Source organism: Oceanobacillus polygoni (assembly GCF_008304605.1).
Taxonomy (GTDB): domain Bacteria; phylum Bacillota; class Bacilli; order Bacillales; family Amphibacillaceae; genus Oceanobacillus; species Oceanobacillus polygoni.
This window is the reverse complement of record NZ_PIJY01000030.1, coordinates 142538-200208: the sequence shown is the minus strand read 5'-3', so window position 1 is coordinate 200208 and position 57671 is coordinate 142538. Positions and strand designations below refer to the sequence as shown.

Sequence of the window (57671 nt, the reverse complement as noted above, 5' to 3'; positions counted from 1 at the left end):
GTAAAGGAAAAAGAAATACTCTTGTCGAATACATAGAGTAAATGAATAAAAAAGGAGAGATATTTGTGAAGGTATCGTATCATGGACATTCTGTCGTACAAGTGGTTACAGAAAGCCATACCATTTTAATTGATCCATTTATTTCAGGTAATGAAGCATGTGACCTTGATGCGAACACAGTGAAGGCAGATGTGATTTTGCTGACGCATGGTCACAATGATCATGTAGGGGATACGTTTGAAATTGCCAAAAGAAATGACGCCCTGGTTGTTGCTCCGAATGAGCTTGCTGTTTACCTAGGTACGAAAGGGTTAAATACGCACCCAATGCATATCGGAGGGGCACGTGAATTTGACTTTGGTAAGGTAAAATTCACCCAAGCTTTCCATGGCTCATCGTATACAGAAGAAGACGGAACCGTCATTTACGGTGGAATGCCTGCTGGAATATTGCTGACGATTGAAGAGAAAACAATTTATCATGTTGGTGATACTGCATTATTCACGGATTTAAAAATGTATGGCGAAATGAATTCGATTGATGTCGCATTTATACCAATTGGTGATAATTTCACAATGGGACCAGAAGATGCGCTTGTTGCGGCAGACTGGATTAACGCAAAAGTATCTGTTCCTGTTCACTACAACACCTTCCCGGTAATTGAACAGGATGCGAAGGGCTGGGCTGCCCAAGTGAAAACCGGTGACGGCAGAGCACTAAACATTGGTGATGTAATCGAATTGTAGAAAAACGTGAGCTTTATTGGCTCACGTTTTTTATCTCCACTTGAAGCCCCATTTTTTTACTTACCCTCAAATTATGACCTATCCTATTTTAGTAAAATATTTGCCATAGTTTTCACCGTACGATTATACTAGTTCTATATTACTAATGATAAGGAGCTATACATATGGATCTGCTACTACTTTTCCTTCTCTTTTTTCTCGGTATTTCGTTAGGATCTTTTTATAATGTTGTTGGTCTCCGGTTACCAACCAAACAATCTTTTAGCAAAAAGAATGATCGCTCGTACTGTCCCAATTGCAAGAAACAGCTATCCTGGTATGAACTTATTCCCGTGTTATCTTATTTAATGCAAGGTGGAAAATGCCGTGGGTGTAAAGATAAAATCTCCATTATCTATCCAATAGGAGAATTGCTGACCGGTTTATTATTTGCGCTTAGCTATATTCGTTTTGAATTTCAAGTAGAAATTATCATGGCAATACTCTTTGTATCCATGCTTATGATTATTTTCGTCACGGACATGACCTATATGCTTATCCCAAATAAAATTCTGCTTTTTTTCTTGCCTATCTTTATAATCATGCGAATCATTCAGCCACTTGAGCCGTGGTGGTCTTCCATCATTGGTGCAGTCACCGGGTTTGGTTTAATTTTTATTATTATTCTCGTATCACGTGGTGGAATGGGGGCAGGGGATATGAAGCTATTTGGTGTGTTAGGCATTGTATTAGGTTTTGAAAATGTCCTGCTTACATTTTTCCTTTCTTGTCTTCTAGGAGCGGTTGTCGGAATATTGCTCATGCTGTTTAAAGTTGTCAAACGAAAACAACCCATCCCATTTGGCCCATTTATCGTCATTGCTGCACTATTAACCTACTTTTTTGGAGATGCGATTGTTGAATGGTATGTTAGCTTATCGATCAGTCATTTACTTCTAGTCGAATAGATCGTAGTTTAACTAATTAAAGTGCTATTCATTCACTCAGCAATCTTACCACTTCAGAAGTTCTCATTCATTTTTTGAGAAAGTCTACTCTACCCTTTTCAAACCTTTTTTCCACACCTTGTTTCATTCCTTGCTTAATGATTGTGTCAATAACAAACCAAAAACATAGCAACAAATCCACCACTCTTATCTCCCAGTTCTTAATCCGCCTCTCTTCACATAAAATAATAGAAAACAAAAGGAGGAGATTCCATGCGACACTACGCTATACTAAGACTACTATTAGCGGCTTTCTTTCTATATATTGCTTGGCCAGTAATTCCATCTGCTTCAAGTAATACAGAATTGATTTTCTGGGGTGGATGGTTGTTATTCCTGCTCTTAGTTATTGGAGCAAACTTAGCGACGCTTTTACAAATGACAAGCCCTCCAGTTATGGAACAGGAACAATATAACGAGCGGAGACGTGATAATTATTGAGTTTCTTCACTTTCAACTGTATAATAAAATATAATTAGTGATATAGTACAGTTGAAAGCTGGTGAAATAAAATGACAACTAAACATGAGCAGATTATTCAACATATTATTTCGTTGTCGGTGGGCAGTAAAATTTCGGTACGACAAATAGCGAAAGATTTGAATGTAAGTGATGGAACAGCATATCGTGCGATTAAAGAAGCAGAAAATCAAGGGATTGTCAGTACAATTGAGCGTGTAGGTACGATTCGAATTGAACGCAAGAAGAAAGAGAACTTCGATCGTCTTACATTTGCTGAAGTCGTTAACATAATTGATGGACAAGTGTTGGGTGGTCACGACGGACTATACAAAACATTGAGCAAATTTGTAATCGGTGCCATGCAGTTAGAAGCGATGATGCGCTATACACAAGCTGATTCCTTATTGATAGTTGGAAATCGTATTAAGGCGCATGAACTAGCGTTAAATGCTGGTGCGGCTGTATTAATAACAGGTGGATTTGATACAGAAGATTATATTAAGAAACTAGCAGATGACAAAGAAATGCCGATTATTTCAACGAGCTATGATACGTTTACCGTCGCTGCTATGATTAATCGAGCGATTTACGACCAATTGATTAAAAAAGAAATCATTTTTGTTGGTGATATTGCCACGCCTTTTGAAGAATCCCATTATTTGCGCTCAAAGGATACGATTGAAGCGTGGTACAAGCTGAATAGTTTATCCTCACATACACGTTTTCCGGTTGTAGATGATAAACTGCAAGTTATTGGGATGGTCTCTTCAAAGGATATTGTTGGAAAGGACAGAAGTATTGTCATTGATCGGGTGATGAGCAAGAAACCACAAGTCGTTCTAAGTAAAACTTCACTCGCTTCTGTAGCACATACGATGGTTTGGGAAGGGATTGAGCTCGTGCCTGTTGTGGATCAGTCATATCAGTTACAAGGTGTTGTATCACGGCAGGATGTATTAAAAGCAATGCAACAAATACAACGACAGCCACAGGTTGGGGAGACCATTGATGATATTGTTTCTAGAAATTTAGAAACAAGTGAGGACGATGAAAACATCTTCGAATCAATGGTTATTCCGCAAATGACGAATCAGTTAGGAACACTATCAAATGGAGTATTTATAACTCTAATTACGGAAGCAAGTAGCCGCCTGCTCAAGAAAGTGAAAAAAGCTGATGTTACGATTGAAAATATCACTGTTTATTACAGCAAGCCAGTTCAAATTGATAGTAAACTAACTATCAAACCACAATTACTTGATGTTGGACGTCTTTATGCCAAAATTGATGTTGAAGTATATAATGAACGTAATTTAGTAGGAAAAGGATTAATTATGGCTCAGCTCATTAATCGATAATAAAAAAGAAATCGGCTATTTGGGCCGATTTCTTTCATTCTCACACTATAATTATTCGCTTGGGTTTAAGCGACGCCATTCACTTCGATAATGTTTTGCTTCCATGACTCCTCTGTATAACTGAAGTCCCCCGAGGATAATGAAAATGATTCCAATAAATAAGGACAGCTGCGTTTTATAGAAGATATATTGGTTAATTCCAAACGCCAATACAAAGGTACCAAGGCATATTCGTGCTTTTGCATTAAAATAATGTTGAATGATTTCATCGTTGCTTTTAAGAATAGCAACTTTATAATAGATAAAGAGGACAGCTGCTACAACGATAATGGCAGGGAAAATAAACATGGAATCTCTCCTAAATGGTTTAAAGTATATGTATATCGCTAAAATTCACATATAATTGTAACTTGTTTTTATGAATAAAGCTAGAGAAAGTAAATGAATTCTACAAATTCTAATAAGAATAGGGGTAAAGATATGAAATGGAAACAGATTATTGACGCAATCAAGGAAAACGATACGATTATTATCCACCGACACGTCAGACCGGATCCAGACGCAATTGGATCGCAGGTTGGTTTAAAAGAAATCATCAAGCATTCCTTTCCCAGCAAGCATGTTTATGTAGTAGGGGAAGATGAGCCTACATTAACATTCTTGGCAAGTATGGATGATATTGGCGACAATGTCTATGAAAACGCGCTCGTTATCGTATGTGATACAGCTAATAGACCACGAATTGATGATCAGCGTTATACGATGGGGAGACAGCTTATTAAAATAGATCATCATCCAAATGTTGATGTATATGGTGATGTAAGTGTTGTTGATACAACTGCAAGTTCCGTAAGCGAGATGATTTTTGAATTGTATGAGCAGGGCAGGGAAGACGGGTTCAGGTTAAATGATACTGCTGCACGTTTACTATATGCTGGTATTGTTGGAGACACGGGGAGGTTTATGTTTCCAAGTACAACGAAAAAAACATTTCAGTATGCGGCTGAATTGGTAACCTATGACTTTGACAGACCAGCATTATATGCTGAATTATATAGTGTAGAGGATAACATTTCTCGTTTGCAGGGGTATGTTTTGCAAGAGTTTGAGCTTTTACCGTCGGGGCTTTGTACAATCAAATTGACGAAGGGAATTTTAGAGAAATTCCATGTTTCTCCAGATGAATCTAGCCAGCTTGTGAATATATTAAGTACCATTAAAGGGATTAAAGCATGGGTGTTCTTCATTGAGGAAGAAGATCAGATTCGTGTCAGATTGCGCTCGAAAGGTCCGGTAATCAACGAAATTGCCGCGAATTATAATGGTGGTGGGCATCCACTGGCATCTGGAGCAACGATATATTCGTGGGAAGAAGCAGATAACATGACAAATGAACTAGAATCCGCTTGTCTTGCACATATGCGATAAGTTAGATGCCATGCTGGAGGCTGTCTTGAAGACAGTCTCCAAATTTAGCTCGTTTTACTAGTTGACAATGGGATAAACCAACAACCAGAATTTGTTGCATCGCATTGGACAGGCATGTTTTCTTTTTCAATTGCTCGTTTCATTAATCGGACAAGCTCCTCCGTTTCAGCGTATGCATTTTGTCCTTTTCGTAATTGATTCATTTTTTCATCACGTATTCGTCTTAAATTGATGGGCAACACGGACATCGACTCCCTTCAACATTTAAAATGTAACTGCTTTCATTACTATTCTATGATAAGTGACCAGGGAAATCTATACAATTGTTAGATGTGTCACGAAAAATACAAATTAATTTGATAATTGAGGGATTACCTCTATTTTTAAGTCCGATGTAATCACTAATTTTTTTACCTGAAAATAATAGGTGAAATCATCAATGGTAAATGCTTTATTCTCTATTGTGGATTGAAGCAATCGATCACTTTTATCAATAATCGCAATTTCTTGTCCGATTACATGACTAATTTGTTCCTTAATCATCTCTTCCAACTGATGTTCAATAAGCCGATCTAGCTTTAATCTATCCCCCTCAACAATCGTAACTGAAATGGAGTTCACGGTTGATGGTTGTTCGGATTTTTCACTTAAATCTTCCTTATCTTTTAAAAGTGCTTCATTCTGTTCTTTCAGGTCATTTACTTGCGATGTTAGTTCAAGGTTTTCCCCTAACAACTCCTCGTACATCGTACCGTACATATAAATAAGGATGAAGTATGCAATAATCCCCCCAACGAATGCACCTGTGAAAAAAAGCTGCCAGGTAGGTTTTTTATGATATGGTGGAATATGCATTAAGGACTCTCCTTTTGTAAAAACCAATCAATAATGATGATTCCAGTTTTCACGCCACCCATTGCAGATAAGATTAGTAAAACTTGCTTCACGAAATCGATTGTAGAACCATCTGTTAATCCCTTTTCAAAGTTTGCAATCGCATCAAAGGTACCTCCAATTGCCGCAACAATAGCCCAAATTCGCAAACGGTCAGCTATTCGCCCCATCGATGTAAGTGGGGCATCGCCCGTTGCGAAATCACCAATACTGCCGATAAAAGATCCTCCAATGATGACACCGAGAGCAATAAAAAAACATGAAATAAATGCAGCAAAAAACCGTTCTTCCATTGTTTATGCACTCCTTCCTGAGGCATAGTCTATACATTTTATGACCGCCTCGGACGAGTTATGCAAAGAAAAAGAATGCAAAAGCGTATGCATGTTCGAAATAGGTTGTTATAATGATATATAGAAAGAAAAGGCGGGATAGTATGTCATACACACATTTACAAGTTAAAAGCGGCTATAGTTTGATGAATAGTACGATAACGATTCCTAAATTGGTCGAGCGAGCACAAGAATTGAATTTTAATGCGCTTGCATTAACGGATGAAGAAGTGCTGTATGGAGTCATTCCATTCTATCGCGCATGTAAGAGCTATGGAATCAAACCGATTATCGGCATGTCCATGCGTATACTGGACAATGAGGAAGAAATCATTCCATGCATCTTATTAGCGAAAAATAATGCTGGTTACCAACAGTTGATTAAACTAAGCACAGCGATTCAGCAGGAGTCTATGGATGGCATGAAGCTAAATGCCTTACAAGAAGTAGCTGGCGAATTAATCTGCGTTGTACCAGTCAATCATTTGAAAATAACGCATCTTTTTCAACATCAACATACGGATATTGTAGGCTATTTCAAGCAATGGCAGGCATTATTTGCTGAAGGTGACTTTTACCTTGGAATACAAGAGAAAGACGAGGCAATTTTTGCATTAGTAAAAGCATTCCATGAAGCATCCGATGTTCCTGTTACAGCGATTAATGATGTCGTTTATCTTGAAGAAAAGGATGCAATTGCGTTTGATTGTCTCCAAGCAATGAAAACGGGAAATCAGTGGGGAATGAAGATTACGGATTCCACCATTAAAAATAGACATCTTCGTTCCGAATCGGAGATGGAAGCATACTTTGGATCCATCTGGCCAGAGGTGCTTGAGGAGACAGTAGCGATTACAGGTAAGTGTAACGTTGTGATCGATTTTGAACAGCGTCTGCTGCCATCTTTTCCTGTACCAGAAGAAACAAATGCAGATAATTACTTAGAAAAATTATGCTGGGAAAAAGTTGAGGAAAGGTATCAAACAGTAACTGAGGCAATGAAAGAACGCCTTTCCTATGAGCTCCATGTGATTCAATCTATGAAGTTTAGCGATTATTTTCTGATTGTAGCAGACTTTATTGGATATGCGAAAGCAAATCAGATTGTTGTCGGGCCGGGAAGGGGGTCCTCGGCAGGATCGATTGTTGCTTATATACTTGGTATTACAGATGTTGATCCAATGGAATACGGTCTTTTATTTGAACGTTTTCTAAATCCAGAACGGCGAACCATGCCGGATATTGACGTCGATTTTTCAGATGCCAGGCGTGATGAAGTTATTGCGTATGTCCAGGAGAAATACGGGGCAGAACATGTTGCACAAATCATTACATTTGGTACCTTTGCAGCCCGGTCGTTAATTAGAGAATTAATAAAAACGATGGATGTTGACGGGCAGGATGCTAACTTTATTTTGCGGGAAATTCCACTACAGTCAACGAAACGGATTGCAGAACTCGTAAAGGAATCGGAAGAATTGTATCGTTATGTAAAAACATCCCCTAAATTAAAACTTTTATTTGCTGTCGCTGTGATACTCGAAGGACTGCCACGGCATATCTCAACCCATGCAGCCGGAGTGGTTATTAGTGAGAAACCGTTAATAGAGCATGTTCCTTTAACAGTAGGTGCAAACGATACACATCTTACTCAATTTCCAATGAACGATTTAGAAGCAATAGGGTTACTAAAAATGGATTTCCTTGGACTACGGAATTTAACCTTATTGGAGAAGGTTATTCAGTCGATAACCTATACAGGTGCTAAACCGATTACACTTGAGGAAATTCCTGAGGACGATGCGAGGACCTATGAATTATTGCGAAGCGGACAAACAAATGGTGTGTTTCAACTTGAATCACAAGGGATGAAACAGGTGCTTACTGAACTTATGCCTAGCCGTTTTGAAGATATTGTTGCAGTTAATGCTCTATATCGTCCAGGCCCAATGGATTTTATTCCGGTATATATTGCGCGGAAGCATGGAAAGGAAGAAGTGACATACCCACACCCTGATTTAAAGCCAATCCTCGCGCATACTTTTGGTGTACTTGTTTATCAAGAACAAATTATGCAAATAGCAAATCGGATTGCAGGGTTTACATTTGGTGAGGCTGATATGCTGCGTCGGGCTGTTAGTAAAAAGAAGCAAGCTGTTATGGATGCACAAAAAGAAGCATTCATTCAAGGTTGCCTAAACAATGGCTACAAGCTAAGTGTTGCAGAAGAGATTTTTAGCTGGATCGTTAAATTTTCAAATTATGGTTTCCCAAGAAGTCATGCCGTTGCTTATAGTAAAATTTCCTATCAGCTTGCCTTTTTAAAAGCACATTACCCAGCAAGCTTTTTTGCGGAATTATTAAGTGCTTCACGAAGTCAATACGATAAGCTACATCTTTACACGCAAGAACTTAAAGCATTAGGGCTTGAAGTATTGCCACCTCATATCAATCGAAGCTATGGCAAATACAGTGTGGAGGAAAAACGCGTTCGTATGGGGCTTTCTTCTATCAAATCGCTAGGTAACCAAGCAATTGGCGAGATTATTCGAGCGCGAAAATCGGGTCCATTTAAAAATTTATTTGACTTCTGCCTTCGTACGTCATCAAAGCTTGTTAATCGAAAAACAATTGAAAATCTTATTTTGGTTGGAGCATTTGATGAAACGTATCCCAATCGTGCAAGCTTACTATCTTCCATTGAGCAGGCAATGGAGCAAGGAGAGCTATTTAAAGAATTTCAAGGCGGGTCTAATCTTTTCCAGGACCAAATCGAGCTCGATGCCGAGTACGTCGAGATTGATGATTTTAGTCAAGTTAAGAAATTAGCAGATGAAAAAGAGCTTCTTGGCATGTATGTCTCAAGTCACCCCTTAAAGGAATATCGGAAGCAGCTGCGAGTTAATGGTCAAGTCTCACTTGGACAAGCGGCTAAAATGATTGGAAAGCGAAATTTAAACGTAACGGTAATCATTCAAGCGATTCGAGTTATTCGCACAAAACGGGGAGATAAAATGGCATTTCTGACGATTGATGATGAGCAAACGGAAATGGAAGCAGTTATTTTTCCGGATGTATATAGAGAGATAAGCTCCTGGCTGCAAGAGGAGATGCTCGTTAGTCTAGAAGGGAAAGTAGAGTCTAGGAATAATAAGCTACAGATGGTGATCAATTCTGTCAAACCGTTTCATCAAGAAGCATTACAGTCAGATTATGAACAACGTCTATTTATTAAAGTGGAAAACATGACGAATCAGCAAGCACTGCAAATCATTGAGAAGGTGGCAGAACGCTATCCAGGTGGCGCGCTGGTCATCATATACGATGGTCAAAAGAAGCAATCTTATCGGCTAGCAAACACTTATCGACTATATCCAGACAATCATTGCTTGAAAGAGCTAAATCGTTATTTTGGAAGTGGAAATGTTGTTTTGCAAAATCGAGAAGTTTAAAGTAGTTTGATAATTTTAACCTGTCTTTCGCATTGAAACTCGTGCTGCTTGCTACGTGTTATTTATGTGATACCAATGTACATCGTTTCCATGCTTAGCTTGTTCCAAACGCTGCATTAATTACGATCATGAGGGATTAGCTATCACTTTACAGGTGAGATGCATCTGTTATAATAGAGGAGTTATTGGTGGTCTGACCACTAGTAACTCAAACAAATTCCAGCAAGCTATGAACTGCAATTATTCTACTTTATTTTTAGCTGGACATGTTTGTTTGAACCATCATACAACAAGAGATACAGAGGATATAATACAATTTCTACATCAAAAGGAGAGAGTAATTAAAAATGGCAAGCTTGAGAGATGAAGCGTTACATATGCATAGGGTAAAACAAGGGAAATTGGAGATTCAATCGAAGGTTTCTGTTAATAATGCAGCAGATTTAAGTTTAGCATACTCCCCTGGCGTAGCAGAACCTTGTAAAGAGATTCATGAAAGTAACGATCGAGTCTATGATTATACGATGAAAGGGAATATGGTTGCCGTCGTAAGTGATGGTTCAGCCGTGTTAGGTCTTGGTAACATCGGGCCTGAAGCTGCAATGCCGGTAATGGAAGGGAAAGCTGTGTTATTTAAAGGATTTGCAGGTGTAGATGCATTTCCAATTTGTCTCGCAACACATGATGTAGATCAAATTGTCCAAACTGTAAAATTGTTAGAACCAACATTTGGTGGCGTTAACTTAGAAGATATTGCAGCACCAAATTGCTTTATTATTGAAGAACGTTTAAAAGACGAAACGAACATTCCTATTTTCCATGATGACCAGCATGGAACAGCAATCGTGACGGTTGCAGGCTTAATCAATGCATTGAAGCTAGTTGGAAAGGAATTCTCTGAAATCAAAGTTGTTGCAAATGGTGCAGGTGCAGCCGGCATTGCAATTATCCGCCTGTTAGAGAGCTTCGGTGTAAGGGACATGATTATGTGTGACTCAAAAGGTGCTATTTTTGAAGGTAGAACTTACGGAATGAATAGCGTTAAAGATAGAGTTGCCAAATTTACAAATATAAATAAAGTAGAGGGATCACTGGAGGAAGTTCTAGAAGGTGCCGATGTCTTTATTGGTGTATCTGTTGGTGGCGCACTTACGAAGGAAATGGTTTCTAAAATGAACAAAGATGCCATTATTTTTGCAATGGCAAATCCTGATCCGGAAATTTTGCCTGAGGATGCAAAAGCAGCTGGTGCACGTGTTGTTGGTACTGGTAGATCGGATTTTCCAAATCAAGTTAACAATGTTCTAGCATTTCCTGGGATATTCCGTGGTGCGTTAGATGTAAGGGCGACAAGAATTAATGAACGAATGAAGGTTGCAGCTGCAAAAGCAATTGCATCCCTTATTGCAGAAAATGAAATTACAGAGGATTACGTGATTCCGTCACCTTTTGATACTCGTGTTGCTCCACTAGTTGCAGCAGATGTCGCAAAGGCTGCGATGGACTCAGGGGTTGCTCGAATCAAGGTAGACCCGAATGAAGTAGCTGAGAAAACGCGAAGATTAACCGGATCTAAACAATAACCGGTTTCCTAGGAGTGGAGTGTTATTTTTGTCCTTTTCAATCGAACAAAAGGTATATCAGGGAGTAATTAAGGAATTACAACGATATATTGAGAAAAACAATCTAAATCCAGGAGACAAGCTTCCATCAGAACGAGAGCTTTCCGAAAGGTTGAAAGCCGGTAGATCATCTGTAAGGGAAGCATTACGAGCGTTAGAGCTTATCGGACTTGTTGAAACGAGACATGGAGAAGGGACCTACTTAAGGGAATACCGTTCCTTTCAAACAGTAGAGTTACTATCATCCTTTATTCTAAGGCAAAATAATATGAAAGATGATTTGACCTTTACGAAGAAAATCATGGAAAAGGAAGCAGCAAAGCTAGCCTTTGGACGAATCAGTGCACCTGATATACAGGAACTGAAAACAATACTTGAAGCAAATAGTAGTGATGCACTTACAAAACACCGTAGCTTTTTTAAATATTTATTTGAGAAAACGGAGAATCTATTGTTAATGAAAATATGGACATTAATGGATGAGTTTTCACACGCTGTTTGTGTATACCGTTTTGAGGAATCCTTCTATTATTCTTTACTTAAGCTGTATAGTGAAAGGGATTATTCATCCATTGATCCATTATTTTCAAGTGAAGTTCAGGTGAGCAGTTGAGGGAATATTTTTTCCTCGACTGTTTTTGACACTCTTTTTAAATAGAAGCCGTTATGATGTATAAAATGAATTTAAAAAGGTACATACTATTCTGTTGATGTAAGTTGTGAAGGGGGAATTACCTTGCTTAAAGACCTTTTTAGCAAGAGAAGAAAGTACGCAAGCCTTCCAAGTGAACAATCAAAAATTGATGTTCCCGAAGGGCTTATGCAAAAATGCCGTGGTTGTAATAAAATATATTATCGTAAAGAAATGAAGAAGTCCTTGAGTGTTTGTCCAAATTGTGGCTATCATCATCCAATGACAGCATGGGAGCGGATTGATAGTTTATTTGATGAAGGAAGCTTTCAAGAATGGGACAAGGGTATAACTTCAGGGAACCCGCTCGGATTTCCTGGTTATGAAGAGAAGATTGCGAAGGATCGTGAGAAAACAGCATTAAATGAAGGAGTAGTTACTGGTAAAGGTACGATTGCCGATCATCCGGTTGCTTTTGCTGTGATGGATTCTAGTTTCCGTATGGGAAGTATGGGATCTGCGATGGGTGAGAAAATTGCCCGTGCTATTGAAAATGCGAAAGAAGAATCGATCCCCTTTATTATTTTTACTGCTTCTGGTGGTGCTCGGATGCAAGAAGGCGTACTGAGTTTAATGCAAATGGCAAAAACGTCGATTGCCATTAAACGGTTCAGTGATGCAGGTGGATTAATGATTTCTGTCATGACTCACCCAACGACTGGTGGTGTCTCCGCGAGCTTTGCTTCCATCGGAGATTATAATTTCGCAGAACCGGGCGCATTAATTGGGTTTGCGGGAAGAAGAATTATTGAACAGACAATTCGTGAAAAATTACCGGACGACTTCCAAACTGCAGAATTTCAATTAAAACATGGTCAATTAGATAAAGTAATCCACCGCCATGACATGAAAGAATTGCTTTCCAAGCTGGTTGCCATGCACAGAAGGGAAGTGAAATAAAGTGAATCAAATACTTGAATTTGAAAAGCCAATCGTAAATTTAAGAGAGAAAATAAACGAACTGAAGAATTTCACAGAGAATAGTGAGATTGATTTGACAGCGGAAATTGAAACGTTGGAAAAGCGACTTGCCATTCTAGAGAATGATATTTATGGCAATTTGAAACCTTGGGATCGTGTACAAATGGCTCGTCATCCAATGCGCCCAACGACGAAGGACTATATTGATAAGCTATTCACCGATTTTATTGAATTTCATGGTGATCGCTTTTTTGGAGACGACGAAGCAATTGTGGCAGGTATTGCTTATTATAACGAAATGCCGGTAACGGTTATTGGACATCAGCGTGGAAAAGATACGAAAGAAAATATTCGTCGAAACTTTGGGATGCCGCATCCAGAAGGATATCGAAAAGCGTTGCGCCATATGAAACAAGCAGAGAAATTCAATCGTCCAATCATTTGCTTTATCGACACAAAGGGAGCTTATCCAGGCAGAGCTGCTGAGGAACGCGGGCAAAGCGAAGCAATAGCGAAGAATTTAATGGAAATGGCTGGGTTAACGGTGCCAATCGTTTGTATCGTTATCGGTGAAGGTGGAAGTGGTGGGGCACTTGCACTTGGTGTTGGCGACCGTATTCTTATGCTTGAGAACTCAACGTACTCCGTTATTTCACCCGAAGGTGCCGCTGCGCTTTTATGGAAAGATGCAGGCCTTGCACAGCGTGCCGCAGAAACAATGAAAATAACATCCTATGACTTGAAAAAATTAGGCATTGTTGACCACATTATTCCAGAGCCAAAAGGCGGCGCACATCGTAACTTGGAGCAGCAAGCAGCGTATATGGATGAAGTGTTAAAGCAATCCCTAGCCAATCTTCAGTCATCAACAGAAGATGAATTAATCGAGAAGAGATGGGAAAAATATAAGCAAATGGGTGAATTTGAAATCATATAGTATGTGTTCAATAGGAGGATAAAAAGGACTAAGGCCGGCTAAAATCGCAATGTCCTGGGGCGGAGATTTCTCATCCCATCGAAAAGCTTTGTTGTAATGCCGACACTAGCATTTTTGAGATTCGAGACGGCAGAGCTACGGCGGGTGGAACGTATGCAGTTAATACGTGAGCAGCGTGCTTGTACAGGATGTGGTGACATTTACATTACCCATAGGACGTGCCGGCAATTAGTTGAAGCTCCTCTCTCTCTCGATGTGTCATTTTTAACCGACTTTTAGAACCTTCTCGTATAAACTGTATTAGTTGAGGCTGATATTTTATAGTATCAGTCTCTTATTTTAATGTTAAAAATATAAAATTCTCTTTAATTAACACGATATTAATTGCTATTTACGCTGTTTTTATTTATCTTTAAAGGGTATAGTACAGTTATAGAGTAAATATTGTTTGACTAGAGGTGAAATACAAATGAAGAAAATAGGTGTATTGACAAGCGGTGGGGATGCCCCTGGCATGAACGCTGCAATCCGTGCTGTTGTCAGAAAAGCGATTTATCATAATTTGGAAGTGTATGGGATTAAGAATGGATTTCAAGGTCTCATGGAAGGTAATATAGAACAAATGAATCTTGGTTCAGTAGGAGATATTATTCAACGCGGTGGTACGATTTTATTCTCGGCTCGCAGTGAAGAATTTAAAACAGCAGAAGGTCAAGAGCGAGGAATCGAACAATTAAAGAAGTTTGGTATTGAAGGTCTTATCGTTATCGGTGGCGATGGAAGCTTCCGTGGTGCACAAAAATTAACAGAAAAAGGCTTTCCATGTATTGGTGTGCCTGGAACAATTGATAATGATATTTCCGGTACGGACTTTACAATTGGATTTGATACGTCGTTGAATACTATTATCGAGGCAGTTGATAAAGTGCGTGATACAGCAACATCGCATGAGCGCACATATATCATTGAAGTAATGGGAAGAGATGCTGGTGACTTAGCGCTTTGGGCTGGTCTAGCTGGTGGAGCAGAAAGTATTCTTATTCCAGAGAAGAAAGAAGACTTTGAAGATATTGTTGATCGTTTAAAACGAGGTCATGACCGCGGTAAGAAGCATAGTATTATACTTTTAGCTGAGGGTGTTGGAAGTGGTATTGACTTTGGCGATCGTATTCAAGAAACAACGAAACTTGAAACTCGTGTTACTGTGCTAGGCTATATCCAGCGTGGAGGATCACCGACAGCAACAGACCGTGTGCTAGCTAGCAGATTAGGTGCTAAAGCTGTTGAATTACTAATGGCGAACCAAGGCGGTAAGATGGTTGGGATTCAAAATAATAACTTGGTGAATTATCCATTTGATGAAATTTTTGCACAATCCCATACGATTAATGAAGAAATGTACAACCTTTCGAAAGAGTTATCTATCTAACCGAGAAGGGTTGCAGTTAAAGCATTGTTTTTTAAATAAACTATGTATAACAATCAGGGAGGAAGAAAATTAAATGAGAAATACTAAAATCGTTTGTACGATTGGACCTGCTTCTGAGACAGTAGAAACATTAGAAAGATTAATTGATGCAGGAATGAACGTAGCTAGACTTAACTTTTCCCATGGCGATTTCCAAGAACATGGTGCTCGTATCAAAAACATCAGAGAAGCTGCCGAAAATAAAAATAAAACTGTTGCAATTTTATTGGATACGAAAGGTCCAGAAATAAGAACAGGTAATTTTAGAGATGGTTTTGCTGATCTTGAACAAGGACAGACAGTTGTTATTTCCATGAATGAAGTGGAAGGGACTGCTGAGAAGTTTTCCGTTACTTATGACGGTTTAGTACATGATGTACATCCAGGTTCGAAAATTTTACTTGATGATGGACTAATTGAGTTAGAAGTTATCGAAGTAAATACAAATGCTGGTGAAATTGTAACCAAGGCATTAAATGCGGGTGTCATCAAAAATAAAAAAGGTGTAAACGTTCCAAACGTTTCGGTGAATTTACCTGGAATTACAGAGAAGGATACGGCTGATATTCTATTCGGAATTGAGCAAGGCGTTGACTTCATCGCTGCTTCATTTGTTAGGCGCGCATCTGATGTCCTTGAAATTAAAGACGTATTAGAAAAGAACAACGGATCACATATTCAAATTATCCCTAAAATTGAAAACCAAGAAGGTGTCGACAATATCGACAGTATTCTAGAGGTTAGTGAGGGGCTAATGGTTGCACGTGGAGACCTTGGTGTAGAAATCCCAGCTGAGGACGTTCCACTTGTACAAAAAGAGCTTATTAAAAAATGTAACAATGCAGGTAAGCCGGTTATTACTGCTACGCAAATGCTTGATTCGATGCAACGTAATCCTCGTCCAACAAGAGCAGAAGCATCTGACGTTGCGAATGCAATTTTTGACGGAACGGATGCAATCATGCTTTCTGGAGAAACGGCTGCTGGAACATATCCTGTCGAATCCGTGCAAACAATGAGTAATATTGCGTTGAAGGCAGAGTCCGCATTAGAACATAAATCCATTTTAAATGAACGTTCAAAAAATGTGGATATGACGATCACAGATGCCATTAGTCAATCCGTAACACATACGGCGATGAATTTAGATGTTGACACAATTATTACACCAACTGAAAGTGGACATACTGCAAGAATGATTTCCAAATATCGTCCGAAGGCTTCCATTTTAGCTGTTACATCTGCTGCACATGTAAATCGTCAGCTTTCCCTTGTTTGGGGTGTGCATCCAGTGATTGGTAAACACACAAATACGACAGACGAAATGCTAGACGTTGCGATTGACAAAGCATTAAGTACAAACATGTGTAGACGTGGTGGCAGAGTTATTATAACAGCTGGTGTTCCAGTAGGTGAAAGTGGTACAACGAATTTCTTTAAAGTTCATGTTATTGGCGATGTAATCGCTAAAGGACAAGGTATCGGTAAACGTACAGCATATGGTAGAGTTGTGTTTGCAAAGTCAAATGAAGAAGCTCTAACAAAAGTAGAAGAGGGAGATATTTTTGTTACTTACGGTACGGAGCGTGAAATGATGCCGGCAATTGAAAAAGCTGCTGCAATTATTACGGAAGAAGGCGGTTTAACGTCTCATGCTGCAGTTGTTGGCTTGAGCTTAGGCATTCCGGTAATTGTTGGCGTTAAAGATGTCTTCACGGTGCTTGAGGAAGGCTCTGATATTACGGTAGATGGTGCAAAAGGTGATATTTATAAAGGACATGCAAGTGTGCTTTAAACCAGTACATGTATCCATTAAATAACTTTATTCTAGAAATAGAAGCTGGCAAAAAATGTCGGCTTCTATTTTTTTCAAAAGGGTTTCGTATCGTTTAAAAAAGAAGAATTTACGAATTCGTGATAAACTAGGTGAAGAAGGGAGAGTTTTCATGCGTTGGTTATTCCTATTACTACTATTCATTCCAGCAATGGAAATTGGTGTGTTTATATGGGTAGGTGGCATCATCGGTCCATGGTGGGTAGTAGGCCTTATTATTTTAACTGGTGCTCTAGGAATCCTCATTGCCAGACACCAGGGAATGGATACGTGGAAGCGAGCCCAGATGCGAATAAGTCAAGGTCAACCACCAACTGAAGAACTGTTGGATGGTATTTGCATATTAATTGGTTCCGTATTTTTATTGGCACCAGGGTTCATTACGGACACAGTTGGTCTTATTTTAGTGCTTCCTTTCACGAGACAGCTATTCAAAAACTGGATTCGTTTGCTCATGCTTAAAATGGCGAAAAGTGGGACGGTTATTTACCGAAAATGGTAGATTATTTAGCCACGAATAAAATTCCATAGCGCTTGGAAAATGCCTGCTTGATAGATAGCATTCCCTAAAACAGTGAATATTGGTGCAACTAAGAGTCCTGCAATTCCCCATAACTGAATGCCAACAAACATCGTTGTCAGTACGATAAGTGGGTGAATACCAATATTCGATGATAGTATTTTTGGTTCAAGAATTTGCCTTGAAATAATAACGATCATATAAAGAACTGTAATCCCAATCGTAAGGGAATAGTCAGCTACAGCATATAAGTAAATGATCCAAGGAATGAAAATGATACCTGTCCCAAGGTAAGGGATTAAGTCGACAGCAGCAGCTATAAGAGCGATGGTTAATGCATGCTCTACTCGAAGAATTAGTAGTCCAGTGAGTATAAGACATGCTGAAATAAAGATCAGAAACAGCTGTGCCCGTAAATATCCAGTAACTGCAAGCTTAATATAATGAAAAAGCTGATTAGTCGATTGCCTAGTTTTTTCAGGTAACATACGCGAAGCGATTCGTTTAATGTTTTCTAAATCATTCGTCATCATAAAAGTAGCTAACAGAATAAATGTCAGTGTTGTTAAAGAACCAGGGACGACCGCAAGAATTTCAGGGATTTTAGCTAAACTATTTTGCAGCATGTCTGTACCAGTTGACGTTATAAAGTCTGTGAACGAGCGAATATAGCTTTGTATTGTAGCCTGCTGCTGCTCATCAAGCGAATGAAAAAAAGAAATGATTTTTTCATATAGCGGAAGGATATTCGTGTTGAAAAAAGATTCTAAAAATAAAACGAATGTTTGGATGTATTCCGGAATTTGCACGGCTAGAAAGGCAGTTCCTTGGTACACCTCTGTAATAATTAATAACACGATACCAACAAAAAACAGGAATAAACCGAGCATAACAACGGTAATAGCAAGCGGCCTTGGGAACTTGAACTTCGATTCAAAAAAGACGACTAATGGATGTATAAGCAAGGACAGTATGCATGTAAGCAGTATTGGGTAGATAAATTTGAAAGTGTGCACAAAAATAAGGTAGACTGTAAATAGAGCACCAAGTACAATCAAAAATCGGATCAATTGTAGTAGATTATATTTTTGCATTGGAAAGCTCCCCCAATTTAACGACTAGAAATTGCAAACACGTGAAAGCCTGTACTATAGTTACATATGATAAAAACCGTTGAAATAGACATGGATTTTCTAAATATGATTGAAAAATTTGATTCGCGACTAAAAACCGATAACTATCGGAAGAACGAGGTCAAAAAATTAAAATGTTAAACGGTTTCAATTCACTTTCTAGTCATAATACTTTATAATAGATTTGGGCTAGACAATAATAGAATACTTTATTCAAATAGTAGACTTATGTACAGGGGTGAATGTAAACTACTATTACCGCTAAAATTCGTAATAACTAGATTATTGTGATGGTTATTATTGTCGTTAGAATTGTACATTTGTTTCAAATGCTACAATTAATTTTAAAAAAGGAGAGGGTTTACTATGGCAACATCTACAAAGGGGTTAGAAGGTATTGTCGCAACTCAATCGTCCATCAGTTCCATTATAGATGATCAGCTATCTTATGTAGGCTATCGAATTGATGACTTAGCTGAGCATGCAAGTTTTGAAGAGGTTATTTATTTACTATGGAATCTGAAGCTTCCGACAAAAACAGAATTGGAAGCGGTGAAGCAGGAACTGGCCAAAAACATGGAAGTTCCAGAGGGGATTATAGATCATTTGCGTTCCTATGATTTATCAACTGTCCATCCGATGGCAGCATTGCGTACTGCTGTTTCTTTACTTGGATTATATGATGAAGAAGCAGATGTAATGGAACCAGAAGCGAATAAACGAAAAGCAATTCGCATTCAAGCCAAAATCGCTACAATTGTTGCTGCGTTTTCGAGAATTCGTAATGGACAAGAGCCGGTGAAGCCGAAAGCAGACCTTGGCTATTCAGAGAATTTTCTATATATGCTTAATGGAAAAGAAGCAGATGCGATTGAAATAGAAGCTATCAACAAGGCACTCGTCCTGCATGCTGACCATGAGCTAAATGCATCAACGTTTACAGCAAGAGTTTGTGTTGCAACACTATCAGACATTTATTCTGGTATTACTGCTGCAGTCGGTGCTTTAAAAGGACCATTGCACGGTGGCGCAAATGAAAATGTAATGAAAATGCTGAGTGAAATTGGCGAAGAAGAAAATGCCATTCCATATATTGAGAAAAAATTAGCTAATAAAGAAAAAATTATGGGTATGGGGCATCGTGTATATCGTAATGGTGATCCACGTGCAAAACATTTAAGAGAAATGTCGAAGCAATTAACGACATTGACCAAGCAAGAGAAATGGTACAATATGTCTGTTAAAATTGAAGATTATATAAAAGAAAATAAGGGTCTTCCAGCGAACGTAGATTTCTACAGTGCATCTGTTTATCATAGCTTAGGAATTGACCATGACTTATTTACGCCAATTTTTGCTGTTAGCCGTACATCAGGCTGGTTAGCACACATTTTGGAACAGTACGATAATAATCGTCTGATTCGTCCACGCGCTGAATATATTGGTCCTGACTTGCAGGATTATGTCGAATTAAGCAAACGTGGCTAATAATTGCTATCAAGAATAAAGCTGGGTAATCCAGCTATTCTTATTGAATAAATTTAGGAGGTATTTTTTAATGGCACAAGGGGAAAAAATTATCGTAGAAAATGGGAAAATGAATGTACCAAACAATCCAATCATTCCTTTCATCGAAGGAGACGGTACTGGTCCAGATATCTGGTCAGCAGCAAGAGAAGTTATTGAAGCTGCAGTAGAAAAAGCATACAATGGCGAGAAGGAAATTGATTGGCTAGAAGTATATGCTGGTCAAAAGGCCTTTGATAAAACTGGTGAATGGCTACCACAAGATACATTAGATAAAATTAATGAATATAAAATTGCAATTAAAGGACCATTAACAACTCCAATTGGTGGAGGAATTCGTTCGTTGAACGTTGCACTTCGTCAAGAGCTTGATTTATTTACTTGTCTTCGTCCGGTACGTTATTTCGAAGGTGTACCATCACCTGTTAAACGTCCAGAAGATGTAGATATGGTTATTTTCCGTGAAAATACGGAAGACATTTATGCTGGAATCGAATGGCAAAAAGGTTCCGATGAAGTGAAAAAAGTAATTGAATTTTTAAAGACTGAAATGGGTGTGAATAAAGTTCGTTTCCCTGAAACGTCTGGAATTGGTATTAAGCCGGTTTCTGAAGAAGGAACAAAACGTCTTGTTCGTTCAGCGATTGAATATGCATTAACGGAAGGACGTAAAAGTGTTACTTTAGTACATAAAGGTAACATCATGAAATTTACAGAAGGCGCATTTAAGAACTGGGGCTATGAAGTAGCTGAAGAAGAGTTCGGTGATAAAGTATTTACATGGGCTGAATACGATCGCTTAGTTGAAGCAGAAGGTAAGGACGCTGCAAATAAAGCACAGGATGATGCAATCGCTGCAGGTAAAATCCTTGTTAAAGATGCAATTGCAGATATTTTCCTTCAACAAATTTTAACTCGCCCTAAAGAGTTTGATGTTGTTGCAACAATGAACCTAAATGGTGATTATATTTCCGATGCACTTGCAGCACAAGTTGGCGGAATCGGTATTGCTCCAGGAGCGAACATTAACTATGATACGGGTCATGCGATTTTCGAAGCTACACATGGTACTGCTCCGAAATATGCAGGACTTGATAAAGTAAATCCTTCATCTGTTATCCTTTCAGCAGTATTGATGCTTGAGCATCTTGGATGGAGAGAAGCGGCTGATTTAATTACAAATTCTATGGATAAAACAATTGCTTCTAAAGTAGTAACGTACGATTTCGCACGTCTGATGGATGGCGCAACAGAAGTTAAATGCTCCGAATTTGGTAAAGAATTAATCAAGAATATGGCTAAGTAATACGGACAAAAGCAAAAGCCCCCGGTTAGCGATGTACGGACTGCATCTCCGAACTATGGAGGTGAGGGAAGTCTCGCTGGGGGCTGGAGCTGGGCGTGACATAACGGTGGCGAATAGAGCGAAGAGTTTTCTATTCGCCAATCGTTATGAACGTATTACAAGTGATTCTAATCTGTTAATCTACAATAAAGGGGATATGTACGATGGGGTTACAAAGAAAAAAGATTTCAGTTATTGGGTCAGGCTTTACTGGTGCGACAACAGCATTAATGATTGCACAAAAAGAGCTTGGTGATGTTGTATTAGTAGACATTCCAAGCATGGAAGACCCTACAAAAGGGAAAGCACTTGATATGGCAGAGGCAGCGCCTGTTCAAGGATTTGATGCAAAAATCATCGGTACTTCAAACTACGAAGATACAAAAGACTCGGATCTTGTTATTATTACTGCAGGTATTGCACGTAAACCAGGGATGAGTCGTGATGACTTAGTGAATACGAATGCGAAAATCATGAAAGCAGTCGCAAAAGATATTGTGAAATATTCTCCAGATACAACGATTATTGTATTAACGAACCCAGTTGATGCGATGACATATACGGTATTTAAAGAATCTGGTTTACCAAAAGAGCGTGTAATTGGTCAATCCGGAGTCCTTGATACGGCTCGTTTCCGTACGTTTGTAGCAGAAGAATTAAACCTATCTGTTAAAGATGTGACTGGATTTGTGCTTGGTGGACATGGAGATGATATGGTTCCATTAATTCGTTATTCTTATGCAGGCGGGATTCCGCTAGAAAACTTAATTTCCAAGGAACGGTTGGATGAAATTGTACAACGTACGCGTACTGGTGGGGGAGAAATCGTCAACCTATTAGGGAACGGAAGTGCATACTACGCACCAGCTGCTTCTCTAACCGTTATGGCTGAAGCAATCTTGAAAGATCAGCGTCGTGTTATTCCTGCAATTGCTTATCTTGAGGGAGAATACGGCTATCATAATATTTACCTTGGTGTACCTACAATCCTCGGTGGAAAAGGTCTTGAAGAAATTATTGAATTAGACTTAACGGCTGAAGAAAAAGCAGCACTTGATAAATCAGCTGATTCCGTTAAAAATGTACTTGGTGTATTAAACTAAAACGATACTTATAGAAAAAGCTCCGGCTACCATCATGTAGCCGGGGCTTTTGGCGTTTATTATCCTCGTAAATAAAAAAATGGCTATCTTTCTGCGCATAAAATGAACTAATTATACGGAAACTATTGTAAAATTTTGTTTACAAACCCTTATTCATTATGTGTTTTCTGTTAATAATGATAAGATAAATAAGAGTATAAATATTATCGTAGTAAAATGGGGGATGTTCAAATGAGTCAGAAGGTATTAATTGTAGATGACGAAAAACCAATAGTAACGCTACTAGACTATAATATTAAAAATGCTGGTTTTCAAACGGACGTTGCCTATGATGGAAAAGAAGCAGTTATTAAATGTGAATCAAATGAATACGATCTAATTGTATTGGATTTAATGCTTCCAGAAATGGATGGTATGGCAGTGTGTAAGCATCTACGAATGAATAAAATCGAAACTCCAATTTTGATGCTAACAGCAAAGGATGAAGAATTTGATAAAGTGCTAGGCTTGGAGTTAGGAGCAGATGATTATTTAACAAAGCCATTTAGCCCGAAAGAAGTTGTCGCTCGAATTAAAGCTATTTTAAGAAGAAGCATGCGAAATGATAAGCCAAACTTTAGTTCATTGAAAATTGGTAGCTTGACCATCTATCCAGAACGCTATGAAGCAGAAATGGATTCAAATGTCATTACATTTACGAGAAAAGAGTTTGAGCTATTGTTCCATCTTGCGAAAAACAAAGGGAAGGTTATTTCTAGGGACCAACTACTAAGCAGTGTTTGGGATTATGATTTCGTTGGTGATACAAGAATCGTTGATGTCCATATTAGCCATCTTAGAGATAAAATAGAACCAAATACCAAAAAACCAGTATATATAAAAACCGTAAGAGGGCTTGGATATAAATTGGAGGATCCTTCTTGATGAAAGTGTTATTTTCAGCACCTATCCGTCCTTATATGCTCGCAGTTCTCATGAGTTTTATAATTATTGGTGTTATATTATTTCAATCAGCAGATGAGCCGATCGTTATAATCGCAGTTCTGTTTTTTGAATTTATCATTATACAAATTATAATGTTCCTATTGTATACGAATTACGTAAAGCCGGTTCAAAAAGCAACTCGCACGATTGATGAATTTATTAGAGGAAATTTTAATGCAAGATTTCATAACTCTTCCAATGAAGCAATTGAAGAACTGAGCTATAAAGTTAATACACTAGCAAGGAATATGAGTGCGATATCCATGCAGGAACAGATGCAATCTGAGCAGTTATCGACTTTAATTGATAGTATACAAAGTGGTCTTGTATTAATTGACGAAAAAGGATTTATCCATGTTGTGAACCGAAAATTCATTTCCATGTTTGGCAAAACGGAAAAGGAATATCGGGGGCACCTTTATTACGAGGTACTAGAAAATGAAAGTATTCATGAAACAGTTCAAAAAACGTTTTTATATGAACGGAATATAAAAGAAACATTCACGCAAACGCATGGATTGGATAAAAGTTATTTCGAAATTGTTGGAGCCCCGATTTTTAATGAACGAAATCTATTAAAGGGTGCCGTATTAGTTCTTCACGACATTACAGAACTAAAGAAAATGGAGAAGACGAGAAAAGATTTCGTCGCGAATGTTTCACATGAGCTACGTACTCCGATTACTTCTATCAAGGGTTTTTCAGAAACATTGTTGGATAGTGGTGAAAACAAAGATGAAACGACGAAGGAATTCCTCGGAATTATTTACCATGAAAGTCATCGTCTCCAATTGTTAATTGAAGATTTATTATCCTTATCCAAACTTGAGAAGGATGGATTTCGTCTCGTTCTTCATACTTTTAAGGCAAAAGAGCTAATTGAAGAAGTCATACCTGCATTAAAACATAAAGCAGTAGAGAAACAGTTACACCTATCGATAAGTGTTGATGAAGAAACGGAAATGAAAGCCGATAAGGAACGTATTAAACAGGTTATCGTGAATTTATTAGACAATGCCATTCACTATACACCAGAAAACGGAAATGTTGAGCTTTGTCTTGATTCCACAACTGATTTTATTCATATTAAAGTAGCTGATACTGGCATTGGGATTGATCAAAAATCAATACCTCGAATTTTTGAAAGGTTTTATCGAGTAGATAAGGCGCGCAGTAGAAATACAGGTGGAACAGGCCTTGGGTTAGCGATTGTGAAGCATATTGTTGAAGTGCACGAAGGGAAGATAGAAGTTGAAAGTGAAGTAAATCAAGGGACTACCATTCATGTATATTTACCGAAATAAACATCCTCACGTTAGAGAGGATGTTTTTGTTCGTTAGACAGTTAAAAACTGCCAATCTACATAACAGTAATGAAAATATCGATACAAGGGATGGAGAAATCCCGCGTTTTTTACTCGTAACGTCTTATTTTTTTCCTTTCTTTATTTACAATGATAAAATGAGGAGAGCAAAGCTATTTATTTGGAGGTTACCATGACAAAAAAATTAGTATTAATTGATGGCAACAGTATTATTTACCGGGCATTTTTTGCATTGCCTCTTTTGAATAACGATAAGGGTGTTTATACGAATGCGGTTTATGGTTTTACGACAATGCTGCTTCGCCTTTTAGAAGAAGAGAAGCCGACCCACTTACTCGTAGCCTTTGATGCGGGGAAAACAACATTTCGTCATGCGACGTATAAAGAATACAAGGGTGGCCGTCAGAAAACACCGCCTGAGCTATCCGAGCAGTTCCCAGTACTTAAGGAACTACTTGATGCATTTCAAATTAAGCATTACCAACTGGAACAATATGAAGCGGATGATATTATCGGGACGTTATCTAGACAAGGAAATGAAGAAGGCTGGGAAGTAACGGTTATTTCTGGAGATAAGGATATGCTACAACTCGTTTCAGACCATGTATCTGTACATGTTACGAAAAAAGGGATTAGCGATATCGAAAAGTATACACCTAGTTATATGCTCGAAAAAATGGAAGTTACTCCAGAACAGATTATTGATTTAAAATCGCTTATGGGTGACAGCTCCGATAATATTCCAGGAGTTCCTGGTGTTGGTCAAAAGACAGCAACGAAGTTAATCAAACAATACGGTACATTAGAAGCAGTGTATCAGCATTTAGATGATGTAAGTGGCAAGAAATTAAAAGAAAACCTCACGAACCATCAATCAGATGCATTGATGAGTAAGGAGCTTGTCACAATCAATCGTCAATCTCCTATTGAAATAGGGATTCAGGATGTCGCCTATAACGGTTTTGAGCAGTCGGAAGTTAGTGCTGTATTTAAAGACCTCGGTTTTCAGTCGCTATTAAATCGTATTTCCGATGAAACAATAGAAGCTGATGAAGAGCATGTGACAGCAATGAAAGATATCGTGTATACGATCGTAGACGATATCACCGAATCGATGCTTACGGATGATGCGTCAATGGTAATTGAAATGCTTCATGATAATTATCATCAAGCAGAAATCGATGGCTTTGGGATTGTGAATGAACAAGGAACTTATTTTATTCGTACAGCTACTGCTTTACAATCTGAATTATTTAAAAGCTGGATTGAGGATGGCACGAAGAAGAAAACGGTGTTCGATGCGAAAAAAACAACGGTCGCATTGCTGAGAAATGGCATGCATATGAATGGAATAACATTTGACATGCTGCTTGGATCCTATTTGCTCAACCCTGCTGAAAACAATCATGATATTCCAGCAATCGGTAATCGTATGGGAAAAACCGATGTGTTGTTTGACGAGGAAGTATATGGGAAAGGCGCCAAGCTAAAGCTTCCTGAAGAGTCTAAGCTTGCAGAGCATGTTGTTCGAAAAACGATGACGATGCATGTGTTAAGGGATGAGATGATTAAGGAATTGAAGGAGAATGAGCAATACGGGCTGTTAAAGGAATTGGAAATGCCGCTTGCCATTATTCTTGCTGAAATGGAGCATGTTGGTGTCCAGGTTGATATTAGCCGCCTAGAAGAAATGGGCGTCGACCTAAAAGACAGACTACAAACATTAGAGAAAGAAATACATGAGCTTGCTGAAGAGACATTTAATTTAAATTCTCCGAAGCAGCTTGGCCCTATTTTATTTGAAAAATTACAGCTGCCAGTGATCAAAAAAACAAAAACAGGTTATTCTACCGCTGCAGATGTATTAGAGCAACTGCAAAGTGAACATGAAATTATTCCAAAACTACTTTTATATCGACAGCTTGGCAAACTTCAATCGACTTACATTGAAGGACTGTTAAAAGTAGTAAAGAAAGATACAAATAAAATTCATACACGCTACAATCAGGCGTTGACGCAAACAGGAAGGCTTAGTTCCGTCGATCCTAATTTGCAAAACATCCCAATTCGTTTAGAGGAAGGTCGAAAAATAAGACAAGCTTTTGTACCGTCTAAGGATGGGTGGATCATGTTTGCAGCCGATTATTCGCAAATTGAACTGCGTGTGCTTGCACACATTGCGAATGATGAAAAGCTAGTGAAAGCTTTCCAAGAGGATGTTGATATTCATACACAGACAGCGATGGATGTGTTTCATGTAGAAAAAGATGAAGTTACATCGAATATGCGAAGACAAGCAAAAGCAGTTAACTTCGGTATCGTTTATGGAATTAGTGATTATGGACTATCCCAAAATCTAGGTATTACAAGAAAAGAAGCGAAGCAGTTTATTGAACGTTATTTTGAAAGCTATCCTGGTGTGAAGCAATACATGGAAGAAATTGTTCAGGAAGCAAAACATAAAGGGTATGTAACAACCTTAATGAATCGAAGAAGATACTTGCCAGAAATTACAAGTCGGAACTTTAATTTACGGAGCTTTGCGGAGCGAACAGCAATGAATACACCGATTCAAGGAAGTGCAGCAGACATTATTAAAAAAGCGATGATCGATCTAGATGGCAAGTTAAAGGAAGAAAAACTGCAGGCAAAAATACTATTGCAAGTACATGATGAATTAATTCTAGAAGCACCGAAGGAAGAAATAGATAAATTGAAAGAAATCGTACCAGAAATGATGGAGCAAACCGTTGCGTTAAATGTTCCACTAAAAGTAGATTATGAATATGGAGAAAACTGGTTCGATGCCAAATAAGGAGAAACGAAAGAATGCCAGAATTACCAGAAGTAGAGACAATAAAAAATACACTCAAACGATTTGTATTAGATAAAACGATTGACTCAGTAGATATACATTGGTCAAACATTATTAAAGAGCCGGATGATATTGAGCATTTTAAAACCTTGTTACAAGGTCAAACGATTCGAGAGCTCTCCAGAAAAGGAAAATTTTTATTGTTTTACCTCGATGATATCGTACTTGTTTCGCACTTACGCATGGAAGGGAAATATAGCGTACATGAGTCGAGTGAACCGATGAAGAAGCACACCCATGTTATTTTTCGCTTTACGAATGGGGAAGAGCTAAGATATAACGATGTTCGGAAATTTGGTACGATGCATGTGCATGCCAAAGGGAAGGAATTTTCGAATAAACCATTGAATCAGCTTGGTCCAGAACCATTTGATGAAGCATTTACTTTGGATTATTTCTATAAAAAGTTAAAAAAGACAGATCGCTACATTAAATCAGCATTATTGGATCAGACGATTGTTACTGGACTTGGCAATATTTATGTGGATGAAACATTATTCAGAGCCGGTATTCATCCATTAAAGCGATCAAGTAAGCTGACAAAGAAAGAAGTAAAAGCAATTCGAGAGCAAGCAATAAAAACGCTAGAAGAAGCTGTTCGTGCAGGTGGGACCACTATTCGTTCTTATGTGAATGGGCAGGGCGATATGGGAATGTTCCAACAAGAATTATATGTCTATGGGCAGGAAAATAAAGCATGCAAAAACTGTAATAAATCAATTACGAAGATGAAAATCGGCGGGCGTGGAACCCATATTTGTACGACATGTCAGAAGCTGTAAGAGGTGAGGAGTAATGGCGATCGTAATCGGCTTAACAGGAAGCATTGCGACAGGAAAAAGTACTGTCTCTCGAATGTTTGAAGACTTCCATATTCCAGTAGTGGATGCAGATAAAATTGCAAGAGAGGTCGTATATCCAGGTGAAAAAGCGTACGAATCGATTGTAGAAGCCTTTGGAGAATCCATTCTTCTTCCCGATAAGGAGCTCGACCGACCAGCTCTAGGTTCTATTATTTTTGCGGACGAATTAAAGCGTAAGCTTCTAAATAGCATTATCCATCCAGCGATTCGCGAAAGAATTTTTCAGCAGAAAGATGCTCATATTAAAGCTGGTGAGCGCTGTGTCGTGCTTGATATACCTTTATTATTTGAAGGGAATTATTCGAAAGTTGTTGATCGTACGATCGTTGTATCTGTGGATGAGTCTGTTCAATTGGAACGATTAATGCTACGTAATCAATTAACCGAGGAAGAGGCAAGAGAGCGAATAGAATCACAGCTTTCCATTACAGAGAAGACTAAGCTGGCGAGTGCTGTGATTGATAACAATGGAACGATTGCTGAATCACGCGAGCAATTAGAAAAAATTTTGAAATCATGGAACATATGTTAACAGAAAGACCCGGAGAATGGATAACCAATTTCCGGGTCTTTACTATTTATAAAAAAACAAACAATATATGTGAGTCTAACGCAATCCGATAAACAATTGGCAATTTCTTGTTTTAGAAAATAATTTTAATAAATCGTGTAAAATGTGCGACACAATTAAGCTGTAATGTGATATACTATTTAATATAAAACAGATTAAAAGTATAACATATATAGGAGGAATAAGTTTCTTATGAACAAAACTCGTGTGGCCATAACAGGATTTGGTAGAATTGGGCGTATGGTATTTCGTCAAGCAATTACAGATAATCAATTGGATGTAGTCGCAATTAATGCGAGCTATCCTCCTGAGACACTTGTACACCTCATTAAGTATGACAGTATTCACGGTATTTTTAATGGAGAAGTGGAAGCGCTTCATGATGGAATTGAAGTGAACGGAAAAAAAGTAACACTTGTGAATTCTAGGGATCCCGAAAAGCTTCCATGGAAAGCATTGGAAATTGATGTTGTGATTGAGGCGACAGGGAAGTTTAAAACAAAAGAAAGTGCTGGACTGCATTTGAAAGCAGGGGCAAGAAAAGTTGTCATTACAGCTCCAGGAAAACAGATAGATAAAACCATTGTCATGGGTGTAAATGAAGCAGCATACATGCCAGATGAAGACGATATTATTTCCAATGCATCGTGCACAACAAATTGTTTAGCGCCAATTGTGAAGGTGTTAGACGACAAGTTTTCAATCGATAATGGATTAATGACGACTGTTCATGCTTTTACAGGGGATCAGAACAACTTGGATAACCCACATAAAGATTTACGCCGTGCACGTGCATGTACACAATCGATTATTCCAACAACAACGGGGGCAGCGAAAGCGTTAAGTGAGGTATTACCACATTTAAAGGGCAGATTACATGGGATGGCATTACGCGTACCAACACCTAACGTATCACTTGTTGATTTGGTTGTTGATGTGGATACTTCTGTCACTGTAGAGAAAGTAAACCAGGCGTTTAAAGAAGCTGCAGAAAATGAATTAAAAGGGATTGTTCACTATTCCGAGGATCCACTTGTATCTGTGGACTATACAACTACCGATTACTCAGCAATCGTTGATGGATTATCAACAATTGTTATGGGCGAGAATAAAATTAAAGTAATTGCTTGGTACGATAATGAGTGGGGTTATTCGAAACGGGTACTCGACTTAACAAAACATGTTGGAAGCTATTTATATCAACGAGAAGTTAAAATTTCATAAAAATGTGTACACCTGCTTCTCCTATTGGAAGCAGGTGTTATTTATGTTAGAATCACAAACCGGGTACTTGATTGTGAAATCTCATCGTGTAAAATAAAGATTCACTAGATGCAAATCTCGGGAAACTCGATTTTTATAAACGACATTTGCATAAAATTTTTATTTTCATAGCTTTAAAAAGTATTTATCATCACTTTCTTACCCTACACTTTTATACTTCAACTAGTGGAATTATGTAAAACATGTTAAAATAAAAAGTACTACTAAACACGTTCAGATAGAAATCTTACAGGTTGGGGTGCGAAAAATGTCGATTGGTAATACGTTGAAGAAGTATTTTAGCAATCATGCGGAGACAGCAGAGGCTCACTTTGATCCATCTTTACGGACGCATTATTATAAGACAACGAAGGATAAAGCACTTGCGATGCTAGAAAACTATTTCAGTAATCATACAGCATATGAAGTGAATGCAATTTCCAAAGAGCACGGGGAATTGAGTGTGAACCGCACGAAGGGGAAAAAGGCATTTATTGTTGCAACTGTGATTATGGTAAGACCATTTCATACGGCGATTGATTTTTCAGTAACGACGGAATCGGTTATGCCATTTGATTTAGGGTATAGCTCGAAATTAATTGGACAGCTATATGAAAAGGCGAATATGGAATTGCCTTTAATCGATGTTAAGAATCGAAGAGCGTGAATGAACGGACGAATGGGGTTGAACGAAAATGCGATGTTCGAATTGCCAAAATAAGAATACAAAGGTTTTAGATTCCCGACCAACTGATGAAGGAAGATCAATTAGACGACGCAGAGAATGTGAAAAATGTGGTTTTCGCTTTACTACATTTGAGCGGATGGAAGAACTTCCATTAATTGTCGTAAAAAAAGATGGTGCGAGGCAGGAATTTTCTCGTGATAAACTAACACGAGGTCTTATTAGAGCTTGTGAGAAACGTCCAGTACCACTAGAAACGATGGAATCCTTAGCCTTAGATGTGGAAAAAGAAATGCGTAATTCAGGCATGTCTGAAGTATCCAGTCACGAAATTGGTGAATTGGTAATGGAAAGATTAGCTAAGGTTGATGAAGTTTCTTATGTTCGGTTTGCTTCTGTTTACAGGCAATTTAAGGACATTACCGTCTTTTTAGATGAATTGAAGGATATTATTAATACGGATAAAAATAAATAGTCATTGTAAAGGTTATTACTTATTTGTAAGTATAGAGGTGTATGGAACATGAATTTTATTGGACAAATCTTGCCGGTGGACGGCTATACCGTATCACTAAAAGAATCTTTGCCGGTGGACTATGTCAAATCATTGACCCACCTGTATCAGCCATTGCTTGGCATAAAGGCGATAGCATTGTATCAAACCCTTTTGCATGACATCGAGTTAAATCAAGAGCAAGCTCCTCAGACACATCATACATTAATGAATTACTTGGACCTCCCTCTAGATGAAATCTTTGAAGCAAGATTGAAATTAGAGGGAATTGGGTTGCTAAAAACGTATAAGCAAAATTGGAAGTCGAGTGATTTATATACGTATGAATTGCAGCGTCCGTTTGCTCCAGGTAACTTCTTTAAAGATGCAATGCTTTCCCAGCTATTGTATCATCATCTAGGTGATCAGAAGTTTGAGCTATTAAAGAACCATTATGGTAGACAGGCAGCCCCAGCGTATGGCGTAAACATGACAGCTGCTTTCAGTGAAGTGTTCCAGACCTTTACCCCATCTATAGAAGTTATAGAAGAGGAAGGCATCAGGAGAGTAGAGTCTAAAGCAGAAATGGATACGACAGATTTTACTTGGATCGAACAAATGCTTAAGCAACGGATGATTCCTGCCGCGAACGTACTAACTTCTAACAATCGTCGTTTAATTTCACAAATGATGATTTTATATGATTTAGATACGCATGAAATCGACAAGTCTCTATTGTGGGCGTTAAACGATGAAAATCGATTGGATACAGAAGAATTTAAAACGGCTTGTCATGATCTATTTAAGGCAAAGAATAGCCAAAAACCAATTCGACTTGCCAAAAGGGTTGCGGTCACAGAAACAAAACAGAAGGCTGATAAACCGAAAACAAAAGAAGAAACCCTCATCGAAAGACTTGAGACGATGTCGCCGAAACAGCTTTTAGAAGATTTATCAAATGGGAATCATGCTTCTGAACAGGATATGAAAGCCATTCGCGAGGTTATGACAACGCAAGGCTTGCCTGGACCTGTCATGAATGTGCTCATTCATTATGTGCTATTACAGACAAATATGAAATTATCGAAGGCCTATCTTGAAAAAATTGCTAGCCACTGGTCACGAGCGAACATCCAAACGGCCAAAGAAGCAATGGCTTTTGCAAAGAAAGAGCAAGCAAACTTCCAAAATACTGCAAAACAAAAAACGACCTATAATAAAAAGCCAGTATCTAAGGAAGTTATCCCAGACTGGTTTAAAGATAGAAAACATAAGCAACAGACACAACCAGCAGCGAATCAGAGCGTGGTAATGACGGAAGAACAGAAACGAATCGCTGCAAGACTTAGACAATATTCCAATGGAAATTAAATTTATTTAGTGTTAGGATGATGGCATTGAAACCAATACAATCCACATTGAAGGCATGGATGCAAAAAAATGAAAGTTTTAAAGATAATTATACGAAGATAAGAAATGAAGTATTGAACGATCCTGAAATCAAGGAGTTTCTCTCCCTTCATCCGAATTTGACACAGCACGAAATTAATAAGAGCTTGATCAAGCTTTATGAATATACAACACAATCAAAGCAGTGTAATCAATGTGCTTCGTATGGTTCATGTAAAAATATGGTTCCTGGTTACTCACCAATTCTCCATGTGGAAAATGATGAAATTAGGCTCTCATATGAAAAGTGTCATAGTAGAATTATGTATGAGAAAGAACAAGAACAACAAAAATTGATTCAAAGTTTACACGTGCCTAAAGAAATACTTCAAGCATCTATGGTAGATATAATAAATGATGAAACAAGAATTCAGGCCATCGCAGAGCTTCTTGACTTTTTAGATCAAGCGAAGACAAAGCTACCAAGCAAGGGACTTTATTTTCATGGTCAGTTCGGAGTTGGTAAAACATATTTATTAGGTGCACTCGCCAATGAATTGAAGAAACTTGGTTTATCATCAACACTTATCTACATGCCAGAGTTTGTCCGTGAAATAAAAGCCTCTTTTAAGGATGACTCAACGAACGAGAAAATCGATTATTTTAAAAAGGCAGATGTACTGATGCTTGATGATATCGGTGCAGAGTTGCAATCGGCTTGGTTCCGAGATGAAATTCTTGGTTCTGTCCTTCAATACAGAATGATGGAGCGGTTACCTGTTTTCTTTACTTCGAATTATGATCTCGAACAGTTAGAATTACAGTTAGCTACAACCAAGAGTGGTGTAGAGTCGGTAAAAGCTGGTAGGATAATTGAACGTATTAGACAGGTGAGTAAACCAGTTAAAATGGAAGGACAAAATCGACGTCTTTGAAGTCTGAGGAAATGAATCCTCAGACTTTATTATTTTTCATCACTAACCGGGCAACTCATTAACTCTCTAAACGCCAAAATAACTCTCCTTTCCAACCCGCAATGCAAGCCAATTTAAATATTCCAGTTTTAATTTTCATACTTTATTCATTTTTTCTATCGTTTGTCCATATAATGTAACAGTTTGGTCGTGGATGAGGGTGATATATTGCTGGAAGTATATTTTGAATCAGACAAAGAAGTAATCAGTTTTTGTGAACATTTATTTCGCAGGCATAAACAAATTGAGTTAAATTGGAAAACAGATGATAAATGGGGAAATCATCTGCAGTTTAAGCAAGAAGTAGCTACGAAGGAATTGATGGATGCCATTACAGATACAATGGCAAAAGTGTTTATGACTCACCGGTTGAGTACAATGGTAAATCGAATCATTCAAGATTATTATTATTATACGAACAATGAAGAGATTGAGAGAATTCATGATTTGACCTATTGGATTATAACTGGTGAGGACGAAGAAAGTAAGCGGCTCCGAGAGAACAAAGATCATCATGCCTTTTTAAAATCAATGTTTACAGTGAGTCTAAAGGAGAGTTTCGTTATTCACTTTGATTCTATTGTGAATTTCCGTCTGAAGCCATTTAAAGACAAACTCATTTATTTTGTTGGCTTGGCAATTGATGAATTTAGACGAGAAGAGGATCATCAAGCGTTTGTGGACATGCTCCGCGCTTATGTGGAGAAGAAAGATCCAGGGTTACCAGTCATTCATATACTGCAGGGAAGTGATTTTGCCTTTTTCAAGCAAAATGGAAAGCGAATGACGAACATGGAGTTACGGGTTTTGATGAAACAGGAGCCACTTTATATTGTTGGGCTACATGATAATGAATTTAATCTTACACCATTAATTGCAATGGCACCAGAAAAATTAAAAATTTATGGCGATGATCCGTCGGAACCGAAGACGTTAACCGTGATTAATGTTTTTCAAGAAAAAGTCGATTTTGAACCAATTAGCAATTTTCCTTTTACTTATAACTTGAATAAATAATTTATCATGTGTCAAAAGAATCCAAGAAATTGAATGTCACAGTTTCACAGGACTTTTTGTATATCTAAGCTTGATTTTCTCACGCTGTAGAGCTATAATACACATTATACGAAAAGTAGTTAATTAAAAGTAATGATAAGGACATGGTTATTTGTGAGCGTATAGTTTAGAGAAGGAAGTCAAAGGCTGGAAGCTTCCTCTATACAGACAAGTAATTACCACCTTTGAACTCTGTCAGTGAACCTGAAAGTAAGTGACAGCGTAGCTTCTGCGTTAAAGAATGAATGAAGCCGTAATTAAATTACGGGAATTAGGGTGGAACCACGATGTATCCAACACTCGTCCCTTTGCAGTAAGTGCAGAGGGATGGGTGTTTTTTAATTTGGAATCCAAAAGCGGAAGCGCCCGGGTAGCGTCTTACGGACTGGACTGAGCCGGAGGAGATAAAGGAAACACGACGACCGAAGGAAGTCGATGTTGACTTTCACCACAAGGGTATAAGTGCGACTAAGCCTCTGGCACAGCCAGTCGGCAAGTCTTCTTTATCGTACGGAGGTGAGGGAAGTCTCGCTAGTCGCTGGGAGCTGGAGCTGGACGAGGCTGTTTCGGTAGCTAAATTATCCGCAGCATTCAAATTTACAGTTTTAAACGAGAAAAAGGAGTGTTTCAAATGGCAGAAATTATCATTACATTTCCCGATGGAGCTGAAAAGAGTTTTCCACAGGGGACAACAGGAGAAGAAATTGCAGCATCGATTTCATCAGGCTTAAAGAAACAAGCATTAGCAATTAAGTTGGATGGAGAGCTTGTAGACTTACGACGTGAGCTAGAATTTGGTGGCAAGCTTGAAATCATTACGTACAAAAATGAAGAAGGCATCGAAGTGATGCGTCATTCAACTGCGCATTTGCTGGCGCAAGCAGTGAAACGTCTTTATAAAGATGTGAAGTTCGGTGTAGGTCCAGTAATCGAAGAGGGATTCTACTATGATATAGATATGGAGCAGTCCTTAACTCCAGAAGATCTTCCGAAGATTGAAAAAGAAATGAAACGCATCATAGATGAAAATCTCGAAATTAAACGGGTAGAGGTATCTCGTAATGAAGCGAAGGAACGGTTCCGCGCTATTGGTGATGACCTAAAACTAGAATTAATTGATGCGATTCCTGAAGATGAACAAGTAACAATTTATGAGCAAGGTGAATTTTTTGACCTATGTCGTGGTATTCATGTCCCATCAACAAGTAAAATCAAAGCATTTAAATTGCTAAGTATCTCAGGTGCTTATTGGCGTGGAGATAGCAATAACAAGCAGCTGCAACGTATCTATGGAACTGCTTTTGAAAAGCCGAAAGAATTAGAAGAGCACTTGCGTATTTTAGAAGAGCGTAAAGAACGGGATCATCGTAAATTAGGAAAAGAACTCGATTTATTTACAGTGTCACAAAAGGTTGGTCAAGGATTGCCTTTATGGCTGCCAAAAGGAGCAACCATTCGCCGCAATATTGAGCGTTATATTGTTGATTTGGAGGAGCGTTTAGGCTATGATCATGTCTACACTCCAGTACTAGGAAGTAAAACATTATATGAAACAAGTGGGCATTGGGATCATTATCAAGACGATATTTTCCCGCCAATGGAGATGGATAACGAAACATTAATTCTGCGTCCGATGAACTGTCCACACCATATGATGGTATTTAAAAATAATTTATGGAGCTACCGACAACTACCTGTTCGTATTGCGGAACTTGGTACGATGCATCGTCACGAAATGAGTGGAGCACTTGCTGGCCTTCAGCGTGTACGGGGAATGACGTTAAATGATGCGCATATCTTTGCTCGTCCAGATCAGTTGAAGGATGAATTTGTCCGTGTTGTGGAGTTAGTTCAAAAAGTATACAAAGACTTTGGCATTGAGGATTACTATTTCCGACTATCTTATCGTGATCCAGAAGATAAAGAGAAGTACATCGATAACGATGAGATGTGGGAAAAAGCACAAGCAACATTGAAAGAAACAATGGATGATATGAACCTAGAATATGTGGAAGCAGAAGGTGAAGCAGCATTCTATGGTCCGAAACTTGATATCCAGGTAAAAACTGCGCTTGGCAAAGACGAAACATTATCAACGGTTCAATTGGACTTCCACTTACCAGAACGTTTTGATTTAACTTATATTGGTGAAGATGGCAAAGAACATCGTCCAGTCGTTATCCATCGTGGTGTTGTTTCAACAATGGAGCGTTTTGTTGCATTCTTAATTGAAGAATATAAAGGTGCATTCCCAACTTGGCTTGCTCCTGTTCAAGTGAAGGTAATCCCGGTTTCTCCACAAGTACATCTAGATTACGCGAAGGATATTGTAGACAAACTAAGATTACAAGGTGTACGTGTGGAATTGGATGAGCGCGATGAGAAAATCGGTTACAAAATCCGTGAAGCACAAACTCAAAAAGTGCCATTCGCTCTCGTATTAGGCGATAAAGAAGTTGAAGGAGACGCTGTCAGCTATCGCCGTTACGGGGAACAAAAAACAGAATCTCTTGCATACGATGATTTTGAAGCACTTATTAAAGAGGAGATTGCGGAGAAGAAATTAAGAAAGTAAGGTATTTTCCAGCGTGAAATTCTTATAGGAAAAGCCTATTCCTTTGTATTATACCTGCAGTGTGCTATACTATAGTTAATAGCAAATGTGTATTCTCAAAAAATAGTTGACATGAATGATAGATGATGATACACTAATAAAGTTGATAAATTAAATGATCTTAAGACAAGTAGAAGCACCCGCTTCTCACCTGATTGACGCCATTTCGGTAGTTGATGGGTTCCGAACTCTTTTTTATAAAGTTATTGGAGACGTGTGGGTGCATGAAGTGCCCACACTTTTTTCATGCATAAAATCTTGTCAAGATAGATCAGTAACAAAAATATTTGGAGGTGGCTGGCTATTAGCAAGGATATGAACGTCAATGAGAAAATTCGTGCGAGAGAAGTACGACTTATCGATTCAAACGGTGATCAGCTTGGAGTTAAAACACGTCAGGAAGCATTGGAAATTGCACAAACACGCAATCTCGACTTAGTACTTGTAGCTCCAAACGCAAAACCACCAGTGTGTCGTATCATGGACTATGGGAAATTCCGATTTGAGCAGCAGAAGAAAGAAAAAGAAGCTCGTAAGAAACAAAAAGTAATTAATATTAAAGAAGTTCGCTTTACCCCAGGAATCGGCGATCATGACTTTGAGACAAAGTTAAAGAATGCTCGTAAATTCTTGGAAAAAGGCGACAAAGTAAAAGCAGCAGTTCGTTTTCGTGGACGTGCAATTACGCATAAAGAACTTGGTCGCGAAGTGTTAGATCGCTTTGCTGATGAAGTAAAAGATATTGCTACAGTTGAAACAAAACCGAAAATGGAAGGCCGTAACATGTTTATAATGGTCGCACCATTAGCTGAAAAATAATTTAGCTTATAGTAACGTGTTCAAGCGTAAATCATTTTAAATAAGGATGCTTGAACCAATTCAAGGAGGAAATTATTATGCCTAAAATGAAAACTCATAGCGGAACAGCAAAACGTTTCAAACGTACTGGTTCTGGGAAATTAAAAAGATCTCATGCATATACAAGCCATATGTTCGCTAACAAATCTCAAAAACAGAAGCGTAAATTGCGTAAAAGCGGAATGGTTTCTTCAGGAGATTTCAAACGTATCAAAGCAATGATACCTAGATAAGTAAAAAATAAACGAAACGATATACAATGATTTACAATTGTACTAGGAGGGAATTATTATGCCACGTGTAAAAGGTGGAACAGTAACACGCAGACGTCGTAAACGCGTCCTTAAATTAGCTAAAGGTTATTATGGAGCAAAGAGCTCGTTATTTAAAGTTGCAAAACAACAAGTTATGAAATCAGGTCAATACGCTTATCGTGACCGCAGACAGAAAAAACGTGATTTCCGTAAATTATGGATCGCACGTATTAACGCTGCGGCTCGTTTGAATGATATTTCTTACAGCAAATTAATGCACGGTCTTAAATTAGCGGGAATTGAAGTAAACCGTAAAATGTTGTCAGAGCTTGCTATTAATGATGAAAAAGCATTTGCACAATTAGTAAACCAAGCAAAAGACGCTTTAAAATAATGATATAAAAAGGGCCAAATCCGAATCATGCTTGGATTTGGTCCTTTTTTTCATACATATGCTTGTCTGGATTACAAAGAAAGGGGGATATACAGTGGAGGAATATAGCTCATTTTTAATGTATTTAATTGGTGTCAATATCATGAGCTTTCTATTAATGTATATTGATAAACGAAAGGCAATGAAAAAGCAATATCGCATCCCAGAGCGAACGTTTTGGGCATTAGCTATTCTCGGTAGCGCACTTGGAGCATATATCGGTATGAAATTATTCCGTCATAAAACAAAGCATCGCTCCTTTATGATCGGAATGCCTATCTTGATCATCGTGAATATCATCTCCTGTATCTATATTTTCTTCTTTATGTCATAAAGGCTCGTCTCTTGTCATATAGATGTACTGTAAAAGGTTATTGTATAGGTTTGGTTTGTTGGTGCAAGCAAGGAGGTGGATTATGGAGCTATTCGGGAGCTATGTACTTGCTTTTGTAGAGATGGGAGGTTTATTTGCACCGCTATTTTTCATTTTATTCCATTTACTCCGGCCATTATTTTTCCTGCCAGTCGTGTTTATTTGTATCTCTGGTGGTATTTTATTTGGTCCGGTGGCAGGCACCGTCTATTCCATTATAGGCATCACGTTATCTAGCATGCTTTTCTATATGATGATTGACCGCATGCCGAAATCATTACATCGGTTAATCCATGTTAAACAGAAATTATTAGGAAAGCATGGGGAATTAAACACGTCACAGGTTACCTTGCTTCGGCTCGTACCATTTATTCATTTTCATTTGTTGTCACTTTGTCTTATTGAGGTTTCCTCGAGCTTTAAAGGGTATATGAAATCATCCTTATTATCTAATATTCCTTTAGCAACGATTTATACCTTAATCGGTGGTTGGTTGTCCAACCTAACTCCACTTCATCTCTTCGTATTTTTAATAACGTTATTACCACTGCTTTATATTTTAAGAAGCAAAGAAATTATTATTAAATGGCAGGACTTCTTCCCATTATCTGAACGTGAAAGTCACTCATCTATGAAAATATAGATGAGTGATTTTTTTATTCCATCGGTGTCAAAATTAAGTCATTGATTGGATGTTTCCACGTGATTTTAGCATATGGGTAGTGAATCAAGAGTTCTTTCTCGAGAAAATATAAGTCATCTCTTGTAAAACCACGCAGCTCGATTGGATCGCGAACTGTAATATGGATATCAACTACTTCAAAAGAATCCTCCGTTGTTCCGAGATATTTCTCACCATCAAATAGGCAGCCTCTGTAAACGAGCTGCAAATTTTTTTTGTTATCATACGTATCATCGTGGAAAAAGAAGTCATTGGATTCCTTTGCGATCCGTAACCTTCTTTCGGGATTCCGAATGTATTGTATCCACGTGTAGACGAGGAGAACTAATGCAATTACAATTAATATGCGAAATAAAATAACTACGACCATGTTAAATCGTCCCCCTGTTTTTACTTTTAGATACATAAAAAGTCTTTTACATGTTAATACGATACAAGATAAAGATAGGTTTCACTTATTTTTAAAAAACATGATACATGATACAATATGGAAGTGTAATAAATCAAATTTGAAAAACGGTCGGTCTATATTTAGGATAAGGCGGTTTGCATTTTTGAAAGAATAGGGAACAAAAGCTTATCAAGATGTATATGAGAAATACCTTATGTTTCAAATACAATTTGTTGGACACAAAATAGGGGATAAAATGAGGGATAGGAATGACAAATACATTAAAAATTAAGTTAATACATGAGGACGCAAAAATGCCATATCGTGCGAACGAAGGGGATGCCGGTTTAGATTTATTTTCTATAGAGGAGAAGATTATCAAAGCTGGAGAAACTGCGTTAGTACGTACAGGAATTCAAATGGAGTTACCGAAAGGGACAGAGGCACAGGTCAGACCGAGAAGTGGGTTAGCATTAAAACATTCGATAACGGTATTAAATAGTCCAGGAACGATTGACGAAGGGTACCGAGGAGAAATCAAGATTATTTTAATTAACCACGGAAAAGAAGATTTTAAAGTAGAACAGCAAATGAGAATTGCACAGATGGTTATTGCACCAGTCTTACAAGTAAAGCTAGTACAAGAAGATGCTTTATCAAACTCTGACAGAGATAGTGGAGGTTTTGGTTCGTCTGGCGTGTAAACTAGTAAGTGAGCTATTAAAAATTCCGAAAAAGAAGCTATTCTTTGATTTCAGTCCGTGCTTGGTTTAAAGTCCCGATACATATTTTTAAAAAAACGAGATAAATTAGAAGAAGTAGATAAAAAAGGATTCAGATTTGTAGTTTTTTTGATCAAGCGTATAATTGGTAGTACATAGAATGAACACGGGAGGAATTTTTACATATGACAAAATTAGATGAAACGTTAACCATGTTTAAAGCGTTAACGGATGCAAATGGCATACCAGGAAATGAGAAAGAAGTAAGAGACGTATTTGAATCGTATATTCGTCCATTTGCTGATGAGATAACGGTAGATAATCTTGGAAGCTCCATTGCTAAAAAAGTTGGCGAAGCGAATGGCCCGAAAATTATGGTTGCAGGTCATCTGGACGAAATTGGCTTTATGGTTACTCGCATTGATGATAAAGGGTTTGTTTACTTCCAAACAGTTGGCGGCTGGTGGAATCAGGTAATGCTGGCGCAGCGTGTTACTATTATGGGGAGCAAGGGAGACGTTACAGGGGTTATCGGCTCAAAACCGCCGCATATTCTAAGTGCAGAAGCGCGTAAGAAGCCATATGAAATTAAAGATATGTTTATTGATATTGGTGCATCTAGTAAAGAGGAAGCAGCGGAATTTGGTGTGAAGCCAGGTGACTCTGTAGTACCTTATTTCGAATTTACACCAATGAAAAATGAAAAATTACTGCTTGCAAAAGCTTGGGACAACCGAATTGGACTTGCAATTGCGATAGAAGTACTGAAGCGATTAAAAGATGAAGAACATCCAAATGTCGTCTATGGTGTTGGAACGATTCAAGAAGAGGTTGGTTTGCGTGGAGCAAAAACTTCCGCTCATGCTATTCAGCCTGATATCGGCTTTGCTGTTGATGTAGGAATTGCAGGGGATACGCCTGGGATTCGAGAAAGTGAAGCAGATAATAAGCTTGGAGAGGGCCCGCAAATTGTTTTATACGATGCTTCAATGGTATCACATAAAGGGTTGAGAGACCTTGTTGTGAAGACAGCGGATGAAAAGGATATTCCGTATCAATTTACATCGATTGCAGGTGGGGGAACAGATTCCGGATCGATCCATTTGACTGGAAATGGTGTTCCATCACTATCGATTACGATAGCTACCCGTTATATTCATTCGCATGCTGGAATTCTACATCGGGATGACTTCGAAAATGCGGTGAAATTAATTGTGGAAGTGATTAAGAAATTAGATGCGCAGACGGTTAAAGAGCTTGTCTTGGCATAAATAGAGATGAACATAATTATAAAAGCTGTAAGGCTTTTGAAAACTCGGGACAGGCTAAATTAGCCAGATTCCGAGTTTTTTATATCCAATTTATCGTTAGTTATAATTTGTAACTGTTGACAGAAGGAGATGCACATGATATATTTATATTGAATTAAAGATGTCTTAATTACGATATAATCTCAACTATATGGAGGAATTATACATGAATCAATTACAAGGAATGCACCATGTTACTGCCATTACAAGCAGTGCTGAAAAGAACTATGAATTTTTTACATTTACATTAGGAATGCGTCTCGTTAAAAAAACGGTTAACCAAGATGATATTCAAACCTATCATTTATTCTTTGCAGATGATGAAGGAAATGCTGGAACGGATATGACGTTCTTCGATTTTCCAGGGATACCAAAAGGAGTCCATGGAACAAATGAAATAGCTAAAACATCTTTCCGCGTGCCCAGTGATGCAGCTTTAGAATATTGGGTAAAACGTTTTGATCGTCTTGAAGTAAAGCATACAGGTATTAAAGAGCAATTCGGTAAGAAGACATTATCTTTTATTGATTTTGATGAGCAACATTATCAATTAATTTCAGATGAACATAATGTAGGAATTGCTTCAGGTACACCTTGGAAAAACGGACCAATTCCATTAGAATATGCAATTACTGGTTTAGGACCAATTTTTGTCCGAATTGCTCAATTTGATTACTTTAAAGAGGTACTTGAAAAAGTATTCGAGTTTAAAGAAATTGCACAAGAGGGAGATTTTCATCTATTTGAAGTTGGAGAGGGTGGAAATGGAGCACAAGTAGTTGTTGAACATAATACGGTGCTGCAGGTTGCTCGTCAAGGCTATGGTACGGTTCACCATGCTGCTTTCGCGGTAGAAGATCGCGCTGAACTCGATGAATGGAACAAACGCATGCAGGGATTTGGATTCCAAACATCAGGATTTGTTGATCGTTTCTTCTTTGGATCACTTTATGCTCGTGTTGCACCACAAATATTATTTGAATTTGCAACAAATGGACCTGGATTCATGGGGGATGAGCCATATGAAACACTCGGTGAAAAACTCTCATTACCACCATTTCTTGAGAAAAAACGTGAACAAATCGAAAAAATGGTACGTCCAATTGATACGGTGAGAAGTACGATTGAATTTGAAAAAGAATACGAATAAAAAATGAAGCACGGCTGTGAAATGAACAGCCGTGCTTTTTACCGCTTTAGGAAATAATAGATGAAAAACAGTCACCACCAAAAATAAAACTCCTTAATAAAAAAGGAAACCCCGACTCATGAGTCGGAATTTCCTTTAAATACAATCTAAGCAAGATAACTCCCCATAACTTTTCGAACATAATTTTGTGTTTCATTAAATGGTGGAATACCTTGATACTTCTCTACATTTCCTGGTCCAGCATTATAAGCAGCTAAAGCAAGTTCAATATTTCCGTTATAGCGCGTAAGCATTTGGCTTAAATACTTCGTTCCACCATCTATGTTCTGGCGGGCATCATAGGAATTCGTTACACCTAAGCCTGCTGCTGTTCCTGGCATGAGCTGCATCAATCCTTGGGCTCCGGCAGAGCTTTTAGCCATCGCATTGTAATTTGACTCATGTTTAATGACAGCGTGGATTAGATTTTCATCAACCCCATATTTTTGCGCTGCTTCGGTAATATGCGCTTGGTAATTAGTAGGGCCTGCCTGGCTACTATAGTTTGGTGTAGTTGCTTCAACACGATAACTAGTATCAGCATTGGCATTGTATATATTATATGGTAGATTGTTTCGATAATCTGTAGGTATGCTATTCAATCGTTGTGCTTGATTCATTTTTTCTAATAATAGCTGTTGAAAGGATATCGCCGACGTTTGGTTGGGCTCTGATATCGTTGTTGCAGCAGGATTACCTGACATAATCGATAATGCTTGATATTGAATCATTTGCTGCAAATCTCGTATTTCCATCGGGTATCACTCCTTTCCAATCCTTCTATCTATCATTTTACGATTAGTGGACAGGTTTAGCAATACTAAAATGTGACAATTTGTTTATTTGCTTCCACAAGCAGGTTCTTATAAAATGGATCTTCTCCAATACAAATGATGCGATCACAAAGCGTACTAATCTCATCCATATCATGAGAAGTATACATAATCATTTTATTTTCTTTGATCGCGAGATTTTTCAGGTGGTTGCCGATTTCCTTTTTGGATTTCAAATCAATGCCAACTGTTGGCTCATCAAGAAGCAACAGGTCGGGATTATGGATTAAACTAATCGCCATGTTCAGCTTCCGTTTCATTCCACCGGATAATGTTTTAACAGGCTCTTTCCATTTATCCAGCTCCATATCCAAACAAAGTTGTCGTAGTTCTTGTTTCGTTTTACTTTTCCATGAAAGCTTTTCAAAGAAAACCATGTTTTCTTCTACTGAAAACTCTTCCCAAATCGCAATATCCTGTGGGACATAACCAATCTGTTTACGAACCTCTTTTCGTGTATCTCGGTACGACTTTTCATAGAGGAAAATATTTCCGCTTGTCGGGTTTGCCAGGGTAGCCAAAACGTTTAACAACGTGGACTTACCTGCGCCATTTTCCCCAACAAGACCAATTATTTCACCGGGCTGAACGGAAAAGGAGATTTGATTTAAGATTTGTTTTTTTCCATAGGATTTTGTAATCGATTGTACATTAAGCATTTAATTTCTCTCCTTTTGCGAACCAGAACTAACAAGGGCGGTGGTAACCACAAGCCATGGATTCCAAAATGTTTGATCCATAAGTGGCTGAAGTGGGTTTATGTCTAACAGCCACGGATAGCGTGCTGTCAGTCCATCTATAGGGAGTATAGCCCCGCTTAAAATGATTAAAAATAAAACGAGGATAAAGGAAACACCGTAATACAAGTAGTTATTTTTAAACAGCAAAGCTACTAAAAAAGCACCTGTACTGATAAGAATTCGAAATGAAATAATTGCGCCAATTAGTTCAAAATTTATATTTTCGTCAAGCAATTGATTAAATACAGCGATGCTTAAGAAGTCAAATAACAAGAAAGCTGTTAGATAAACAGCGAGATTTTGGATTACGTATTGTTTATAAGTAAAGCGGATAAAAGTAAATCGTGGCATAAGACCTGAACTCCGCTCTTTCATTAACCAGTCGGACAATAAAAGCGTGGATAAGATGCTGAAAATTGCCCACAGCCCCCACGTATTCCAAATGGTAATACCATCTGTTGTTTCTACACCTGCATCATTATAAAAGGAAAATGTCGTAGCAAGTAAGTTTTCTTGTGCTTGGATTTCATTTGTTTTTGCAATAATTTCATCGAAAGAAACCGTTGCTTCAGGTTGTAAACTTTCTTGTAAGTTGATAATTGTATGAGCTGCTTTCGCTTTTCCTGTGTCCTGTTGCACATAAGAAATCAGCATTTCTCTAATTGGAGTATAAGCAAAGGAAAGGTTGGATTGATAGCTTGTTAAAAGTCGATTACGACTGCCACGTAAAATTTTTGCTTCATACCCATCTTCTATGATAAATGCACTATCCAGCTCATGGCTTTCAATTCGACTGCGCGCTTCTGATTCGCTTAATTCATAAACGCGTAGAAGTGGGGAGGCTTTCATTGTTTCAACAAGCGCATTTGCAAGCCCAGTCTCCTCTTTAACTACCATTCCGATTGGGATTTTACTATCCTCCTGTACCACATTGGTAACCTGTATCATACAAACAGTCGCAAGTATTGGGAGTAAGAACCAGAAAAGATGAGAAATCCAATGTTTTTTCCAGTGCATTAAGCGAGTTTGGATAATTGACATCATATGGCAACACGCTCCTTCCAAACAGAAATACTAATCAAAATGAATGCAAGGGCAGCGTTCATTAGAAGGAGGGGAATATAATCTGCATAGAGTCGGTTGTTTAATAAGATATCCTGTATCCAGCTTAAAGCTTCATATGAAAATAAATAAGGAAGCAGATTTTGAATCCATAACGGATAATAGATTACTGGAATAATTGCACCACTAATAATTACAGATAAGATTGTGAACATCGATTGAACCAGCAACCGCAGCTTGTGAGACTGGATTAGCGTTTCGATAATGGCAAGACATTGCAAGAAAATAACGCTATATAACAATGTGAGTATTGTAATTCGCAGGTAATCTTCTGGAATAATCGTTTCCACCAAGACATTTTCTAAAGCAAATAAAGACAGTCCAGCAAAAATTGCAGTAATGAACATGGTAACAAACATCTTCGCAATTGTTTGCTGAATTTCAAGAACACCGTAAAGTCGCATCCGATTTCTTAGACGGATTGGGTTTTCTTTCGTAAAAAAATTATAAATCGTTAAGAGCCAAATCGAAATAAGGATAAACCAGCTTCCAACAGCAAAATATTGAATTGGGGAAGACGTTGCCAGGTTGGTGATTTCCCTTTCCGTTAACACGCGGTCACGTCCAACCGTATAGAACAGGAATTCTTTAAACTGCTCGAAAACAAAATCATTTCTTTCTTCATCATCCATACCAAATTCCCGTGCATAGGAGTTAATGGCAAGAATATTTGCTTGCGAAGCACGAATGTGGCGCGAAACACTTTCAATCAGCTCATTTACAAGAAAACTTTCTGCCTGTTGATTTGGGTTTCCGGTTATGGGAATCTCAACTGATTGTCCTTGCATTAAATGGCGTGTGAAGTTATCTGGAAACGTAATATATGAACTTATTTCATTATTTTCTACGGCTATTTTTGCTTCATTTTCAGTGAGACTATGTATAGCAATAAAGGAACCCAATTGGGAAGACTGTTCGATAAGCTGTACAATCAACTCCGTTTGTTCATTTTCATCTAAATTGACTAACCCTACTTGAATGGTTTCCTTCTCAGAAGGCATAAAATATGTAATTATAATTACAGCAGCTAGCCCGACAATAATAATCGGAAACATGAAAAGAAGAGGAAGTGATAACCACTTCCTCTTTAGCTGCATTAAATGATTTTTTATAAATAATTGTATGTGTCTCATGTAATGCATTGTGGCACGCTCGTTTCGTGTTTATAAATTAGAACTTGTTAGAATCCCATTCCGCCACCAGCCATAATACCGAATAGCCATTGCTGGAAGCTTGGTGCTACTTCGTTTTCGAAGTATTCCTGTAGCTCTGTAGTAGACATGCTACCTAAGTCCTTCACATTATCTTCACTTAATGTTTCAACGGAATCAATTGTTTGGCCTTCCGTATTCATATTTAATGTGAACATATCTTGGCTAAAGTCTGGAGTATCTAAAGAAATTTGATGTGCTGCATTCATTTTGTCAGCCTCATACGTTGAATCTCCAGTCCAATGCAAGCTTCCGCCGCCACTAGTAGGCTCTTCAAGAGTGAACACACGGTTAAATTCACGTGTACCATCTGCAAGTGTCTCTGTTCCCTCATAGGATAGAACAATATCTTCTACTGATAGACTGATAGAATCTGTAGCTTCGTTATCCTTCCAGTTCAGATCTCCTGCAATATTCATTGTTCCTTCTTCGTATGCATCTGAGAATGCAAAGTCGTAATCAAAGAATTGTTTTTCATCTGTTAATAATTGTGTTCCTGTAATAGAAACTTTCGCAAGCTCTTCTGCATTCGCTCCCATTTCAAGAACGAATTCGCGTTGAACAATCTTTTTGTCAGCGATCCACAAAGTGGATGTTAATCCATCTGGAATCTGCAATTCTTCTAAACCATCTTTTGCTTCTGAAATGCCTGCTTCAAAATCTTCAGTAAATGTCTCCAATTCATCTTCCATATAGATACCGCCAAATTGTTGAGCAACCATTTGTTCTTTAATGATTTCTTTTAGTTTATCATCATTTTGCATCTTATCCAATACAGTAGATAAGATGTCTTTAAACTGCTGCTCAGTAAGGTGTAAGTCGATTTTTTCGGAATTAATCGATTCGCCATTCACTTCAACTGTTTCATCGCTGCTCGTAAATGCATCGTCAGGCAATTCATCATAAACCAATTTAAAATATTCATCTTCTAGGTGCGTTTTGTATTCTTCAGGGAAGATTTCTCCTGCGCTTTCAAACATTGTATCCAAACCTAGTGTTTCTTCACCAGTAAATGCTGCAGGATCTACTTGATGCAGAAGCGGGCCAAAATCTTGATCATTTAATTGTAATACTTCCTCTAGGAAAGGTACCCCAACCATAATTTTTTCGTCTGTTACAAAAACTTCGAGATCATTTATTTCCATCCCAGCGATATTCGCTGAAATCCCAGTGAAAATGTGTTTGTTTTCCATATCGGATTGAGAGTCAAGCTTTATACTAGAATTATTGATTATTGTTGCAGGATCCATACCGTATCCCATGCTTCCAGCCGCTGGATCATTGTATTCAGCAGTTAATTCAAGTGATGAAGCAGTTTTGTCGGTTTGCGTTTTTTCATACCAGTCAAATTCAGGCTGATAACGTTCCTCCACTTGTTCCATCATATAGTCCCACGTATTTTTTTCAGCAAGAAAATATGCATTCTTTGGAGAATCCTTGATTAACATAAATGCTAAGGCAGTTCCTCCAGCTAATACGATAATACCGACGATAAGTGCAATTAACCCTTTGGAAAATCCTTTTTTCTGCGTTTCATTCGTTGTACCTTCCACAAACTTACCCCTTTCTTTTCCTTCTTCTTTCTTAGTGTATTATGAATCTCTGAAACTTATAATAACAAACTGTTTCAACTTTTTATATCATTTAAAAACAAACTAGTCAAATGGAGCTAAAAAATATATGACTTACTGTAATCCAAAAGGCTTTCATTCGTCTTAAATTCAAGATAAATTAGTAGGTAAAATAACTTATTCATATGGAAAAAAAAGTAAAATAATATATGGAGTACAGGTTACTTTGTAGGAATCGTCCTAATGATTAGGTATATGTACTTATTTTAATTTGATTTGAGAGTTTAAAGGGAAGTCAGAGAGGGGATATTGGATGGAATACATCATGGATGTTTATAAGGAGGGGGAGATGTTTAGCATCATCCCCCAAACAATTAACTATTGTAAATCTTGTGTTGCAGATCTAACTCCTTGTTCTAACGCGTCAACCATTTCTTTCTTATCTTGCTCTTGCGATTGATTCCAAATTAATTCAAATAATACACCAAGACCGGGAAGCATTTTTTCTTCTCCGTTTATGGCGTCAACAATTGTTGCTTCAAGTTGCTGCTGATCATTGGTTGCGATATTGGATAGAATTGCTTTTCTTAAATTTAAATCCATGTAGACACTCCTCCACTTTTTAAACTATTGATAGTTTGACCAATGTACATAAAAATATGTATGATGGATGAAGAAATAATGAGAAGGATGAAATGAATGATTACCTCAGTAAAAAACGAAAAAGTAAAACAATGGAAAAAACTGCATAAGCGTAGAGAAAGAACACAAGCTGGTGCCTTTCTTGTTGAAGGCTTTCATTTAGTGGAGGAAGCAGTAAATAGTAATTGGACGGTTCGTGAGGTTATTATACAGGAGGACGTTGAACAACCGAGTTGGACAGACAGCTATCCAGTTGTAATAGTCAGCGAAAATGTGATGGCGCACATCACGCAAACAACTACACCACAAGGTATTATCGCTGTTATTGAGAGTTGCGAACAGACCAAGCGAAGTGGGAATCATTTGCTTCTTATTGATTCGATACAGGATCCTGGAAATTTAGGAACGATTATTCGAACTGCAGATGCTGCGGGGATGGATGGCATTCTGCTTGGAGATGGAACAGTAGATCTTTACAATGATAAAGTCATTCGTTCAACACAAGGTTCCATTTTTCATATCCCAATTTTCCATGCAAACCTCGAGGAAGTACTTTCAGATCTAAAAGAAGAAGGATTTTCAATCTGGGCAACAGCTTTAGAAAATGCTTCAAATTATAATGACATTACTCCAGAAGGAAAAGTGGCGATTATATTAGGGAATGAAGGGGCTGGAGTACAAGCTGAACTTATTAAGCAAGCAGACAGATCGGTGAAGATTCCGATTTATGGTCAAGCTGAATCATTAAATGTAAGTATTGCAGCAGGTATTCTCATGTATCACTTGAAAAGATAATCTTGCAAGTGTGTTCGAAATTATCTATAATGAATGTAATCTTAATATATAAGCAAAGAAGGAGCTCGTTCCTATTCAGGATGTGATTTAGGGAGGAAATGTCTTAGACTGGAAGCATTTCTATCGCAGGAATATGAACAATTCACTCTGGAGCTGACACTTGGACCTTTGACAAAAGTAAAGGTGTTCCGGATTCATATCCGTTATCAAGTTTAAGTTGGGCAGAATACGTATGTTTTTATCATACATAAAGTGTCAACAAGGGTGGTACCGCGAAAATAATAGCCTCGTCCCTTTTCAGGGATGAAGGCTTTTTTTAATTGTCTAAGTATAACGAAGGTATTCCACTTAGATGGCTTGGCGAATGTCAAGTTATTGTAATCACATATTCAAGGAGGTAATTATCAATGAAAGAACAATTGGAGGCTTTACAGGCCGAGGCATTGCAAAGCATCGCCACAACAGAGACGATTCGAGATTTGCAAGATATTAAAGTTGCGTATTTAGGGAAAAAGGGCTCTTTAACAGGAGTGTTACGTGGAATGGGCAAACTTTCGAAGGAAGAGCGCCCAGTTGTCGGAGAAATTGCTAACCATGTAAGAACTGCAATTACAACAGCACTTGAAGAAAAAACAGAAAAGCTAGAACAAGCAGAGTTGGAGAAACAACTTGAAGAAGAGACGATCGATGTTACGTTACCTGGCCGTCCGGTGAAGGTAGGTGGCCCTCACTTATTAACCAGTATTGTTCAAGAAATAGAGGATTTATTTATTGGCATGGGTTATGAAGTAAGGGAAGGTCCAGAAGTGGAGACGGATTACTTTAATTTTGAAGCACTGAACTTACCGAAGAACCACCCAGCTCGCGATATGCAAGATTCATTCTATATCACAAATGAATTATTGCTTCGTACGCATACATCACCAGTTCAAGCACGTACGATGCAGGAATATAACGGCGAAAAGCCTTTTAAAATGATTTGTCCTGGAAAGGTATATCGCCGTGATACAGATGATGCAACACACTCTCATCAATTTACACAAATTGAAGGGCTGTATGTAGATAAAAATGTTCGCATGAGTGATTTAAAAGGTACGTTGGATAAATTCGCTAAGAAAATGTTTGGTGAAGATCGTGAAATCCGCTTACGTCCAAGTTTCTTCCCATTCACAGAGCCTTCCGTAGAGATGGATATTTCTTGTAAGGTATGTGATGGAAAAGGATGTAGTGTATGTAAAAGTACTGGATGGATTGAGATTCTTGGTGGAGGAATGGTTCACCCTAAAGTACTCGAAATGGGCGGATATGACCCAGAGGTGTACAGCGGATTTGCATTCGGCATGGGACCTGAACGGATTGCGATGCTGAAATACGGTGTGAATGATATCCGACACTTCTATGCAAATGATATTCGATTCTTAAAGCAATACCATAAAGCATAAACGAAGAAACATAAGGAGGCATAACAATTGTTAGTATCATATAATTGGTTAAAAAAGTACGTTGATTTAGGAAATGTAACACCAGAAGAGCTTGCGGCGAAAATTACAAAATCTGGTATTGAAGTAGAAGGTGTCGAATATGTGTCAGAACAGAGTACCGATGTTGTAGTTGGTTACGTAGCGTCGTGCGAAAAACATCCAGATGCAGATAAATTGAATCTGTGCCAAGTCGATGTAGGTGAGGAGAAATTACAAATTATTTGTGGTGCACCGAATGTGGCACAAGGTCAAAAGGTTGCTGTAGCAAAGCCAGGAGCAGTTCTTCCAGGTAATTTTAAAATAAAAAAAGTAAAGCTTCGTGGCATTGAATCGAACGGTATGATTTGTTCTTTAAAGGAGCTTGGAATTGAAGAAAAATATATTCCAACAGATATTGCAGATGGTATCTTTGTTTTTCCAGAAGATGCAACAGTCGGAGAACCTGTTGATGAGCTACTTAATTTAAATGATGCAGTTCTTGAATTGGATGTTTTAGCAAATCGGGCAGATGCATTAAGCATGCTCGGTGTTGCATATGAAGTTGCAGCAATTCTTGATCAACCTGTAAAACTACCCGATGAAGCAGTTGCCGTTGAAGAATCGGAAAGTGTAAATAACTATATTTCAGTTGAGGTCGAAGCAATTGATTTAAATCCTTATTATGGAGCATTTGTTATAAAAGACGTAGAAATCAAGCCATCTCCACTATGGATGAGAAATCACCTAATGGCCGCTGGAATTCGTCCAATTAACAATGTAGTTGATATCACGAATTATGTACTCCTAGAATATGGTCAGCCATTGCATGCATTTGATTACGATAAGTTTGCTTCTGAGAAGATTGTAGTACGTCGTGCGAAAAACGATGAGACAATAACTACCTTAGATGGACAAGAACGAACATTGACAGATGAAAATCTTGTTATTACAAACGGGAAAGAACCTGTAGCTTTAGCTGGTGTCATGGGAGGTTTGGATACAGAAGTTACTGCTGAGACAACGAATGTATTACTAGAAGCGGCTTACTTCGATGCGATTACGGTTAGAAAAACAGTAAAGCAAACTGGTCTACGTAGTGAGTCAAGTACAAGGTTCGAAAAAGGTGTCGACCCAAATCGTGTTAAAAAAGCAGGAATCCGTGCATGCTTGTTACTACAGCAATATGCTGGTGGTAAAGTGGTAGCTGGAGCTGCTGAATTTGATGAACTGGAACGCACAGAGAAAGTCGTTGAAATCGATACAACGCATATTAATAACCGTCTAGGAACAGAAATGACAACAGTAGATATTGCTTCGACCCTAAAGCGACTACAATTTGACTACAAGCAAGATGCTGATCAATTCACTGTTCACGTGCCTACTCGTCGCGGTGATATTACGCTGTTTGAGGATATGCTTGAAGAAGTCGCTCGTATTTATGGCTATGATAACTTGCCATTTACATTGCCAGGAGGTACTGGACAATCTGGAGGCATAACCGAAAGGCAGCAACTGAAACGCCGGGTTAAAAACTTTATTCAAGGTGCAGGTTTAATGGAAAACTTAACCTATTCCCTTACAAATGAACAGGATGTAAAGCGCCTAATTAGCCCAGAGGTTGCTAATGTAACGACTGCGCCAGTTGCTTTAGCAATGCCAATGAGTGAGGATCATAAATATCTTCGTCTAAGTATTTTACCAGAACTATTACAGGTATTGTCCTATAACCGTGCACGTAGTCAAGTAAATCTCGGCTATTATGAAATGGGAAGTATTTTTATTTCTGCGGAAAATGAGCTAACAACACAACCAGATGAACAACTTCGTCTCTCGGGAGCACTAACAGGTACTTGGTCAGAACAGGCTTGGCAGCAGGAGAAAAAAGAGGTTGATTTCTATGTTGTGAAAGGAATTGTTGAAGGGTTATTTGACTATCTACAAATTCCAGTAACATTTAGCCAAACGAAGTTAGCTAATATGCACCCAGGAAGATGTGCATTAGTAGAAATTGAAAACAAAACCGTTGGATTCTTAGGTCAGCTTCATCCAACCCTACAAAAAGAACTTGATTTAAAAGAAACCTATGTGTTTGATCTAAATCTAGAAGAGGTCTTCACATCTTACCATGCTGTACCAGCTTATACACAGATTCCGAAGTATCCTTCTATCGCAAGAGATATTGCATTTATTTTGGACAATGATGTCAATGGTGGAGACGTGAAGCAGGTTATCGAAGAAATTGGTGCACCACTAGTTAATCGTGTCGAAATCTTTGATTTGTATCAAGGAGATAACTTGGAAGATGGCAAGAAATCCATCGCGTATAGTCTACTGTATCAACATCCAGAAAAAACATTGAAGGATGAAGAAGTGGAAGAGTCCTACCAAAAAATAATTACAGCCGTTAACGAAAAGTTCAAGGCATATGTGAGATCATAAAACAGATTAAAAAGCTTTCCTACCAGTTATGGTAGGAAAGCTTTTTTTGGTGGAAAAGGAAGCCCGCTCTCAAAATACATGCAGCAATTATCAATGACTATAATTGTCTTTAGGCGGCAATTCCCAATTTATTTCATCCAGTCCAATGTCTAGCAAAATAGCATTCGTTTTTGAATACGGCTTACTGCCGAAAAAGCCCCTATGTGCAGATAATGGACTGGGATGTGGAGCTCGAATAATGTAGTGCTTCTTCGTGTCGATTAGCTTTATTTTACTTTGTGCTGCACTTCCCCAAAGAATATAAACAACAGGCTTTGTTTTTGTATTCAATATGTCAATCACACGGTCTGTGAATGTTTCCCAACCCATCCCTCGATGGGAATGTGCTTGTCCAGCTCTTACAGTTAGAACCGTATTTAAAAGCAGAACGCCTTGCTTTGCCCAATCAACCAAATAACCATGTGCGGGAATCGGAAGCCCAAGGTCATCGTGCAATTCTTTATACATATTTCGCAGTGACGGTGGAATCTTTACTTCAGGCTGAACGGAAAAACTAAGCCCATGCGCTTGATTCGGTCCATGATAAGGATCTTGTCCAAGAATAACAACTTTAACCTGTTCAAATGGAGTGTGGTGTAGTGCATTAAAAATAGCGTGCATATCTGGATAAATCGTTTGTGTAGCATATTCCGTTTTCAAAAATGTTCGTAATTGTTCATAATAAGGTTTTTGGAACTCATTTGCTAAAAGTGGAGCCCAGTCGTTATGTAAAATCTGCTGCTTCATATTAAATCCATCCTTGATTTTGAAATTATAGATACTTCTGTGCTTTTTTCGTGTTTGCAAAATGTGTCTTTGCGTATTTATCTAAAATTGCAGCACCATTTGCTTGGATAACCTTAGCGATTGTTTGATCCACTTTAGCAGAGGCACCTTTAGGAAGATTCATACCAATTGCATCCGAAAGCTTATCCATTTCTCTAACAAAGCTTGCTCTAGCAATAATGGATGCAGTAGCAACAGCAATCGAATGGCTTTCGGCTTTTGTAATAAAATACGTTTTATCTGGAAGCTGTTGTTTCTCTGTACCAATATGTCTGCTATAAACAGCAGGTTCGCAAAATTGATCTATTAGAATCCCATCAAGCTCAACTTTGCCAATTTTATTTAATAAATTGGTAATTGCATGATGATGAAGCATTGCTTTCATTTTTCCTTGTGACCAGCCTTTTTTCTGAAGCCTATTATACTTTTCATTGTGTAAAACAAGTAACGAATATGGGATTTGAAGCTTAACAATATCCTTTGCCAACTTGGAAATAATCGGGTCTGTTAGGTTTTTCGAGTCCTTTACTCCGATTTCTTTTAGAGTTGCAATTTGGCTTTTGTTCACATAAGCAGCAGCAACGGTAATTGGTCCGAAATAGTCACCAGTTCCTGCCTCATCCGAACCAATATGACTACTCGTGAATAAGCTAGTGTCAGGGGTGAATTGCGTCTTTTTTTGCCTTTGGTTGGTGGACTTTCCAGTTGTTTGTGAAGGTGTGCTCGAGCTTGTATGCCATTTTCCTGCCTCGATCTCAGGTGCGCTCCCTTGGAAAAGAACCTTGCCAGATTTATATGCTGTTATGACAGCAGCAGTTGTTTTCGCGCGAAAAACAGCTCCTGGTGGTGTTGCAGTTAATGCGCTTTGATAATGTGATTTCATCTCATTAATTGTGGCCATCGGTAATACATGTACCTCATGTCCCATCTACATCTCTCCAATCATTGCATATATTGACTATAGCAAAATAGCTTTCATAATGAAATACTTCTTTTTAAAAGTACTTCGTGTTAATATTAAGTGAAGAATTTTTTTGTTTGCAGGAGGTAACACCATGGGCGAGGACGAGAAACAACGTATAACTTTAGATATATATAATAGACCATATACGATAGTTGGAACAGAGTCAGAAAGCCATGTTCGATTAGTCGCAGATCTTGTCGATCAAAAAATGAAAGAGCTGCATGAGAAGAATCGACAATTAGATACAACAAGATTAGCAGTTTTAACTGCAGTAAATACAATGAACGATTACCTAAAACTGAAAGAAGATTACGCAACATTATTGGGATCGCTTAGAAAGAAAGAGGATAAGTAATTTATGTTAGACTTACTATTATTAATCATGTTGCTTTTCGGGTTTTTCATGGGCTTGAAAAGAGGGTTTATTTTACAATTACTTCACTTAACTGGATACATTATCGCATTTTTTGTAGCGGTAAAATATTACGATGTATTAGGTCCAAAGCTATCACTTTGGATCCCATACCCGGAACTATCGGATGAAAGTGCATGGGCAGTTTTTCTACAATCGTTACCACTTGAGACAGCCTTTTATAATGCAATTGCCTTTGCGATTATCTTTTTCGCAGTGAAAATTGCATTACAAATTATCGCTTCCATGCTCGACTTTGTAGCTTCCATACCGATTATTAAATCCGTTAATAAAATTTTAGGTTCCGTACTAGGCTTTTTGGAAGTATATTTGATTTTATTCATCCTGCTATATATTTTAGCATTAACACCAGTTGAAACAATCCAGAACGGGATTAACAACTCGTCTGTTGCACTTTTCATTATTGAGAAAACACCATATTTCTCAGAAAAGCTACTGGAGCTTTGGTTTACCTATACAGGTGGGGAAGCCAGCTAGTAAATGAGAGACTGATTCATCGTATTAGGGATACGCTTGTATGCTATGTGCAGTGGTATGAACTAAATCGAATCAGTCTTTTTATATGAAGTACAA

Annotated in this window: 55 protein-coding genes and 2 other annotated features; of the genes, 41 read left to right on the top strand and 14 right to left on the bottom strand. The window is 38.1% G+C overall.

Annotated features, from left to right (window positions below):
- Positions 1-65 precede the first annotated feature (65 nt).
- The 4 genes from F1560_RS15715 (at position 66) to F1560_RS15700 (ending at position 3552) form a co-directional block, all read left to right on the top strand.
- The gene (locus F1560_RS15715) at positions 66-746 is read left to right on the top strand and encodes a metal-dependent hydrolase (protein WP_149475594.1); all 681 of its coding nucleotides are present in this window, start codon (positions 66-68) and stop codon (positions 744-746) included.
- 164 nt (positions 747-910) lie between these two features.
- Complete coding sequence (locus tag F1560_RS15710) at positions 911-1693, top strand: prepilin peptidase (RefSeq protein ID WP_149475593.1); 783 nt, start codon at positions 911-913, stop codon at positions 1691-1693.
- A 252-nt stretch (positions 1694-1945) separates the two neighbouring features.
- Positions 1946-2173 carry a hypothetical protein gene (locus F1560_RS15705; RefSeq protein ID WP_149475592.1) on the top strand — a complete coding sequence of 76 codons (228 nt, stop codon included), beginning with the start codon at positions 1946-1948 and terminating at the stop codon, positions 2171-2173.
- Positions 2174-2244: 71 nt separating this feature from the next.
- Positions 2245-3552, top strand: coding sequence for a DRTGG domain-containing protein (locus tag F1560_RS15700; RefSeq protein WP_149475591.1), 1308 nt, complete (start codon positions 2245-2247; stop codon positions 3550-3552).
- A gap of 51 nt (positions 3553-3603) precedes the next feature.
- Here F1560_RS15700 and F1560_RS15695 read toward each other — a convergent pair whose 3' ends face one another.
- The gene (locus tag F1560_RS15695; RefSeq protein ID WP_149475590.1) at positions 3604-3900 is read right to left on the bottom strand and encodes a YtpI family protein; all 297 of its coding nucleotides are present in this window, start codon (positions 3898-3900) and stop codon (positions 3604-3606) included.
- Between the two features lie 132 nt (positions 3901-4032).
- Between F1560_RS15695 and F1560_RS15690 the strand changes: the two genes are divergently transcribed.
- A complete protein-coding gene (locus tag F1560_RS15690) occupies positions 4033-4980 on the top strand; it encodes a DHH family phosphoesterase (protein ID WP_149475589.1) in 948 nt (315 codons plus the stop codon).
- A 44-nt stretch (positions 4981-5024) separates the two neighbouring features.
- On the opposite strand, the gene F1560_RS15685 is transcribed toward F1560_RS15690, so the two are convergent.
- The 3 genes from F1560_RS15685 to ytrH form a co-directional block, all read right to left on the bottom strand.
- Positions 5025-5228, bottom strand: a complete 204-nt coding sequence (locus F1560_RS15685) for a YtzJ family protein (RefSeq protein WP_342780258.1) — start codon at positions 5226-5228, stop codon at positions 5025-5027.
- A 103-nt stretch (positions 5229-5331) separates the two neighbouring features.
- Positions 5332-5835, bottom strand: coding sequence for a sporulation membrane protein YtrI (gene ytrI, locus F1560_RS15680; RefSeq protein WP_149475587.1), 504 nt, complete (start codon positions 5833-5835; stop codon positions 5332-5334).
- Positions 5835-6167 (bottom strand): sporulation membrane protein YtrH, encoded by a 333-nt coding sequence (ytrH, locus tag F1560_RS15675; RefSeq protein ID WP_149475586.1) that lies wholly within the window; start codon positions 6165-6167, stop codon positions 5835-5837. Before ytrH ends, ytrI begins: the two co-directional genes overlap by 1 nt.
- A gap of 143 nt (positions 6168-6310) precedes the next feature.
- Here ytrH and dnaE point away from each other — a divergent pair, with 143 nt between their 5' ends.
- The 8 genes from dnaE (at position 6311) to F1560_RS15635 (ending at position 17633) form a co-directional block, all read left to right on the top strand.
- Positions 6311-9658 (top strand): DNA polymerase III subunit alpha, encoded by a 3348-nt coding sequence (dnaE, locus tag F1560_RS15670; RefSeq protein ID WP_149475585.1) that lies wholly within the window; start codon positions 6311-6313, stop codon positions 9656-9658.
- Between the two features lie 347 nt (positions 9659-10005).
- The gene (gene ystJ / locus F1560_RS15665; protein WP_149475584.1) at positions 10006-11241 is read left to right on the top strand and encodes an NADP-dependent malic enzyme; all 1236 of its coding nucleotides are present in this window, start codon (positions 10006-10008) and stop codon (positions 11239-11241) included.
- Positions 11242-11269: 28 nt separating this feature from the next.
- Positions 11270-11893 carry a FadR/GntR family transcriptional regulator gene (locus tag F1560_RS15660; protein ID WP_149475583.1) on the top strand — a complete coding sequence of 208 codons (624 nt, stop codon included), beginning with the start codon at positions 11270-11272 and terminating at the stop codon, positions 11891-11893.
- A gap of 123 nt (positions 11894-12016) precedes the next feature.
- On the top strand, positions 12017-12871 hold the full coding sequence (gene accD, locus F1560_RS15655) for an acetyl-CoA carboxylase, carboxyltransferase subunit beta (RefSeq protein ID WP_149475582.1): 855 nt from the start codon (positions 12017-12019) through the stop codon (positions 12869-12871).
- Position 12872: 1 nt separating this feature from the next.
- On the top strand, positions 12873-13829 hold the full coding sequence (gene accA, locus F1560_RS15650) for an acetyl-CoA carboxylase carboxyl transferase subunit alpha (protein WP_149475581.1): 957 nt from the start codon (positions 12873-12875) through the stop codon (positions 13827-13829).
- Between the two features lie 469 nt (positions 13830-14298).
- A complete protein-coding gene (gene pfkA / locus F1560_RS15645) occupies positions 14299-15258 on the top strand; it encodes a 6-phosphofructokinase (protein WP_149475580.1) in 960 nt (319 codons plus the stop codon).
- 73 nt (positions 15259-15331) lie between these two features.
- A complete protein-coding gene (gene pyk / locus F1560_RS15640) occupies positions 15332-17092 on the top strand; it encodes a pyruvate kinase (RefSeq protein WP_149475579.1) in 1761 nt (586 codons plus the stop codon).
- A 151-nt stretch (positions 17093-17243) separates the two neighbouring features.
- Entirely contained in the window at positions 17244-17633 is a 390-nt protein-coding gene (locus F1560_RS15635; protein ID WP_149475578.1) for an FxsA family protein, read from the top strand.
- Between the two features lie 5 nt (positions 17634-17638).
- On the opposite strand, the gene ytvI is transcribed toward F1560_RS15635, so the two are convergent.
- Positions 17639-18745 (bottom strand): sporulation integral membrane protein YtvI, encoded by a 1107-nt coding sequence (gene ytvI, locus F1560_RS15630; protein ID WP_149475577.1) that lies wholly within the window; start codon positions 18743-18745, stop codon positions 17639-17641.
- A gap of 405 nt (positions 18746-19150) precedes the next feature.
- On the opposite strand from ytvI, the gene citZ reads away from it, so the two are divergent.
- The 20 genes from citZ to F1560_RS15530 all read left to right on the top strand — a co-directional run bounded on the left by citZ (position 19151) and on the right by F1560_RS15530 (position 40412).
- Positions 19151-20272, top strand: a complete 1122-nt coding sequence (gene citZ / locus F1560_RS15625) for a citrate synthase (RefSeq protein WP_149475576.1) — start codon at positions 19151-19153, stop codon at positions 20270-20272.
- A 70-nt stretch (positions 20273-20342) separates the two neighbouring features.
- Positions 20343-21617 (top strand): NADP-dependent isocitrate dehydrogenase, encoded by a 1275-nt coding sequence (gene icd / locus F1560_RS15620; protein WP_149475575.1) that lies wholly within the window; start codon positions 20343-20345, stop codon positions 21615-21617.
- A 203-nt stretch (positions 21618-21820) separates the two neighbouring features.
- Positions 21821-22759 (top strand): malate dehydrogenase, encoded by a 939-nt coding sequence (gene mdh / locus F1560_RS15615; RefSeq protein WP_149475574.1) that lies wholly within the window; start codon positions 21821-21823, stop codon positions 22757-22759.
- A gap of 231 nt (positions 22760-22990) precedes the next feature.
- Positions 22991-23683, top strand: coding sequence for a response regulator transcription factor (locus F1560_RS15610; protein ID WP_149475573.1), 693 nt, complete (start codon positions 22991-22993; stop codon positions 23681-23683).
- Complete coding sequence (pnpS, locus tag F1560_RS15605; protein ID WP_149475720.1) at positions 23683-25047, top strand: two-component system histidine kinase PnpS; 1365 nt, start codon at positions 23683-23685, stop codon at positions 25045-25047. The genes F1560_RS15610 and pnpS overlap by 1 nt, the downstream gene beginning before the upstream one ends.
- A 193-nt stretch (positions 25048-25240) precedes the next feature.
- Complete coding sequence (gene polA, locus F1560_RS15600) at positions 25241-27883, top strand: DNA polymerase I (protein WP_149475572.1); 2643 nt, start codon at positions 25241-25243, stop codon at positions 27881-27883.
- Between the two features lie 14 nt (positions 27884-27897).
- Positions 27898-28725, top strand: coding sequence for a DNA-formamidopyrimidine glycosylase (gene mutM / locus F1560_RS15595; protein ID WP_149475571.1), 828 nt, complete (start codon positions 27898-27900; stop codon positions 28723-28725).
- Positions 28726-28738: 13 nt separating this feature from the next.
- The gene (gene coaE / locus F1560_RS15590) at positions 28739-29338 is read left to right on the top strand and encodes a dephospho-CoA kinase (RefSeq protein WP_149475570.1); all 600 of its coding nucleotides are present in this window, start codon (positions 28739-28741) and stop codon (positions 29336-29338) included.
- A gap of 231 nt (positions 29339-29569) precedes the next feature.
- On the top strand, positions 29570-30601 hold the full coding sequence (locus tag F1560_RS15585) for a glyceraldehyde-3-phosphate dehydrogenase (protein ID WP_149475569.1): 1032 nt from the start codon (positions 29570-29572) through the stop codon (positions 30599-30601).
- A gap of 307 nt (positions 30602-30908) precedes the next feature.
- The gene (locus tag F1560_RS15580) at positions 30909-31307 is read left to right on the top strand and encodes a cytosolic protein (protein ID WP_149475568.1); all 399 of its coding nucleotides are present in this window, start codon (positions 30909-30911) and stop codon (positions 31305-31307) included.
- Positions 31308-31335: 28 nt separating this feature from the next.
- Entirely contained in the window at positions 31336-31800 is a 465-nt protein-coding gene (nrdR, locus tag F1560_RS15575) for a transcriptional regulator NrdR (RefSeq protein ID WP_149475567.1), read from the top strand.
- Between the two features lie 48 nt (positions 31801-31848).
- A complete protein-coding gene (locus F1560_RS15570) occupies positions 31849-33189 on the top strand; it encodes a replication initiation and membrane attachment family protein (protein WP_149475566.1) in 1341 nt (446 codons plus the stop codon).
- Between the two features lie 26 nt (positions 33190-33215).
- Positions 33216-34142 carry a primosomal protein DnaI gene (gene dnaI, locus F1560_RS15565; protein ID WP_149475565.1) on the top strand — a complete coding sequence of 309 codons (927 nt, stop codon included), beginning with the start codon at positions 33216-33218 and terminating at the stop codon, positions 34140-34142.
- A 207-nt stretch (positions 34143-34349) separates the two neighbouring features.
- Complete coding sequence (gene ytxC / locus F1560_RS15560) at positions 34350-35198, top strand: putative sporulation protein YtxC (protein ID WP_149475564.1); 849 nt, start codon at positions 34350-34352, stop codon at positions 35196-35198.
- A gap of 123 nt (positions 35199-35321) precedes the next feature.
- Positions 35322-35548: a binding site (T-box leader), on the top strand.
- Positions 35549-35868: 320 nt separating this feature from the next.
- The gene (gene thrS, locus F1560_RS15555; protein ID WP_149475563.1) at positions 35869-37812 is read left to right on the top strand and encodes a threonine--tRNA ligase; all 1944 of its coding nucleotides are present in this window, start codon (positions 35869-35871) and stop codon (positions 37810-37812) included.
- A 161-nt stretch (positions 37813-37973) separates the two neighbouring features.
- Positions 37974-38102 (top strand) — a sequence feature (ribosomal protein L20 leader region).
- 64 nt (positions 38103-38166) lie between these two features.
- Positions 38167-38670: a translation initiation factor IF-3 gene (infC, locus tag F1560_RS15550; protein ID WP_149475562.1), complete on the top strand. Its 504-nt coding sequence runs from the start codon at positions 38167-38169 to the stop codon at positions 38668-38670.
- A gap of 77 nt (positions 38671-38747) precedes the next feature.
- Positions 38748-38942 (top strand): 50S ribosomal protein L35, encoded by a 195-nt coding sequence (gene rpmI, locus F1560_RS15545; RefSeq protein WP_149475561.1) that lies wholly within the window; start codon positions 38748-38750, stop codon positions 38940-38942.
- Positions 38943-39000: 58 nt separating this feature from the next.
- Complete coding sequence (gene rplT / locus F1560_RS15540; RefSeq protein ID WP_149475560.1) at positions 39001-39357, top strand: 50S ribosomal protein L20; 357 nt, start codon at positions 39001-39003, stop codon at positions 39355-39357.
- 94 nt (positions 39358-39451) lie between these two features.
- Positions 39452-39730, top strand: a complete 279-nt coding sequence (locus F1560_RS15535) for a DUF1294 domain-containing protein (protein ID WP_149475559.1) — start codon at positions 39452-39454, stop codon at positions 39728-39730.
- Between the two features lie 82 nt (positions 39731-39812).
- The gene (locus F1560_RS15530; RefSeq protein WP_149475558.1) at positions 39813-40412 is read left to right on the top strand and encodes a TVP38/TMEM64 family protein; all 600 of its coding nucleotides are present in this window, start codon (positions 39813-39815) and stop codon (positions 40410-40412) included.
- A 13-nt stretch (positions 40413-40425) separates the two neighbouring features.
- Here F1560_RS15530 and F1560_RS15525 read toward each other — a convergent pair whose 3' ends face one another.
- A complete protein-coding gene (locus F1560_RS15525; protein WP_149475557.1) occupies positions 40426-40821 on the bottom strand; it encodes a sigma-w pathway protein ysdB in 396 nt (131 codons plus the stop codon).
- A gap of 290 nt (positions 40822-41111) precedes the next feature.
- Here F1560_RS15525 and dut point away from each other — a divergent pair, with 290 nt between their 5' ends.
- The 3 genes from dut (at position 41112) to F1560_RS15510 (ending at position 44024) form a co-directional block, all read left to right on the top strand.
- Positions 41112-41546: a dUTP diphosphatase gene (gene dut, locus F1560_RS15520; RefSeq protein WP_149475556.1), complete on the top strand. Its 435-nt coding sequence runs from the start codon at positions 41112-41114 to the stop codon at positions 41544-41546.
- Between the two features lie 203 nt (positions 41547-41749).
- The gene (locus tag F1560_RS15515; protein ID WP_149475555.1) at positions 41750-42835 is read left to right on the top strand and encodes a M42 family metallopeptidase; all 1086 of its coding nucleotides are present in this window, start codon (positions 41750-41752) and stop codon (positions 42833-42835) included.
- A 205-nt stretch (positions 42836-43040) separates the two neighbouring features.
- Positions 43041-44024, top strand: coding sequence for a ring-cleaving dioxygenase (locus F1560_RS15510; protein WP_149475554.1), 984 nt, complete (start codon positions 43041-43043; stop codon positions 44022-44024).
- Between the two features lie 146 nt (positions 44025-44170).
- Here the strand turns inward: F1560_RS15510 and F1560_RS15505 are convergent, their stop codons facing one another.
- From F1560_RS15505 to sspI, 6 genes are all read right to left on the bottom strand, one after another.
- On the bottom strand, positions 44171-44818 hold the full coding sequence (locus F1560_RS15505) for a lytic transglycosylase domain-containing protein (RefSeq protein ID WP_149475553.1): 648 nt from the start codon (positions 44816-44818) through the stop codon (positions 44171-44173).
- A gap of 65 nt (positions 44819-44883) precedes the next feature.
- On the bottom strand, positions 44884-45555 hold the full coding sequence (locus tag F1560_RS15500) for an ABC transporter ATP-binding protein (protein ID WP_149475552.1): 672 nt from the start codon (positions 45553-45555) through the stop codon (positions 44884-44886).
- Positions 45556-46680 (bottom strand): ABC transporter permease, encoded by a 1125-nt coding sequence (locus F1560_RS15495; protein ID WP_149475551.1) that lies wholly within the window; start codon positions 46678-46680, stop codon positions 45556-45558.
- A complete protein-coding gene (locus F1560_RS15490) occupies positions 46677-47900 on the bottom strand; it encodes an ABC transporter permease (protein WP_149475550.1) in 1224 nt (407 codons plus the stop codon). The genes F1560_RS15495 and F1560_RS15490 overlap by 4 nt, the downstream gene beginning before the upstream one ends.
- A gap of 38 nt (positions 47901-47938) precedes the next feature.
- A complete protein-coding gene (locus tag F1560_RS15485; RefSeq protein ID WP_246811943.1) occupies positions 47939-49522 on the bottom strand; it encodes a DUF6583 family protein in 1584 nt (527 codons plus the stop codon).
- A 396-nt stretch (positions 49523-49918) separates the two neighbouring features.
- Positions 49919-50143 (bottom strand): small acid-soluble spore protein SspI, encoded by a 225-nt coding sequence (gene sspI, locus F1560_RS15480; protein WP_149475549.1) that lies wholly within the window; start codon positions 50141-50143, stop codon positions 49919-49921.
- A gap of 96 nt (positions 50144-50239) precedes the next feature.
- On the opposite strand from sspI, the gene F1560_RS15475 reads away from it, so the two are divergent.
- From F1560_RS15475 to pheT, 3 genes are all read left to right on the top strand, one after another.
- Positions 50240-50977, top strand: coding sequence for a TrmH family RNA methyltransferase (locus tag F1560_RS15475; protein WP_149475548.1), 738 nt, complete (start codon positions 50240-50242; stop codon positions 50975-50977).
- A 407-nt stretch (positions 50978-51384) separates the two neighbouring features.
- Entirely contained in the window at positions 51385-52419 is a 1035-nt protein-coding gene (gene pheS / locus F1560_RS15470) for a phenylalanine--tRNA ligase subunit alpha (protein ID WP_149475547.1), read from the top strand.
- A 27-nt stretch (positions 52420-52446) separates the two neighbouring features.
- Entirely contained in the window at positions 52447-54876 is a 2430-nt protein-coding gene (gene pheT / locus F1560_RS15465; protein ID WP_149475546.1) for a phenylalanine--tRNA ligase subunit beta, read from the top strand.
- A gap of 90 nt (positions 54877-54966) precedes the next feature.
- Here pheT and F1560_RS15460 read toward each other — a convergent pair whose 3' ends face one another.
- Positions 54967-55662: a uracil-DNA glycosylase gene (locus tag F1560_RS15460; protein WP_149475545.1), complete on the bottom strand. Its 696-nt coding sequence runs from the start codon at positions 55660-55662 to the stop codon at positions 54967-54969.
- 25 nt (positions 55663-55687) lie between these two features.
- The gene (gene rnhC / locus F1560_RS15455) at positions 55688-56629 is read right to left on the bottom strand and encodes a ribonuclease HIII (protein WP_149475544.1); all 942 of its coding nucleotides are present in this window, start codon (positions 56627-56629) and stop codon (positions 55688-55690) included.
- Between the two features lie 127 nt (positions 56630-56756).
- Here rnhC and zapA point away from each other — a divergent pair, with 127 nt between their 5' ends.
- Positions 56757-57020, top strand: coding sequence for a cell division protein ZapA (gene zapA / locus F1560_RS15450; protein ID WP_149475543.1), 264 nt, complete (start codon positions 56757-56759; stop codon positions 57018-57020).
- A 3-nt stretch (positions 57021-57023) separates the two neighbouring features.
- Positions 57024-57575, top strand: coding sequence for a CvpA family protein (locus F1560_RS15445; protein WP_149475542.1), 552 nt, complete (start codon positions 57024-57026; stop codon positions 57573-57575).
- Positions 57576-57671 lie beyond the last annotated feature (96 nt).

What these genes read in the sequence shown, in the direction of transcription:
- pyk (WP_149475579.1), top strand. Translation starts at nt 15,332, where the DNA reads ATGAGAAATACTAAAATCGTTTGTACGATTGGACCTGCTTCTGAGACA.
- rnhC (WP_149475544.1), bottom strand. Translation starts at nt 56,629, where the DNA reads ATGGGACATGAGGTACATGTATTACCGATGGCCACAATTAATGAGATG.
- pheS (WP_149475547.1), top strand. Translation starts at nt 51,385, where the DNA reads ATGAAAGAACAATTGGAGGCTTTACAGGCCGAGGCATTGCAAAGCATC.
- ytvI (WP_149475577.1), bottom strand. Translation starts at nt 18,745, where the DNA reads ATGCAAAAATATAATCTACTACAATTGATCCGATTTTTGATTGTACTT.
- ytrI (WP_149475587.1), bottom strand. Translation starts at nt 5,835, where the DNA reads ATGCATATTCCACCATATCATAAAAAACCTACCTGGCAGCTTTTTTTC.
- F1560_RS15510 (WP_149475554.1), top strand. Translation starts at nt 43,041, where the DNA reads ATGAATCAATTACAAGGAATGCACCATGTTACTGCCATTACAAGCAGT.
- F1560_RS15495 (WP_149475551.1), bottom strand. Translation starts at nt 46,680, where the DNA reads ATGATGTCAATTATCCAAACTCGCTTAATGCACTGGAAAAAACATTGG.
- nrdR (WP_149475567.1), top strand. Translation starts at nt 31,336, where the DNA reads ATGCGATGTTCGAATTGCCAAAATAAGAATACAAAGGTTTTAGATTCC.
- F1560_RS15445 (WP_149475542.1), top strand. Translation starts at nt 57,024, where the DNA reads ATGTTAGACTTACTATTATTAATCATGTTGCTTTTCGGGTTTTTCATG.
- F1560_RS15685 (WP_342780258.1), bottom strand. Translation starts at nt 5,228, where the DNA reads ATGTCCGTGTTGCCCATCAATTTAAGACGAATACGTGATGAAAAAATG.
- F1560_RS15530 (WP_149475558.1), top strand. Translation starts at nt 39,813, where the DNA reads ATGGAGCTATTCGGGAGCTATGTACTTGCTTTTGTAGAGATGGGAGGT.
- mutM (WP_149475571.1), top strand. Translation starts at nt 27,898, where the DNA reads ATGCCAGAATTACCAGAAGTAGAGACAATAAAAAATACACTCAAACGA.
- F1560_RS15505 (WP_149475553.1), bottom strand. Translation starts at nt 44,818, where the DNA reads ATGGAAATACGAGATTTGCAGCAAATGATTCAATATCAAGCATTATCG.
- F1560_RS15610 (WP_149475573.1), top strand. Translation starts at nt 22,991, where the DNA reads ATGAGTCAGAAGGTATTAATTGTAGATGACGAAAAACCAATAGTAACG.
- rpmI (WP_149475561.1), top strand. Translation starts at nt 38,748, where the DNA reads ATGCCTAAAATGAAAACTCATAGCGGAACAGCAAAACGTTTCAAACGT.
- F1560_RS15705 (WP_149475592.1), top strand. Translation starts at nt 1,946, where the DNA reads ATGCGACACTACGCTATACTAAGACTACTATTAGCGGCTTTCTTTCTA.
- F1560_RS15475 (WP_149475548.1), top strand. Translation starts at nt 50,240, where the DNA reads ATGATTACCTCAGTAAAAAACGAAAAAGTAAAACAATGGAAAAAACTG.
- F1560_RS15490 (WP_149475550.1), bottom strand. Translation starts at nt 47,900, where the DNA reads ATGCATTACATGAGACACATACAATTATTTATAAAAAATCATTTAATG.
- F1560_RS15570 (WP_149475566.1), top strand. Translation starts at nt 31,849, where the DNA reads ATGAATTTTATTGGACAAATCTTGCCGGTGGACGGCTATACCGTATCA.
- F1560_RS15695 (WP_149475590.1), bottom strand. Translation starts at nt 3,900, where the DNA reads ATGTTTATTTTCCCTGCCATTATCGTTGTAGCAGCTGTCCTCTTTATC.
- rplT (WP_149475560.1), top strand. Translation starts at nt 39,001, where the DNA reads ATGCCACGTGTAAAAGGTGGAACAGTAACACGCAGACGTCGTAAACGC.
- zapA (WP_149475543.1), top strand. Translation starts at nt 56,757, where the DNA reads ATGGGCGAGGACGAGAAACAACGTATAACTTTAGATATATATAATAGA.
- sspI (WP_149475549.1), bottom strand. Translation starts at nt 50,143, where the DNA reads ATGGATTTAAATTTAAGAAAAGCAATTCTATCCAATATCGCAACCAAT.
- F1560_RS15585 (WP_149475569.1), top strand. Translation starts at nt 29,570, where the DNA reads ATGAACAAAACTCGTGTGGCCATAACAGGATTTGGTAGAATTGGGCGT.
- mdh (WP_149475574.1), top strand. Translation starts at nt 21,821, where the DNA reads ATGGGGTTACAAAGAAAAAAGATTTCAGTTATTGGGTCAGGCTTTACT.
- ytrH (WP_149475586.1), bottom strand. Translation starts at nt 6,167, where the DNA reads ATGGAAGAACGGTTTTTTGCTGCATTTATTTCATGTTTTTTTATTGCT.
- F1560_RS15690 (WP_149475589.1), top strand. Translation starts at nt 4,033, where the DNA reads ATGAAATGGAAACAGATTATTGACGCAATCAAGGAAAACGATACGATT.
- icd (WP_149475575.1), top strand. Translation starts at nt 20,343, where the DNA reads ATGGCACAAGGGGAAAAAATTATCGTAGAAAATGGGAAAATGAATGTA.
- F1560_RS15460 (WP_149475545.1), bottom strand. Translation starts at nt 55,662, where the DNA reads ATGAAGCAGCAGATTTTACATAACGACTGGGCTCCACTTTTAGCAAAT.
- F1560_RS15710 (WP_149475593.1), top strand. Translation starts at nt 911, where the DNA reads ATGGATCTGCTACTACTTTTCCTTCTCTTTTTTCTCGGTATTTCGTTA.
- F1560_RS15700 (WP_149475591.1), top strand. Translation starts at nt 2,245, where the DNA reads ATGACAACTAAACATGAGCAGATTATTCAACATATTATTTCGTTGTCG.
- polA (WP_149475572.1), top strand. Translation starts at nt 25,241, where the DNA reads ATGACAAAAAAATTAGTATTAATTGATGGCAACAGTATTATTTACCGG.
- F1560_RS15500 (WP_149475552.1), bottom strand. Translation starts at nt 45,555, where the DNA reads ATGCTTAATGTACAATCGATTACAAAATCCTATGGAAAAAAACAAATC.
- thrS (WP_149475563.1), top strand. Translation starts at nt 35,869, where the DNA reads ATGGCAGAAATTATCATTACATTTCCCGATGGAGCTGAAAAGAGTTTT.
- infC (WP_149475562.1), top strand. Translation starts at nt 38,167, where the DNA reads ATGAACGTCAATGAGAAAATTCGTGCGAGAGAAGTACGACTTATCGAT.
- ystJ (WP_149475584.1), top strand. Translation starts at nt 10,006, where the DNA reads ATGGCAAGCTTGAGAGATGAAGCGTTACATATGCATAGGGTAAAACAA.
- pnpS (WP_149475720.1), top strand. Translation starts at nt 23,683, where the DNA reads ATGAAAGTGTTATTTTCAGCACCTATCCGTCCTTATATGCTCGCAGTT.
- F1560_RS15635 (WP_149475578.1), top strand. Translation starts at nt 17,244, where the DNA reads ATGCGTTGGTTATTCCTATTACTACTATTCATTCCAGCAATGGAAATT.
- F1560_RS15525 (WP_149475557.1), bottom strand. Translation starts at nt 40,821, where the DNA reads ATGGTCGTAGTTATTTTATTTCGCATATTAATTGTAATTGCATTAGTT.
- F1560_RS15580 (WP_149475568.1), top strand. Translation starts at nt 30,909, where the DNA reads ATGTCGATTGGTAATACGTTGAAGAAGTATTTTAGCAATCATGCGGAG.
- coaE (WP_149475570.1), top strand. Translation starts at nt 28,739, where the DNA reads ATGGCGATCGTAATCGGCTTAACAGGAAGCATTGCGACAGGAAAAAGT.
- citZ (WP_149475576.1), top strand. Translation starts at nt 19,151, where the DNA reads ATGGCAACATCTACAAAGGGGTTAGAAGGTATTGTCGCAACTCAATCG.
- dut (WP_149475556.1), top strand. Translation starts at nt 41,112, where the DNA reads ATGACAAATACATTAAAAATTAAGTTAATACATGAGGACGCAAAAATG.
- dnaE (WP_149475585.1), top strand. Translation starts at nt 6,311, where the DNA reads ATGTCATACACACATTTACAAGTTAAAAGCGGCTATAGTTTGATGAAT.
- pfkA (WP_149475580.1), top strand. Translation starts at nt 14,299, where the DNA reads ATGAAGAAAATAGGTGTATTGACAAGCGGTGGGGATGCCCCTGGCATG.
- F1560_RS15515 (WP_149475555.1), top strand. Translation starts at nt 41,750, where the DNA reads ATGACAAAATTAGATGAAACGTTAACCATGTTTAAAGCGTTAACGGAT.